At 70.8% G+C, this 57,212-nt stretch carries 49 protein-coding genes (2 of these 49 running past the window's edge); 16 read left to right on the top strand and 33 right to left on the bottom strand.

From position 1 onward, the window contains the following. The 7 genes from ACWCPY_RS17155 to ACWCPY_RS17125 all read right to left on the bottom strand — a co-directional run. Positions 1-308, bottom strand: partial view of an LLM class flavin-dependent oxidoreductase gene (locus ACWCPY_RS17155; protein WP_451265703.1) — the 5' end (the start) only. 766 nt of this gene lie to the left of the window's left edge; only the first 308 of its 1,074 coding nucleotides appear in the window; its start codon is at positions 306-308; its stop codon lies beyond the left edge, outside the window. 4 nt (positions 309-312) lie between these two features. Beyond that, the gene (locus ACWCPY_RS17150; protein WP_451265701.1) at positions 313-1,200 is read right to left on the bottom strand and encodes an ABC transporter substrate-binding protein; all 888 of its coding nucleotides are present in this window, start codon (positions 1,198-1,200) and stop codon (positions 313-315) included. Beyond that, on the bottom strand, positions 1,201-1,956 hold the full coding sequence (locus tag ACWCPY_RS17145) for an ABC transporter ATP-binding protein (RefSeq protein ID WP_451265699.1): 756 nt from the start codon (positions 1,954-1,956) through the stop codon (positions 1,201-1,203). Continuing rightward, the gene (locus ACWCPY_RS17140; RefSeq protein ID WP_451265697.1) at positions 1,953-2,783 is read right to left on the bottom strand and encodes an ABC transporter permease; all 831 of its coding nucleotides are present in this window, start codon (positions 2,781-2,783) and stop codon (positions 1,953-1,955) included. The genes ACWCPY_RS17145 and ACWCPY_RS17140 overlap by 4 nt, the downstream gene beginning before the upstream one ends. Next, a complete protein-coding gene (locus ACWCPY_RS17135; protein ID WP_451265695.1) occupies positions 2,780-3,796 on the bottom strand; it encodes an NrtA/SsuA/CpmA family ABC transporter substrate-binding protein in 1,017 nt (338 codons plus the stop codon). The genes ACWCPY_RS17140 and ACWCPY_RS17135 overlap by 4 nt, the downstream gene beginning before the upstream one ends. Positions 3,797-3,810: 14 nt before the next feature. Continuing rightward, complete coding sequence (locus tag ACWCPY_RS17130; RefSeq protein ID WP_451265693.1) at positions 3,811-4,836, bottom strand: ABC transporter substrate-binding protein; 1,026 nt, start codon at positions 4,834-4,836, stop codon at positions 3,811-3,813. 145 nt (positions 4,837-4,981) lie between these two features. Then, positions 4,982-5,092: a putative leader peptide gene (locus tag ACWCPY_RS17125; RefSeq protein WP_451265691.1), complete on the bottom strand. Its 111-nt coding sequence runs from the start codon at positions 5,090-5,092 to the stop codon at positions 4,982-4,984. 197 nt (positions 5,093-5,289) lie between these two features. Here ACWCPY_RS17125 and ACWCPY_RS17120 point away from each other — a divergent pair, with 197 nt between their 5' ends. Continuing rightward, positions 5,290-6,072: an IclR family transcriptional regulator gene (locus tag ACWCPY_RS17120; protein WP_451265689.1), complete on the top strand. Its 783-nt coding sequence runs from the start codon at positions 5,290-5,292 to the stop codon at positions 6,070-6,072. 96 nt (positions 6,073-6,168) lie between these two features. Next, positions 6,169-8,394, top strand: coding sequence for a DEAD/DEAH box helicase (locus tag ACWCPY_RS17115; protein WP_451265687.1), 2,226 nt, complete (start codon positions 6,169-6,171; stop codon positions 8,392-8,394). A gap of 52 nt (positions 8,395-8,446) precedes the next feature. Here the strand turns inward: ACWCPY_RS17115 and ACWCPY_RS17110 are convergent, their stop codons facing one another. After that, positions 8,447-9,553 carry a multicopper oxidase domain-containing protein gene (locus tag ACWCPY_RS17110; protein WP_451265685.1) on the bottom strand — a complete coding sequence of 369 codons (1,107 nt, stop codon included), beginning with the start codon at positions 9,551-9,553 and terminating at the stop codon, positions 8,447-8,449. 194 nt (positions 9,554-9,747) lie between these two features. On the opposite strand from ACWCPY_RS17110, the gene ACWCPY_RS17105 reads away from it, so the two are divergent. Continuing rightward, complete coding sequence (locus ACWCPY_RS17105) at positions 9,748-12,240, top strand: ThuA domain-containing protein (RefSeq protein ID WP_451265683.1); 2,493 nt, start codon at positions 9,748-9,750, stop codon at positions 12,238-12,240. Beyond that, the gene (locus ACWCPY_RS17100) at positions 12,237-14,471 is read left to right on the top strand and encodes an OmpL47-type beta-barrel domain-containing protein (protein ID WP_451265681.1); all 2,235 of its coding nucleotides are present in this window, start codon (positions 12,237-12,239) and stop codon (positions 14,469-14,471) included. Before ACWCPY_RS17105 ends, ACWCPY_RS17100 begins: the two co-directional genes overlap by 4 nt. Positions 14,472-14,483: 12 nt before the next feature. Here the strand turns inward: ACWCPY_RS17100 and ACWCPY_RS17095 are convergent, their stop codons facing one another. Together ACWCPY_RS17095 and ligD are read right to left on the bottom strand one after the other, a co-directional pair. Beyond that, complete coding sequence (locus ACWCPY_RS17095) at positions 14,484-15,563, bottom strand: ABC transporter permease (protein WP_451265679.1); 1,080 nt, start codon at positions 15,561-15,563, stop codon at positions 14,484-14,486. Further along, positions 15,560-16,570, bottom strand: a complete 1,011-nt coding sequence (gene ligD, locus ACWCPY_RS17090; protein WP_451265824.1) for a non-homologous end-joining DNA ligase — start codon at positions 16,568-16,570, stop codon at positions 15,560-15,562. The genes ACWCPY_RS17095 and ligD overlap by 4 nt, the downstream gene beginning before the upstream one ends. A gap of 97 nt (positions 16,571-16,667) precedes the next feature. Here ligD and ACWCPY_RS17085 point away from each other — a divergent pair, with 97 nt between their 5' ends. Further along, complete coding sequence (locus ACWCPY_RS17085; protein WP_451265677.1) at positions 16,668-17,735, top strand: ATP-dependent DNA ligase; 1,068 nt, start codon at positions 16,668-16,670, stop codon at positions 17,733-17,735. On the opposite strand, the gene ACWCPY_RS17080 is transcribed toward ACWCPY_RS17085, so the two are convergent. The 17 genes from ACWCPY_RS17080 to ACWCPY_RS17000 all read right to left on the bottom strand — a co-directional run bounded on the left by ACWCPY_RS17080 (position 17,718) and on the right by ACWCPY_RS17000 (position 34,838). Next, positions 17,718-18,932, bottom strand: coding sequence for a lytic murein transglycosylase (locus ACWCPY_RS17080; protein ID WP_451265675.1), 1,215 nt, complete (start codon positions 18,930-18,932; stop codon positions 17,718-17,720). The two genes, ACWCPY_RS17085 and ACWCPY_RS17080, sit on opposite strands and share 18 nt — an antisense overlap. A 21-nt stretch (positions 18,933-18,953) precedes the next feature. Then, positions 18,954-19,706: a hypothetical protein gene (locus tag ACWCPY_RS17075; protein ID WP_451265673.1), complete on the bottom strand. Its 753-nt coding sequence runs from the start codon at positions 19,704-19,706 to the stop codon at positions 18,954-18,956. A 41-nt stretch (positions 19,707-19,747) separates the two neighbouring features. Then, a complete protein-coding gene (locus ACWCPY_RS17070; protein WP_451265823.1) occupies positions 19,748-20,245 on the bottom strand; it encodes a nuclear transport factor 2 family protein in 498 nt (165 codons plus the stop codon). A gap of 88 nt (positions 20,246-20,333) precedes the next feature. Continuing rightward, positions 20,334-20,963: a hypothetical protein gene (locus ACWCPY_RS17065; protein ID WP_451265671.1), complete on the bottom strand. Its 630-nt coding sequence runs from the start codon at positions 20,961-20,963 to the stop codon at positions 20,334-20,336. Beyond that, complete coding sequence (locus ACWCPY_RS17060; protein ID WP_451265669.1) at positions 20,960-21,481, bottom strand: hypothetical protein; 522 nt, start codon at positions 21,479-21,481, stop codon at positions 20,960-20,962. The genes ACWCPY_RS17065 and ACWCPY_RS17060 overlap by 4 nt, the downstream gene beginning before the upstream one ends. Continuing rightward, positions 21,478-22,737 carry an MCE family protein gene (locus ACWCPY_RS17055; RefSeq protein WP_451265667.1) on the bottom strand — a complete coding sequence of 420 codons (1,260 nt, stop codon included), beginning with the start codon at positions 22,735-22,737 and terminating at the stop codon, positions 21,478-21,480. The genes ACWCPY_RS17060 and ACWCPY_RS17055 overlap by 4 nt, the downstream gene beginning before the upstream one ends. After that, positions 22,734-23,885, bottom strand: coding sequence for an MCE family protein (locus ACWCPY_RS17050; protein WP_451265665.1), 1,152 nt, complete (start codon positions 23,883-23,885; stop codon positions 22,734-22,736). Before ACWCPY_RS17050 ends, ACWCPY_RS17055 begins: the two co-directional genes overlap by 4 nt. Then, positions 23,882-24,994: an MCE family protein gene (locus ACWCPY_RS17045; RefSeq protein ID WP_451265663.1), complete on the bottom strand. Its 1,113-nt coding sequence runs from the start codon at positions 24,992-24,994 to the stop codon at positions 23,882-23,884. Before ACWCPY_RS17045 ends, ACWCPY_RS17050 begins: the two co-directional genes overlap by 4 nt. Before the next feature lies 1 nt (position 24,995). Further along, positions 24,996-26,015, bottom strand: a complete 1,020-nt coding sequence (locus tag ACWCPY_RS17040) for an MCE family protein (protein WP_451265661.1) — start codon at positions 26,013-26,015, stop codon at positions 24,996-24,998. Next, positions 26,012-27,043, bottom strand: coding sequence for an MCE family protein (locus ACWCPY_RS17035; protein ID WP_451265659.1), 1,032 nt, complete (start codon positions 27,041-27,043; stop codon positions 26,012-26,014). Before ACWCPY_RS17035 ends, ACWCPY_RS17040 begins: the two co-directional genes overlap by 4 nt. Next, on the bottom strand, positions 27,040-28,341 hold the full coding sequence (locus ACWCPY_RS17030; RefSeq protein WP_451265657.1) for an MCE family protein: 1,302 nt from the start codon (positions 28,339-28,341) through the stop codon (positions 27,040-27,042). Before ACWCPY_RS17030 ends, ACWCPY_RS17035 begins: the two co-directional genes overlap by 4 nt. Next, entirely contained in the window at positions 28,341-29,144 is an 804-nt protein-coding gene (locus ACWCPY_RS17025) for an MlaE family ABC transporter permease (RefSeq protein ID WP_072485014.1), read from the bottom strand. The genes ACWCPY_RS17030 and ACWCPY_RS17025 overlap by 1 nt, the downstream gene beginning before the upstream one ends. Positions 29,145-29,147: 3 nt before the next feature. Then, entirely contained in the window at positions 29,148-30,011 is an 864-nt protein-coding gene (locus tag ACWCPY_RS17020; RefSeq protein ID WP_451265655.1) for an MlaE family ABC transporter permease, read from the bottom strand. Next, entirely contained in the window at positions 30,008-31,003 is a 996-nt protein-coding gene (locus tag ACWCPY_RS17015) for an ABC transporter ATP-binding protein (protein WP_451265653.1), read from the bottom strand. Before ACWCPY_RS17015 ends, ACWCPY_RS17020 begins: the two co-directional genes overlap by 4 nt. Before the next feature lie 572 nt (positions 31,004-31,575). After that, positions 31,576-32,535, bottom strand: a complete 960-nt coding sequence (locus ACWCPY_RS17010; protein ID WP_451265651.1) for a hypothetical protein — start codon at positions 32,533-32,535, stop codon at positions 31,576-31,578. Positions 32,536-32,588: 53 nt separating this feature from the next. Continuing rightward, the gene (locus ACWCPY_RS17005; protein ID WP_451265649.1) at positions 32,589-34,055 is read right to left on the bottom strand and encodes a DUF6801 domain-containing protein; all 1,467 of its coding nucleotides are present in this window, start codon (positions 34,053-34,055) and stop codon (positions 32,589-32,591) included. A 132-nt stretch (positions 34,056-34,187) separates the two neighbouring features. Further along, entirely contained in the window at positions 34,188-34,838 is a 651-nt protein-coding gene (locus ACWCPY_RS17000) for a hypothetical protein (protein WP_451265647.1), read from the bottom strand. A gap of 960 nt (positions 34,839-35,798) precedes the next feature. On the opposite strand from ACWCPY_RS17000, the gene ACWCPY_RS16995 reads away from it, so the two are divergent. Next, positions 35,799-37,013, top strand: a complete 1,215-nt coding sequence (locus ACWCPY_RS16995) for a PucR family transcriptional regulator (protein ID WP_451265645.1) — start codon at positions 35,799-35,801, stop codon at positions 37,011-37,013. Between the two features lie 213 nt (positions 37,014-37,226). Continuing rightward, on the top strand, positions 37,227-37,490 hold the full coding sequence (locus ACWCPY_RS16990) for a hypothetical protein (RefSeq protein WP_329817380.1): 264 nt from the start codon (positions 37,227-37,229) through the stop codon (positions 37,488-37,490). Between the two features lie 22 nt (positions 37,491-37,512). Here the strand turns inward: ACWCPY_RS16990 and ACWCPY_RS16985 are convergent, their stop codons facing one another. Continuing rightward, positions 37,513-38,766, bottom strand: a complete 1,254-nt coding sequence (locus tag ACWCPY_RS16985) for a cytochrome P450 (protein ID WP_451265642.1) — start codon at positions 38,764-38,766, stop codon at positions 37,513-37,515. An 80-nt stretch (positions 38,767-38,846) separates the two neighbouring features. On the opposite strand from ACWCPY_RS16985, the gene ACWCPY_RS16980 reads away from it, so the two are divergent. Both ACWCPY_RS16980 and ACWCPY_RS16975 read left to right on the top strand, forming a co-directional pair. Beyond that, complete coding sequence (locus tag ACWCPY_RS16980) at positions 38,847-39,674, top strand: hypothetical protein (protein ID WP_451265640.1); 828 nt, start codon at positions 38,847-38,849, stop codon at positions 39,672-39,674. Between the two features lie 58 nt (positions 39,675-39,732). Continuing rightward, complete coding sequence (locus ACWCPY_RS16975; protein WP_451265638.1) at positions 39,733-41,808, top strand: MDR family MFS transporter; 2,076 nt, start codon at positions 39,733-39,735, stop codon at positions 41,806-41,808. A gap of 25 nt (positions 41,809-41,833) precedes the next feature. Here ACWCPY_RS16975 and ACWCPY_RS16970 read toward each other — a convergent pair whose 3' ends face one another. From ACWCPY_RS16970 to ACWCPY_RS16955, 4 genes are all read right to left on the bottom strand, one after another. Then, the gene (locus ACWCPY_RS16970) at positions 41,834-42,280 is read right to left on the bottom strand and encodes a YchJ family protein (protein WP_451265636.1); all 447 of its coding nucleotides are present in this window, start codon (positions 42,278-42,280) and stop codon (positions 41,834-41,836) included. 80 nt (positions 42,281-42,360) lie between these two features. Further along, entirely contained in the window at positions 42,361-43,170 is an 810-nt protein-coding gene (locus tag ACWCPY_RS16965) for an SAM-dependent methyltransferase (RefSeq protein ID WP_451265634.1), read from the bottom strand. A gap of 111 nt (positions 43,171-43,281) precedes the next feature. Beyond that, on the bottom strand, positions 43,282-43,518 hold the full coding sequence (locus tag ACWCPY_RS16960) for a DUF397 domain-containing protein (protein WP_072485026.1): 237 nt from the start codon (positions 43,516-43,518) through the stop codon (positions 43,282-43,284). Then, on the bottom strand, positions 43,518-44,378 hold the full coding sequence (locus tag ACWCPY_RS16955) for a helix-turn-helix domain-containing protein (RefSeq protein WP_451265632.1): 861 nt from the start codon (positions 44,376-44,378) through the stop codon (positions 43,518-43,520). Before ACWCPY_RS16955 ends, ACWCPY_RS16960 begins: the two co-directional genes overlap by 1 nt. Before the next feature lie 207 nt (positions 44,379-44,585). On the opposite strand from ACWCPY_RS16955, the gene ACWCPY_RS16950 reads away from it, so the two are divergent. The 7 genes from ACWCPY_RS16950 (at position 44,586) to ACWCPY_RS16920 (ending at position 55,914) form a co-directional block, all read left to right on the top strand. Continuing rightward, entirely contained in the window at positions 44,586-45,044 is a 459-nt protein-coding gene (locus ACWCPY_RS16950) for an ATP-binding protein (protein ID WP_451265630.1), read from the top strand. Next, positions 45,038-45,481: a hypothetical protein gene (locus ACWCPY_RS16945; RefSeq protein WP_451265628.1), complete on the top strand. Its 444-nt coding sequence runs from the start codon at positions 45,038-45,040 to the stop codon at positions 45,479-45,481. The genes ACWCPY_RS16950 and ACWCPY_RS16945 overlap by 7 nt, the downstream gene beginning before the upstream one ends. A 120-nt stretch (positions 45,482-45,601) precedes the next feature. Further along, a complete protein-coding gene (locus ACWCPY_RS16940) occupies positions 45,602-49,246 on the top strand; it encodes a WGR and DUF4132 domain-containing protein (protein WP_451265626.1) in 3,645 nt (1,214 codons plus the stop codon). Then, positions 49,243-50,379, top strand: coding sequence for an ATP-binding protein (locus ACWCPY_RS16935; RefSeq protein ID WP_451265624.1), 1,137 nt, complete (start codon positions 49,243-49,245; stop codon positions 50,377-50,379). The genes ACWCPY_RS16940 and ACWCPY_RS16935 overlap by 4 nt, the downstream gene beginning before the upstream one ends. Continuing rightward, positions 50,379-52,727, top strand: a complete 2,349-nt coding sequence (locus tag ACWCPY_RS16930; protein ID WP_451265622.1) for a DUF5682 family protein — start codon at positions 50,379-50,381, stop codon at positions 52,725-52,727. The genes ACWCPY_RS16935 and ACWCPY_RS16930 overlap by 1 nt, the downstream gene beginning before the upstream one ends. Beyond that, positions 52,724-53,917: a VWA domain-containing protein gene (locus tag ACWCPY_RS16925; RefSeq protein WP_451265620.1), complete on the top strand. Its 1,194-nt coding sequence runs from the start codon at positions 52,724-52,726 to the stop codon at positions 53,915-53,917. Before ACWCPY_RS16930 ends, ACWCPY_RS16925 begins: the two co-directional genes overlap by 4 nt. Next, the gene (locus ACWCPY_RS16920; protein ID WP_451265618.1) at positions 53,914-55,914 is read left to right on the top strand and encodes a hypothetical protein; all 2,001 of its coding nucleotides are present in this window, start codon (positions 53,914-53,916) and stop codon (positions 55,912-55,914) included. The genes ACWCPY_RS16925 and ACWCPY_RS16920 overlap by 4 nt, the downstream gene beginning before the upstream one ends. A 15-nt stretch (positions 55,915-55,929) precedes the next feature. On the opposite strand, the gene ACWCPY_RS16915 is transcribed toward ACWCPY_RS16920, so the two are convergent. Then, positions 55,930-57,212, bottom strand: partial view of a 6-phospho-beta-glucosidase gene (locus ACWCPY_RS16915; RefSeq protein WP_451265616.1) — the 3' portion only. It continues 64 nt past the right edge of the window; the window shows 1,283 of its 1,347 coding nt (coding positions 65-1,347); the start codon falls outside the window, past its right edge; it ends in the stop codon at positions 55,930-55,932.

The following is a 57,212-nucleotide window of genomic DNA, read 5'->3' as shown; positions in this document are numbered from 1 at the left end:
AAGCGGAGCCGGCCGCCGAAGAGGCGGTCGAAACTGAGGGCCATCTTGGCGAGCAGGGTGGGCGAGATCAGACCGGGATGGACGGCCAGCAGTGGCTTGAACCGGGTGCTGGTGGAGGCCGCCAGCGCGCTGCCGAGCGGCCATACGTCGTACAGGTCGGTGGCGAGCAACGCACCGCTGTAGCCGAGGCGTTCGACCGTGCCGGCGAGCTGGGCGAGGTAGCCGAGGTCGACCGGCCGCCGCCCTTCGGGTTCCCAGGGGTAGGCGCCTTCGCGCGGGATGATGTACCAGAGGACTTCGGTCGCCATGTCGTCACGCCGCCTTGTCGGCGCCGGTGCCGGCCAGGGCGTCGGCGACGGTGACCGGGCGGTCGATGAAGCCGGTGCGGTGGAAGATGTCGGCCGCTTCCTGCTGCTCGGCGATGAAGGCGTCGGTGACGGGCTCGATCCTCCAGGGCAGGGCGCGCAGCGCGGTCTCCCAGTCGTCGGCGGATCCGCCGAGGTCGGCGGCGGCGATCTCGGCCGCCCGGCGGGGGTTGGCGGCCGCCCAGTCGTCGGCGCGCCTCAGGGCGCGGGTGAGCGCCTCGATCACCTCGGGGCGGCTCTCGGCGAGGTCACGGCGGGCGAAGAAGACGGAGCGGTCTGTGATGACGTCGCCGGTGCGGATCAGGGTGCGCAGCCCGCCGGTGCGGCGGGCTGCGGCGAGCTGGGCTCCCTGGGCCACCCAGGCGGCGATGGCGCCGGTGCGCAGCAGCTCCTCGCTGTCGTCGGTGCTGCGGACGGCGGTGATGTCGTCGGCGTAGGAGAGCCCGGCGTCGTCGAGGGCCTTGGCGATGAGGTGGGTCTGCCAGGAGCCGATGGCGAGGTGGACGGTGGTGCCCTTGAGGTCGGCGACCGTGTGCACGGGGCTGTCCTCGGGGACGAGGAGCGCGCCGTGTTCGGGGCGCGGGGCCGAGACGGCGGTGTAGACGATGTCATGGCCGGCTGCCTGGGCGGTGACCGGCGGGGTCGAGCCGGTGCCGCCGAAGTCGATGACGCCCCGGCTGAGGAGTTCGCCGGTGCGGACGCCGTTGGTGTACGGGTGGAAGACGACGTTCTCGCCGAGCGGGGCCAGCTCCTCCTGGGCGAGGCCGAGACGGGAGAGGTGGTACAGGTGGTAGAGCGACGGGTTGCTGCTGTGCACACCGATGGTGATGGTCATTCAGATCACTCCGACTTCGGTACGTTCGGGGGACTTTGCGGGGTGCGGGGTCGTCTCGACCCCGAGGTCGTCGAGGAGCCTGCGGCGCAGGGCTCCGAAGGCGGGATCACCGGGGTCGCGCGGCCGGTCGACAGTGACCGGTTCGTCGGTGATCAGCCGGCCGTCGCGCAGGACGGCGACCCGGTCGGCGAGCCGTACGGCCTCGTCCACGTCGTGGGTGACGAGGAGGACGGCGGGCCGGTGCTTGCGGCACAGCTCTCCCACCAGGTCCTGCATCCTGAGCCGGGTCAGGGCGTCGAGCGCGGCGAACGGCTCGTCGAGCAGCAGCAGTTCGGGTTCGCGGACCAGGGCGCGGGCCAGGGCGACGCGCTGGGCCTCGCCGCCGGAGAGGGTGGCGGGCCAGGCGTCGGCGTGCCGTTCCAGGCCGACTTCGGCCAGGGCCCGCAGTCCGTCTCCGTAGCGGCCGCGCGGCAGGGCGACCGTCACATTGGCGAGGACCTTCTTCGAGGGTACGAGGCGGGGTTCCTGGAAGACGACGGTGCGGGCCTCGGGGACGAGGACCTCTCCGGCGTCGGCCGCGTCGAGTGCGCCCAGGATGCGCAGCAGGGTCGTCTTGCCGCTTCCGCTCGCGCCGAGCAGGGCGACGAACTCGCCCCGCGCGATGTCGAGTCGGAGTCCGTCGAGGACGGCGCGGTCGCCGAACACGCGCCGCAGCTCCCGTACCCGTACGGCTGGTCGAGGATGGCGGTCGGTCATCGGGTGGCTCCCTGTGGGGTGCGCCAGGGCATCAGCAGGCGTTCCAGCAGCCGTACGACGACGTCGGCGGTGAGGCCCAGAAGTCCGTAGACGAGGATGCAGACGGCGAGGATGTCGGTGCGGGCGTAGCTCTGTGCCTGGGACATCAGATAGCCGATGCCGGCGGTGGCGTTGATCTCCTCGGCGGCGATCAGCGCGATGACGCTGAGGGTCATGGAGAGCCGCAGCCCGGCGAGCAGCGACGGCAGGGCTCCGGGCAGGACGACCTCGCGCACGAGGGCGAGCCGTCCCATGCCGAAGCTGCGCATGGCCTCGATGAGTTTGGGGTCGGTGTTGCGCACCCCGCTCGATGTGGACACGTACATCGGGAAGGTGGTGGCGACGGCGATGAGGAGGATCTTCGCGGTCTCGTTGATCCCGAACCAGACCATGAACAGGGGGACCAGGGAGAGGAACGGGATGGTGCGCAGGGTCTGGATGGAGGAGTCGAGGAGTTCGTCGCCGAGCCGGGTGAATCCGGTGGTGATGCCGAGGACCAGCCCGGCGGCGAGCCCGATGAGGAGACCGAGTGCGGAGCGGGTCAGGGAGGTGGTCAGGGCGTCGGGAAGTTGTCCGTTGCCCCACAACTCCCCCACTGCGCGCAGTACTTCGGCGGGCGAGGCGAGGACGTCGGGGGTGAGGAGTCCGGTGGCGGACGCCGCCCACCACAGGACGAGGAGCGCGAGCGGGCCGAGTGTCCGGACGGTCGCGGAGTAGGTCCGGCTGCGGGCCCTGCGCCGCTGGGGGCGGGGCCGGACGAGGCCCGGATGGAGGCCGGTGTCGCTCATTTCAGCTTCTCGATGTCGAGGAGGTGGGCGGCGACGTCGACCTTGTCCGTGGTGACCTTCTGCTCGGCGTAGAAGGCGGCGACGGCCTCGAAGCGCTCGATGTCCCCGGCTCCGATGGGGTCGACCGTGCCGCCCTTGCGGGTGAACTCGGTCTGGACCTCCTTCGCCCTGCCGGTGACGGCGGTCGGCCCGACGTCCGTGAAGACGTTGAGGTACGCGGCCGGGTCCTGCTTCTCCTTGGCGCTGGCGTCGTGGAGGTACTGGTAGAGCGCCTTGACGATCTCGGGGTGCTGCTCGGCGAAGCCGGTGCGCACGGCGTTGAGGCTGTAGTTGTCGGAGCCGATCGCGGCGCCGTCGGCGACGAAGTGCGCCTTGCCGCTGCCGATCTCGGCCACGGCGTAGGTCGCCCAGACGGCCCAGGCGTCGACCTTGCCCGCGTTGAAGACGGCGGCCGTCTGGTCGGGCCGCAGATAGACCCGCTTGACCTCGTCGGCGGGGATGCCGGCCTTGGCGAGGGCCTTCAGCAGCAGGTACTCGCCGGTGCCGCCCTGGTTGACGGCGACCTTCTTCCCGACCAGGTCCTTGACCGATGCGATGCCGGCGCCGTTCTTGACGAGGATGCCCTCGCCGGCCGCGTCCGGGTCGACCGCGGTGAAGAACTTGAAGCCGGGGCGCTGGGCGAGCGAGGTGATGCCGGAGGTGATGGAGCCGGTGGCGATGTCGAGCTGGTCGGCGTTCATCGCCTGGGCGGCGGGGGCGAAGGGCCCCGCGCTGCCGGTCCAGCGCACCTTGGCGCCGGCCTTGGCGAGCGCCTTGTCGAGGCTGCCGTCCTTCTTGCCGAGGGCGAGCACCCCGGAGTTGCCGGGGTCGGGGATGCGGATCTCGACCGTGCCGCCGGCTCCGGATCCGCCGCCGGCGGCCTCGGACGAGCCGCAGGCGGTGAGGGCGATCAGGGCGGTGGCCGTGAGGAGCGCGGGGGCGGCGGCGGTGCGCAGTGGTCGGGGCAGGTTCATGGTGTCGGGGGTCCTCACAACTCAGGGGCGAAAGCGCGGTGGGCGGAACGGGAGGCGGCCAGTGCGGTGGCGCGGCGCAGCGGTTCGGGGTCGGCCCAGGAGGTGATGTCGACGGGTTCGGGCAGGAAACCGTGGGCACGCAGCCCGGCCTCCTGCTCGGCGAGCAGGGCCAGACGGTCCGGGGAGAGGTCGGGGTGGAGGGTGAGATGGGTGCCCGGCCGATAGGCCCCGGCGACTCCGTCGGCGCCCGCGCCGGTCTCGGCACCGAGGATCCGGGCGACCTCGGCGGGCTGTCCGGTGGCCCAGTCGGCGGCCCCGAGCAGGACGGCAAGGAAGCGGTCGACGAGGCCGGGGTGGTCGTCGAGGAGCTGCTGGTGGACGGTGATGGGGCGCGGGGTGCCGTTGTTGATCCGGAACCGGCGGTCGGCCAGTTCGTCGAGTTCGACAGCGACCTCCGCCCCCACCCGCCGGGCGGCCTCGACGGCCAGCGCGCCCTTCACGTACACGGCGTCGACGTCACCGCGCCGCAGTGCCGCCAGTTCGGCGGCCCACTGGCCCGGGTGTCCGGCGGCGGGTACGTCGACGAACGTGACGTCGTCCGGTACGAGTCCGGCGGCGGCGAGCGCGCCCTCGAAGCCGCGCAGGGCCATGGCCCGCCAGAAGTCGATGGCGATGTCGTGGACCGGAACGGCGAGCCGCAGCCCGCGCAGGGCCTCGACGCCCCGGATTCCGGAACCGGGTCCGACGAGTACGGCCTGGCGTTCCTCGATCCAGGTGAGACCGATCAGCCGGGTCCGTTCCCCGCGTGAACGGGCCCACAGGGCGGGTACGTTGCCGCCTTCGCGGAACAGGCCCGGCAGGGCGTGGGTGAAGTGGGCGGACCGGTCGGCACCGGGCGCGGCGTCCTGGAGGGACCGCACCGTGATGCCGTCGGGGGCGAACTCTTCGGTGAGCCAGCCGCGATCGGCGGCGATGCCGGTCGCGGTGGGGACGGGACAGCGGGTGAACCAGAGCGTCCGGGGCAGGACGGCATGCGTCATGGAGGACTTCCCGAAGGGTCGACGAAGCGGAGGGTGTCGTGGCGTGGCGCGTACGCCGGAATGCGGACACCGGGTACGGCCGAGGCCCCGGCCGCGCCGGAGCGCGGCGGGGGGAGGAGGGAAAGGGAAACGCGAAGGGGAGGGGTCAGCGACAGGCGGCGCTGGAGACCCGTGCCAGGTCTATGTGACGGCGCAGCGTCAGGGCGAGCAGGACCGGGGCGGTGCGGGCGGTTGTCGCGGTTCGGCGGTCGGCCATGGCACTGCTCCCTTCTGCTCGTCGTTGCTGACGTGCTGCAGACTGCCACGCACCGAGGCCGTCCCACAACTCGCTTCCCATGATGTGGGATTCAGTGTGAACACAGTGTTTCACCACGCGGCTCTCCGGGTCCTCAACTCCCGTAATGTGGCAACCGTATGCCCCCGCACACCCTCACGAGCGGAGAGTGGACCGATATGACCGAGGCCACGGCAGTGCGTTCTCCCGGCGGAGCGCAGGCGGTGCAGCGCGCCCTGGACGTCCTGCACTGTTTCCACGACAACGGCCCCGACGTCAGCGCCTCCGACCTCGCCCGCCGTCTCGGGCTCTCCGTCTCCACGGCACACCGTCTGGCCCGCACCCTGCTCGGCGCGGGCTTCCTGGAGCAGGACGCCCGTACGTCCCGCTACCGGCTGGGCCCGGCCGTGACCGAGCTGGGCAGGCTCTCGTACCACCAGCGCGGTCTGCATCTGGCCGCCCCCGAACTCGCCGATCTCGCCGAGCGCACCGGCGCCACCGCCGACCTGGCACTGCGCAGCGGCCCCCATGCGGTGATCGTCGCGGGCGGCTCGGTCACCCCGAAGGTGGGACTGCGCAGACCTCTGCACTCCACCGCGCTCGGCAAGGTCCTGCTGGCCTGGGCCCGGCCGGGCGAGGGCGGGCCCTCGTCGCTGCCCCCGCTGCCCGCCTTCACCGACCGTACGATCGTCGAACCGGCGGCCCTGGAGGACGAGTTGGCGAAGGTACGGTCCGACGCCTACGCGCTCAACGACGGGGAGTCGGCCCACGGGGTGCGGACCCTGGCGGTGCCGGTCCTGGACGGCGCCGGTCATGCCCGCTTCGCCCTGGCGGTCCGGGCCACCCCGTCCGTGATCACCGACGCGCGCACCGACTGGTTCCTGGCGCAGGCCCGCTCCTGCGCGCGGGCCCTGGAGATCCTGCTGCTCTCCCCGGCCGAACGCCGGCCGCCCACGCCCTGAGCAGCCTGGACTGTCGGTGCCGCGTGGCACGATAGGAATCGTCCGGGCAGGTGCCGGGCGGGACGGCAGCCGGGCTGCGCGGACAGAGGGACGTACATGACACAGGCCGGAGCGACGGAGGACGGGGCGCCCACGGGAAGGGCCGCCCGGGAGCTGCTGACGCGGGCCGGTCTGCTGCTGGAGACCGCGCGCACGGTGCTGGCCGATCACACCCGCGCCGTCGACGCCGTGCACACCACGCTGACGCCGCTGCTCGACTCCCTCGTCCGCCGGGAGCTCGCGGCCATCCCGGCTTCCAGGCTCAAGGACGTCACCGAGGGCAGACTGCGGCTCGGCGCAGTCGAGCAGGCCGGTTTCACCACCGTCGGCCAGGTCCACGAGGCCAGTCGCTACGAGCTGCGGCAGATCCCCGGGGTCGGCGCGCAGACCGCCGATCAGGTGCTGGCCGCGGCCGGCCAGATCGCCCACGCGGTGCGGGACACGGTCGCGGTCCGGATAGATGTGGACGACCCGGACGACGCCACGACCGCGCTGGTCGTCGCCCTGCACCGGCTGGTCGCCGCCGGTCCCGACGTCCGGCGTGCGGTCGACGCGGCGGGTCGGCTCGTCGGGCGCCTCGAACCGCTGCTGGCGGCCGCGGGTCCCGCGCGCGGCCGGCTGCGCATGTTGTTCACCGGGCGGGAGGCCCGCTCCCGGGCGCTGGAGGCCGTCGCCGAGGTGCGGACGGCGGTGGCCGAGGCGGAGGAGCGCGAGCTGCCGCTGCTGTTCGGGCAGGTCTCGGTGGATCTGCTGCGGGCCCCGGAGTCGGACCTCGCCGCGTGGGTGGATTTCGAGCTGCGGTCCGCCGAGTACTACAGCCTGCTGGCCGAGATGTCCGGCACCGGCCCGGACCGGGACGCGGCCGAGGGGTTCCTGCCGTCCCGGATGGCGGACCGGGTGCGCGGTCTGCGGCTGGACGACGCCCATCTGCGCGTCTCGCTGCGCGGCTACCAGTCGTTCGGCGCGCGGTTCGCGCTCGCGCAGAAGCGGGTGATCCTCGGTGACGAGATGGGGCTCGGCAAGACCGTCCAGGCCATCGCCGCGCTGGCACATCTCTCGGCGCGGGGCGAGACGCACTTCCTGGTGGTCTGCCCGGCGAGCGTGCTGATCAACTGGGCGCGCGAGATCCGCGCCCGCTCCACGCTGCGCACCCTTCCGGTGCACGGCCCCGAGCGGCAGTCGGCCTTCGGCGAATGGCATCGAGGCGGCGGGGTCGCCCTCACCACGTTCGACGCCCTGCACACGCTGCCGGCCGCCGCGGACTGCGGCCTTCGGCCCGGCATGCTGGTGGTCGACGAGGCCCACTACGTCAAGAACCCCGCCACCCGCCGGTCCCGGGCGGTGTCCGGCTGGACGCAGCACACCGAACGGGTGCTGTTCCTGACCGGCACGCCCATGGAGAACCGCGTCGAGGAGTTCCGCAGCCTGGTCCGTCACCTCCAGCCGGAGCTGGCCCCTTCGATACACACCACCCATGGAGCCGCCGGCTCGCTCGCCTTCCGCAGAGCGGTCGCCCCCGCCTATCTGCGGCGCAACCAGGTGGACGTGCTGACCGAACTCCCGGCGCTGGTACAGGTCGACGAATGGGACGAGTTCAGTCCGGGCGATCTCGACGCCTACCGCGAGGCGGTGGGCGCCGGGCACTTCATGCGGATGCGCCGGGCCGCGTACGCCCGGCCCGGCACGTCCGCGAAGCTGAACCGGCTGCGCGAGCTGGTGGCCGAGGCCGCGGACAACGGCCTGAAGGTCGTGGTGTTCTCCTACTTCCGCGAAGTGCTCCACACGGTCGGACAAGCCTTGGAACCGCCCGTGTTCGGCCCGCTCTCGGGGGACATCCCGGCCGCCCGGCGCCAGCGGCTGATCGACGACTTCGGTGCCGTGGACGGCCATGCCGTACTGCTCAGCCAGATCCAGGCGGGCGGCGTCGGACTGAACATGCAGACCGCGTCGGTCGTCATCATCTGCGAACCGCAGATCAAGCCGACGATGGAGCACCAGGCGGTGGCCCGCGTCCATCGGATGGGCCAGATACGGACCGTCCAGGTGCACCGGCTCCTCGCGGCCGACAGCGTCGACGAACGGATGCTCGACATCCTGGCCCGCAAGGAGCGGCTGTTCGACCTGTACGCACGGCGCAGCGATGTCGCCGAGACGACGCCGGACGCCGTGGATGTGTCGGACGGGGCTCTGGCCCGACGCATCGTCGAGGAGGAACAGCTGCGCCTCGCGACCGGAACGGCTGGGACGGACGAGGCCTCCCGCGAGGTGGTGCCGGAGAGCTGACGCCGTCAGGGCCGACGGCCCGACGGCATCGGGGGCTCGCGGAACAGCGGCGTCAGGATCCGTGTGCCGCCGGGTCGTGCGCGGCCGTGCCCTTCGGCGCGCTTCCGGAGGCCGCCTTGTCCGGCGTTGCCTTGTCCGGCGTTGCCTTTTCCGTTGTCTTTTCCGGCGTTGTCTTTTCCGGCGCCGGCTTGTCGTGGGCCGCCATGTCGTGCGGCTCGTATCCCGGCACCGTGCCGTCCGGCTTGGCGACCAGCAGGAGTCCGGCCATCCCCATGTCGGAGTGGCTCTGCACATGGCAGTGGTACATCCAGGCGCCCGCGCCCACGTGTTCGCCCGCGATGACCTGGAAGCCGAAGGAGTCCGCCGGGCCGACGATCTTCGTGTCGATGACCCGGCTCGGGTCGTCGGGGCCGGTGAGCAGGCCGGTCCGGTTGTCCGCCCAGCGATGACCGTGGATGTGGAACGTGTGGAAGTAATCGCCGTGCGTGATCATGACCACTTCGAGCCGGTCCCCCACCGTGGCCTCGAAGTTCGGGCTCTCGTGGGCCGGCTTGTTGTTGATCGTCATGTCGTTGAAGACGATCGCGATCGTCTTGTCCGGCAGGATGTCGCCCTGGCGCCGGACGATCAGCGGACCGTAGAGGCCCTTGCGGATGCCGCCGGTGCCGTGATCCGTGCCGACGACATGGTCGTGGTAGTGCCAGTAGCCCGCGCTCCCCGGCTGCCAGGTGCCGTCCTTGCGCCGGCCGGGTGCATGGGTACGCCAGGTGTACGTACGGGTCCCGCCCGGTTCGACAATGCTCTTGTTCAGCCGGGTACCGTCGCTCGCGATGTCGTAGTCGACTCCGTGCGCATGGAGGCTGACCGGCACATCGGCCGTGTTCTCGAACTCGATGTGCAGGGTGTCGCCCTCGTTGATCTCGATGAGCGGCCCCGGCACCGTCGCCTTGCCCTTCTCCAGCCCGTACCCCATCCGACCGTCCGCCAGCTTCTCGGCGTACAGCTTGAGATGGCGGACCACACCGCCCGCCGGGGCGGTGGCCCGTGCGGGCTCCGCCGAGCTGGCCTCGATCGAACCCAGGGACAACGATGTCAGGCCTGCCGCGGCCGCCACACCGCCACCGACCAGCATCCGCCGGTTGAAGCTCCTTCTGTCCATACCGAACTCCTCACTGCACCAAGGAATTTGGAGCGCCGACTCGCCCCGGACGGCCCACACCGTAGCCGGAGGTTCGCAGTTTATCCACAGCCAGGACAAAGTTCGTGCAATTGACGCCATAGCTATTGGCGGACCACGAAAAGAGGTCTAACTTCATGCGCTGTTGCAGTGACCAAAGAGGGGTGGGTGACCACATGCAGCGCACACCACATCACAGGTCCAGATCGCGACGCGGACTCGCGGCGGGCCTCACGGCCGGCGCACTGACCGCTTCCCTGCTCGGCGCAGGCACAGCCGCGGCCAGGCCTTATCCGGAGCCGCCCGGCTCCCTGACGACAACGTTGTCCCTGCCGTCGCCGCCGGGCGGCGCCGATGTCAAGGTGCTGGTGTTCCACGCCTCGGCGACCGAGGAGTCCCCGACGGTCGACGCCGGAATCGCGGCGATCGAGAAGATCGGGCTCACCGGTCCGGAGGCCGGCCGGTTCACGACCGTGGCCACCGACGACGCCGCGGTCTTCACCAACGGCAAGAAGCTCGGCAAGTACAACGCCGTGGTCTTCCTGACCGGCGGCGGCGACGTCCTCGACCCGGAGCAGGAGGCCGGTCTGGAGGCGTACATGGAGGCCGGAGGCGGCTTCCTCGGCATCCATGACGCCGCGCGCACCGAACCGTACTCGGACTGGTTCACCGGCCTGGTCGGCGCCCGCCCGGCGAAGGACAGCCCGGCATCCGTGCAGCGCGCGACGGTCGAGGTCGGCGACCGGCAGCATCCGGCGACCAAGAACCTCCCGCTGGAGTGGAAGCGCCCCGACAAGTGGCTGAACTGGACGAAGAATCCGTCCGGTGACGTGCACACCGTGGCGCGCGTCCGCGAGATCACCTACAAGCCGGGTGCGAGTGCCAACGGCTGGGACCACCCGGTCTCCTGGTGCCGCGACTACGACGGCGGCCGGTCCTTCTACACGGCGATGGGCGGCACGGTCGACAGCTTCGCGGAGACCGACTTCCGCGACCATCTGCGCGGCGCACTGGACTGGACGACCCGGATCTCGCAGGCCGACTGCAAGGCCACGATCGACGCCAACTACAAGGCCGAACGGGTCACCCAGCCCAACCAGCCGGGGCGGAACGACCAGATCGGCGAGCCGCACGGCCTGGTCACCGCCCCCGACGGACGCGTGCTGTACATCGGGCGCGGCGGCGCCGACAGCAGCAGGCCGGTCGTCACCGACTGGAACGACCCGGACATCGGCAAGGGCCTGGGGCAGATCCATGTCTACGACCCGAAGACCAAGAAGGTCACCCTCGCCGGTGAGCTGACGATCTTCGGCAACAAGGGCGGCGGCGACGAGCTGGTCAAGGTCGAGGAGGGGCTGCTCGGCATCGAACTGGACCCGGACTTCGAGAAGAACGGCTGGGTGTATCTGCACTACACCCCGCACTCGAAGCTGGACCGCGACAAGCAGATGGCGGTGCGCCAGGTCTCGCGCTTCACCATGGACCTGTCCACGAACAAGCTGGATCTATCCTCGGAGAAGGTGCTGCTGCACTGGCCCGTCCAGGTCCACAGCTGCTGCCACGCGGGCGGTGGGATGGCCTGGGACTCCAAGGGCAATCTGTACATCGCGACCGGTGACAACAACTCCTCCGGCTTCAGCGACGGTTACTCCGGGAACAACCCGCAGCCGAACTACAAGGGCGTCTCGTTCGCCGACGCCCGCCGCACCGCGGGCAACACGAACAACCTCAACGGGAAGATCCTGCGGATCCACCCGGAGGACGACGGCACCTACACACTGCCCGAGGGCAACCTCTTCACCGGCAAGGAGCCCGACGAGGGCGGCGGCAGGACGCGCGGCGAGATCTATGTGATGGGTGTGCGCAACCCTGCCCGGATCTCCGTCGACAAGTCGACCGACACGCTCTACGCGGGCTGGGTCGGCCCCGACGCGGGCTCGCCCTCCACCACCTGGGGCCCCGCCAAGTACGACACGTTCGCCGCGATCACGAAGGCGGGCAACCACGGCTGGCCGTACTGCATGGGCAACAAGCAGCCCTACCGGGACCGCAATCTGCCCGATCCCGCCAAGCCGCTCGGCTGGTACGACTGCGACCACCCCAAGAACGAGTCGCCGAACAACGACGGCCTGGTGAACCTGCCGCCGGTCACCTCCAACACCATCTGGTACTCGCCCCAGGGCGGTGGCGTGGACTACCCGCGCGACGCGAACGGCATCCCCAGCTACAAGGTCGAGGACCAGAAGCAGCTGCTGCCGTGGCTCAAGGGCGGCGGCCAGGCCACGATGAACGGCCCGGTCTACCGGTACGACGCGGCGAGCACCAGCGCCGACAAGTGGCCCTCGTACTGGGACGGCAAGTGGTTCGTGGGTGACTTCTACGACGACACCCAGCCCCGGCACGCCGTGCTCACCGACCCGAAGACGGTCGGCAAGGGCGGGCTGCCCACGCACGCCGAGTCCCTGCGGAAGATCATCCCGGTCGGGGCGGACGGCATCCGCAACCTGATGGACTGGAAGTTCGCCCCGGACGGTTCGCTGTACGTCCTGGACTACGGGCGCGGCTTCTTCACCTCCGACTCCAAGTCCGCGCTGTGGCGTGTGACGTACAAGGGCGGCGGTCCGACCCCGGCCGCCGGTGATCTGGCCAGGAAGGCGGCAGTGCGGTGAGACATCGTCCCCTCCTCTCACGGAAGCGGTACCGTCCGGCCCGGTTGTGGCTCGCGCTGCTGGGTTCGTTCCTGATGGTGCTGGGGCTGACCTCGACGGCTGCGTACGGCCGTACGGCGGCTCCCGCCGGTGCGGCGGCCGAGCAGGTCCTCACCTGGACCGCGGGCGACCCCATCGACCACTATCTGTCCGCCCCGAAGACCGCGGTGGCCGGCAAGGCGACCATCGTCTTCGAGAACAGTGCGGCGACCGGCAACACCACGGGGATGCCGCACACCCTCACCTTCAGCGTCTCGGACCCGGAGTTCAACAACGACGTCACGCTGAACATCCTGGCCAACCCGGCCGACGACCAGGGCGGCAGGCACACCGCCGAGGTCACACTCACCCCCGGCCGGTACTTCTACCACTGCACCATGCCGGGGCACGAGGCGATGCAGGGCATCCTCACCGTGACCGAGGACGGCGGCGGCGAGGACACCACGGCACCCGGGACCTCGGCGAAGGTGGACGGTGACAAGAACGCCGACGGCGCGTACGTCGGTCAGGCGACGGTCACCGTCTCGGCGACCGACGACGGCTCCGGCGTCGACACCGTGGAGTACGCGGTGGGGGCGGACGGCGCCTGGCAGCCGTACACCGTACCGGTCGTGGTGAACGAGGTCGGCACGCACACGATCCGCTACCGGGCCACCGACAGGGCGGGCAACACGGCGGCCGAGAAATCGGTCGACTTCGCAGTCGCCGCACCGCCCACCGACGACACGACACCGCCGGAGACCTCGGCGACCGTGTCCGGCGAGAAGGACGACCAGGGGCGGTACCTGGGGATGGCGACGGTCACCGTGACCGCCTCCGACACCGGCTCCGGCGTCAACACCATCGAGTACGCGCTCGGGGCGGACGGCGCCTGGCAGCCGTACACCGCACCGGTGATGGTGCACGAGACCGGCACCCATCTGGTCCGCTACCGGGCCACGGACAGGGCGGGCAACGCGGCGGCCGGGAAGTCGGTCGAGTTCACCGTCGTCGCACCGCCGACGCAGGACAAGACCCCGCCGGAGACCTCCGCGAAGGTGACGGGCGACAAGAACTCCGACAACGCCTACATCACCAGTGCCAAGGTGACCATCACCGCGACCGACGCCGAGTCGGGCGTGGACAGGGTCGAGTACTCGCTCGACGGCGGCCCGTACCTCGCGTACACCACCACCGTCATCGTCGACCGCGTCGGCTATCACACCGTGGCCCACCGGGCGACGGACAAGGCCGGCAACACCTCCGTCGCCAAGCAGGTGTCGTTCACCGTCGCGGAGAGCGGAGGCGTACCGGCGCCGAACTGTCCGGAGTTCGACGAGCGGCTCACCGTCATCGTCGGCACGGTCGACACCGGGGTGCCCAACCGCATCACCGGCAACCGCTGCACGATCAACGAGCTGATCGAGGACGAGAAGGACTGGTCGTCGCACGCGCTGTTCCTCAAGCACGTCGACGGTGTCCTCGACAGGCTGCTCGCCGCCGGTGTGATCGACGCCCGTGAGCACAAGAGGATCTACCGGGCGGCCAAGCAGTCGGGGATCGGCATGCCGGGCCAGGACGAGGGCTACACGAAGCTCTTCGACGGCACGGCGGGGTCGTTCGCCAAGTGGCAGCAGGTCGGCGGCGGCAGGTTCGGGCTCAATGCCGACGGCACGATCACCAGCTCCACCGCAGTGGACGGCATGGGCATGCTCTGGTTCCCGGGACGGCAGTACGGCGACTTCTCGCTCAAGCTCCAGTGGCGCGACGACGCCCCCGGCACCGGCAACGCCAACAGCGGAGTGTTCGTCCGCTTCCCGAACGTCCACGACAACCCGGAGGAGTCCCGTCCGGAGTGGGTCGCCATCAAGTACGGCCACGAGGTGCAGATCCTCGACCGGCCGGACGGCGACATGTACAAGACGGGTTCGGTCTACGGGTTCGACCGGATCGGTCTGGCCGGCGCCGGGGTCACCCCCAAGGGCACCTGGAACGACTACGAGATCCGGGTGGTGGACCAGCATTATTCGATCTACCGCAACGGTGTCCTGCTGAACGAGTTCGACAACAACGGCGGTCAGGCCTTCGAGCCGCCGCGCGGCGACGACCCGGGCACCGACGGCCGGCGGTACGCCTCCGGCTACATCGGACTCCAGGTCCACAGCGCCACGGACGTGGTCTCGTACCGCGACATCCGTATCAAGGAGCTGTAGCCCGGACCCGGATCAGGTGGCCGTGGCCGCATGCTGAGGCATGTGGTCACGGCCTCCCGGGTGCCGGTGTCGCCACACCCAGAACACCGTGCACGAGACCAGCGCCCAGCCGGCGAGGACCAGGTAAGGGAAGACCCGCTGGTGTCCCTGGTAGTAGACGGCGGCGTGCTGGGCGTTGACCGAGGCGCCCGGGGGGAGCCAGCGGCCGATGAAGCCGAGCACCGACGGCAGCAGCGGCCAGGACACCGCACCACCGGAGGACGGGTTTCCGAGCATCACCATCAGTCCCCAGGTGGGGATCATCGCCCAGCGCCCCATCAGGGCGTTGAACATGGTGAAGACCATGCCCGTGGTGAACATGGTGAAGGCGAGGATCAACCACGACTGGACGAACGGCAGGTCGACGGAGCCGAGCAGCCAGTCCACCACGGCGGCGATGGAGAACCCGCCGAGCAGGGCGTAGGCGACGGTGAACCCGACCCGCTCCAGGGGCTCCAGCGCCTTGGCGTGAACACTCAGCTGGATCGCGCCGATGAACCCGACGATCACCGCGGCGAGCGAGATGTAGAAGAGAGCGAGGCCGCGCGGGTCGCCCCGCTGCAGGGGCTTCACGTCCGTGACCTTCACCGGCACATGGGCCGCTTCCCCCACCTTCAGCGTGGACTCGGCGAGCAACTGGGCGACCGAGGCTCCGGAAGCGCTCGCGACGTCCAGACCGACCCCGCCGTCCTCGGACCTCAGGACGGCGAAGACCTTCTGCTCCTCCAGCGCGAGGCGGGCTTCGGCTTCGGTGGCGTACTCGTGCAGCACCAGCGAGGTGTCGAGTGCGCCCTCCAGCCGGTCGAGGAAGACCTTGTCGCGCGGGGTGTCGAGCTCGCCGACCACAGCGGCCGGGATATTGCGCGGGGTCGGGTTGGCCATCGCGTACGTGTAGGAGCCCGCGAAGAGACCGGCCGCGGCCGCGATGATGAACAGAAGCACGACGGCGGGCAGATACGGGGACGCCTTGAACTCCGACCATCGGTCACCGCGGGCCGGGGGCCGGGCATGTTCCCCGTGCGGTGCGGCGGGCTCCAGGTCGGGCGCGCTCACCCCTCGGCGTCCTCGTCGTGCCGGGCCCGGCTCGGCTGGACGCGTTTCGGTTCGCCGGGCATCTTCGGGTACTCCGGCGGGTACGGCATGTCGCCGAGGCCGCGTTCCCGCTCGTCCCGGTCCGCCAGCTCCAGGAGCGAGTCGAGCCGGAAGGCGTGGTCGTCCATGTCCGCGTGCACATCGCCGACGTCGGCGTAGCGCTTCGGCATGGTCCTGATGTCGAAGTCGCCCGGTTCGGCGTCGTCGATCTCCTCCCAGCGCAGCGGGGCGGAGACCGGGGCGTGCGGGCGGGGGCGTACGGAGTAGGCGGAGGCGATGGTGCGGTCACGGGCGGTCTGGTTGAAGTCGACGAAGATCCGCTCGCCGCGCTCCTCCTTCCACCAGGCCGTGGTCACCCGGTCCGGCATGCGGCGCTCCAGTTCGCGTCCGGCGGCGATGGCGGCGCGTCTGACCTCGGTGAACGTCCACTCCGGGGCGATCGGGACGAAGACATGGATGCCCCGGCCGCCGGAGGTCTTGGGCCAGCCGCGCAGCCCGTGGCCGTCGAGCACGGACCGCAGTTCGTGGGCGGCGCGCACCGCGTCGGCGTAGTCGGTGCCGGGCTGTGGGTCGAGGTCGATGCGCAGTTCGTCGGGGTGGTCGGTGTCGGTGCTGCGGACCGGCCAGGGGTGGAAGGTGAGGGTGCCGAGGTTGGCTGCCCAGATGACGGCGGCGAGCTCGGTGGGGCAGATCTCGTCGGCGGGCCGGCCGCTCGGGAAGGCGATCCGTGCTGTGGGGATCCAGTCGGGGAGGTTCTTCGGGGCGCGCTTCTGGTAGAAGAACTCGCCCTCGACACCGTCCACGAAGCGCTGGAGGGTGGTGGGCCGGTCGCGCAGGGCGCGGGTGATGCCGGGGCCGACGGCCAGGAAGTACTCGGCCACGTCCCTCTTGGTGTAGCCCTTCTCCGGGAAGTAGACCTTGTCCGGACTGGAGAGCCGTACGGCCCGTCCGCCGGCTTCGAGCTCCACTGCTTTCACCGCTGCACCCATGACGGTCACGGTAGGCCGGGCTCACATATGCCGCATATCGGGAGACTTGCGCCCGGTCGTGGGTCAGAATCGGGCCATGGATCTGCCGGTGATGCCTCCTGTGAAGCCGATGCTCGCCAAGTCCGTGTCCAGGATCCCGCCCGGTATGCAGTACGAGGCCAAGTGGGACGGCTTCCGCGCGATCGTGCACCGGGACGGCGAGGAGGTGGTGATCGGCAGCCGCACCGGCAAGCCGCTCACCCGCTACTTCCCCGAGCTGGTCACCGCGGTCCGGGAGAATCTGCCGCCGCGCTGTGTGATCGACGGCGAGATCGTGATCGCGTACGACGGGCGGCTGGACTTCGACCGGCTCAGCGAGCGCATCCATCCCGCGGATTCCCGGGTGCGGCTGCTCGCCGAACGGACCCCGGCCAGTCTGATCGCCTTCGATATCCTGGCGGTGGGCGACGACTCGCTGCTCTCCGCCAGGCAGTCCGACCGCCGCGCCGTGCTGGAGGCGGCGCTCTCCGGAGCGTCGGCCCCCGTCCATCTCGCCCCGGCGACCACGGACCCGGCCCTGGCCCAGGAGTGGTTCGAGCGCTACGAGGGCGCGGGGCTCGACGGTGTGGTGGCCAAGCCGCTCGACCTGCCGTACCGCCCCGACACCCGGGTGATGTACAAGATCAAGCACGAACGGACCGCCGACTGCGTGGTGGCGGGGTACCGCTTCCACAGGAGCGGCCCGATCGTCGGCTCGCTGCTGCTCGGCCTGTACGACTCCGGGGGCGTGCTCCAGCACGTCGGGGTCTGTGCGGCCTTCTCGATGCGGCGCCGCGCGGAGCTGGTCGCGGAGCTGGAGCCGCTGCGCGTCGGTTTCGCCGGTCACCCGTGGGCGGCCTGGGCCGATGCCGAGGCGCATGAGCACGCCCGGCTGCCCGGGACGCAGAGCCGCTGGTCGGGGAGGAAGGACCAGTCGTGGGTGGCGCTGCGCCCGGAGCGGGTCTGCGAGGTGGCGTACGACCACATGGAGGGCGACCGGTTCCGGCACACCGCCCGGTTCCGCCGGTGGCGGCCGGACCGCACCCCGGCCGGCTGCACCTACGCGCAGCTGGAGGAAGTGGTGCGGTACGACCTGGCCCAGGTGCTGTCAGCCGGCGGACGGTGAGCCCGACGGCGTGGCGCAGGGGTCCTCGCTCGTCGTCGGGTCGGGTTCCGGGGACTCGGTGGTTCCGGCGGTCCCGGTCGGGTCCGGTGACGGCGAGTCCGTCGGGCAGCCGGGGCCCGGCTCCGAGGTGCCGGGGTCGGGGCTCGTGCCGGGTTCCGGGGAGGCCGGTCCGGTGTCGGTCGGATCGGGTGAGGCGGTGCCCGGGCCGGTGGGATCCGGGGAGGCGGTGGGGTCCGGGGAGCCGGTCGGCGATCCTGAGGGCTTCGGGGTGGCGGACGGCGAGGGCTGGTGCGAGCCGCCGGGCTGCGGGCCCACGATGATGCCGCCGTCCGGGGCGCCGGGACCGCCGACCGGATGCTTCGGCTCGTTGGGGCCGCCCGCGCCGGGGCTCTTCGGGACGGTGCCCTTGCCGTCGGCCACCGGGTGGATGCCCTTGCGGTAGAACTCCAGCCACGACAGCACGGTGCGCAGATAGGTGTCCGAGTGGTTGTAGCTGAGGATCGCCCGGTCCAGATCGGCCTTCACCGACAGATCGCGCGGCCCGGCACAGAGGTAGTGCCCGGCGGCGAGTGCGGCGTCGTAGATGTTGTTCGGGTCGCGACGCCCGTCACCGTTCCCGTCCTGCCCCCAGTGGGCCCAGGTCGAGGGGATGAACTGCATCGGGCCGACCGCCCGGTCGTAGGTCCGGTCGCCGTCGTACACGCCGCCGTCGGTGTCCGGGATGTTGGCGAAGCCCGCACCGTTGAGGAGCGGTCCGAGGATCGGGGTGAGCGTCGTGCCGTGGGCGTCCACCCGTCCCCCGCCCGCCTGGCCGGACTCGACCTTGCCGATCGCCGCGAGCAGTTGCCACGGCAGGCGGCATCCGGGGTCGGTCTTCCCCAGTGCGCTCTCCGCCTTGCGGTAGGCGGCGAGCACCGTGGCCGGGATGCCCGCCTCGGCCCACGACCGGGCGGCGGCCGGGGTCTGTTTCGTACCGGCCTTCGGCGGCTTCGGGGACTGCAGCGGCGGGAGTTCGGTGTGGTACGAGTCGTCGTTGGGTACGTGCGACCACTTCACCTCGTCGGTCTCCTGACGCTTGTCCGGCGTCGTTCCGTGAGCGACGAGTCCCGGTGCCTGGGACGCGGTGAGCGCGGCCATCGCGGCGACCGCGGCCGCCGTTCCGCCGAGTCCGCGGCGCATGGTGCCGTTGAACCTCATGCGTGCTCCCTCTCCCCCGGGTCACCGGGTGAACGTATCGATGGCGGAGATCCGCCAGGTGTCGCCGCGGCGAACGGCGTCCACGGCGAACATGGCCGCCGCGTAGGTCGTCTCGTCCGACTTCCCGGTACGGGTGTTGCTCTGGTCGGCGAAGATCAGCAGCCGGGCCCGGTCCCCGTCCAGGAGCTCCACGCCGCTGTCGGTGACGGTCGTGGTCAGCACCAGCTTCTGCTTCTGTCCCTGGGCCCGGACCTGGGCGAGCATGTCCTTGTGCTGCTGCACCGCCTTGCCGACCAGGTGGGTCCTGGCCGCGTCCTCGGAATTGCCGGGCGAGGCGTAGTTGTACGAGAACACCGCGCCCACGGCGTCGGCGATCTGGCCCTTCACCTCGCTGGTCCGCGCGATGTCGGTGAGCGCGGTGTTCTGCCGGGACGGGTCGTCGCGCAGACTGCCGGCCGAGGTGAACGCCCAGGCGGCGAAGGCCCCGAGGAGCACGGTGAGGGCGCAGAGGACGGCGGGCAGCCGGACGCGGAGGCGGGACGGCCGCTCGCCGCGCGGCGCCTTCCTCTCCTGCTCCCCCGCCGGACCCGCGTCGTCCGTGACCTCGTCGTCGTCGGTGGTGGTGGTGTCCTTCGCTGCGGTGGTACGCGCCGGCTCGTCCTGGGACGTGTCCGTGGTCGCGGGCCGCCGTGCGGGGGCGGTGGTGGTGGGGCGTTCCGCGGCGACGGTGGCCAGCCGGCGCCGGCGGTTGACGAGGTGACGGGTCGTCGACATGTCCGGGGGTCCTCTCGGTGACGGGGTGGGAGTCGGTGGCGTCAGCCGGCCGTGTTTCCGACGGGTGCCTGGCCGAGGGCGCTGAGCTTCCACCCCTCGGAGGTACGGGTGAGCTTGCCGAGCATCCGGCTCTCCTTCACCGCGGGCTTGCCCTTCGGCGCGGTCACGGTGACCCGCAGCGCCACCATGACTCCGGCCTTGCCGGCCCGGTCGTCGAGTTCGGTCACCGCCCCGGACAGGATCTGGGCCGTGCTGACCGTCTTCGCCTGCTCGATCTGCTTCACGAACGCCGAGCGGCCGTCGACCAGTTGCTGGTGCAGGTCGCCGGTGGTGGAGTCCTCCCAGGTGTCGAGGCCCTTCTCCAGCTTCCGGTGGTCGAGCGTGTTCATGTTCTGCACGGCCTGCTCGCCCGCGGCCAGCGCCTCGTCGCGGGACTGCGCGTACTGCGCCGACTCGTCGTGCGCGGCGTCGTACCACGACACTCCGCCCCAGGCCGCCGCGCCGGCCGCCGCGACCGCCAGTACGACCGCCGCCGCCACCAGCGGGTTCCCCGCCATCCGTACCCGTGCCATTGCTGTCTCTCCCCTGCCGGCCGATCCGTACCGAGTCGCGCGTGTGTGGGTGCTGCTATCTGGAGGCGATCTCGACCACGGTCCAGCGTCCGTCCCGCAGCTGGGCGGTGACGGAGAGCTGGGCCGCCGCCGTGGTGGCCGGTCTGCCTTCCCGCTCGTAGACCTGGTCGAGGAAGACCAGCAGATGGGCGCTGTCGTCCGTCAGCCGGGTCACTCCGGCACGCACGACATGGGTGGTGAGCGTCAGCCTCTGGTCCGCGGCCTGCTTCTCGACCTGGCCGAACAGGGCCGCGTACTGCTGGAGCGCCTTGCCGGCCAGGAGTTGTTTCGCCGACTCCTTGGTGACGGCGGTGGCCTGCGGGCTGTAGGAGAAGACCTTGCCGAGTGCGTTGCTGACATCGCCCGCGACCCGGGTGGTCGCCTCGCTGTCGGTCAGCGCGCGGTTCGAGGTGGCGGGGGTGTCGCGCAGCGCCCGGCCCTCGGCGAAGAGCACGCCGCCGGTCACGAGCAGTGCGACGGCCAGGACGGCTGCCACGATGCGCGGCCACCGCCGGGCGGGCCCGGACGCGTCCGGCCGGTCCTCCTCGGCGGCCGCGCCGGCTTCCTCGGCCTCCTCGGCGTCCCGTGTCTCCGTGTCCGTTCCGGTGTCCGTACTCACGACCGCTGTCCCTCCCCGCTCCTTCATTCGCCGCTCCCGACCGGAATCGCCGTGAGCGCCTTGACCTTCCAGCCGTCCGGGGTACGGGCCAGCGTGGCCTCGAAGCGCTTGCGTTCGGTGCCGGCCTTTCCGGAACGCGGGGTGACCTCGACATCGACGGTCGCGATCATCCCGGCTGTTCCGGTCCGCTCGTCGAGCGCGGTGAGCGCCGCGTCGGTGACCTTGCCGCGCGCGGTGGCACCGGACTTGGTCAGTTCCCTCGCGTCCTTGCTCCGGGTTCGTCCCAGCTGGTCGTGGAGCGGCCCGGTGGAGGAGTCGAGCCAGGCGCCGAGACCGCTGTCCACGCTCCTGGCGTCCTTGGCGTCGAGGGTGTTCAGCAGGGCGAGGCGGTGCTTGCCGTCGGCCAGCGCGGCGTCCCGGCTCTTGGCGTACGCGAGGCTCTCGTCGCCGCGCGCCCGGGCGTACGACCAGCCGCCGAGGGCGCAGACCAGCACGGCGGCGAGCAGCACCGCCCAACCGGTCACGGTCTTCGTACGGGTCGTCATCGGCCGCCCTCCTGTCCGAGTCCCAGCAGGCCGGCCATGCCGTCGCCGTCCGACGGGCTACGGCCGGTGACACCGAGCGCGCCCGGGAGCCGGTCCGCGTCGTCGCTCAGCAGCATCGAGCCGGGCTTGGCGGGCTCGGGCACGGCGCCGCCCTTCGGCGCGTTGGCGCTGCCGCGCACGTTGATGCCGGTGCCGGGCGAAGAGGTGCAGCGCGCCTTGGTGTTGACGGGCGGTCCGGCCGAGGTGTCCAGGCCGCTGCGGTAGACCGTGCCGCCGTATCCGGCGGTGCAGGGCAGCGGTTCGAAGAAGGTCACCGACATCCCGAACCGGGCACCGTTCTCGTCGATCGCGCTGGCCCCGGCGGCCGCCACCGCGGGCAGCTTGACCAGGAGTTCCTCCATGCCGCGCTGCCTGGTGACGGCGACCTCGGAGGTGGTGAGGAGGTTGGCGACGACGACGCCGAAGCTCGGGTCCAGGTCCCTCAGCAGTCCGCTGATCTGTCCGGTCGCGTCGGGGGCGACCGCGATCAGCTTGCGCAGATCGGTGTCGGAGCTCTTGAGCTGTGCGGCCAGTTCGCCGGCGCCGGAGGCGAATCCCTTGAGTGCTTCGCCCTGTTCGGCCTGGGTGCGCAGCACGGTTCGGCCGTCGATCATCAGCCGGGTGTTGACCGGCAGCGCGTCGTCCGCCGCCCGGACGAAATCGCTCCCGGTGTCCAGCAGCACCTGGAGGTCGTCGCCGCGTCCCTCGAACGCGGTGCCGAACTCGTCGACGACCGTGCGCAGGGATTCCAGATCGACCGAGCCTGCGAGGTCGTTGACGCTGGTGAGGACATCGGTGACGGGGGCGGGAACGGTGGTGTCGGCCTGATCGATGACGGAGCCGTTCGCCAGGTACGGGCCCCCGGTGCGGGTGGGCCGCAGGTCCACGTACTGCTCGCCGACCGAGGAGAGGCTGGCGACGACGGCCTTGAGGCCGTCCGGGATCTTCGGGGCGTCCTTCTCGATGCGCAGTTCGGCCTCGACTCCGTCGTCGGTGAGCTCGATCGGCCCGACCCTGCCCACCGAGACTCCCCGGTAGGTGACGTTGGAATGGGTGTACAGCCCGCCGGTGCGCGGGAGCTGGACCTTGACGGTGTAGTAGCTGCGCAGGCCGATGTAGTGGCCGAGGTCGGCGTACCGGACGCCGAGGAAGCCGAGTACGAGGACCGCGATGACCAGGAAGGCGATGTTCTTGAGCCGGATGGCGAGGGTGATCATCGGCTGCTCCCGTCCGTGCCCGCCGTCGGGACCGCGGGAAGGGGCAGCGGCAGTTCCCGTCCGGCCGTGCTGGTTCCGGTCCCGGTCCGCGGGGGAACCGCCGGGACGAGCGACGGGATGATCTGTGTGCCGGGCATGGCCGTCACATCCAGGTAGACGTTGAGGTAGTCGCCCTTCACCCCGCGCAGCACCTCGTCGGTGAACGGGTAGGTGAGCAGCACCTGGAGGGAGTCGGGCAGGTCGCTGCCGGAGTCGGCGAGTGCCTTGAGGCTGGGGGCGAGGGCCTTGAGGTCGGCGATCATGTCGGCCTTGCTCTTGTTGACCGTGTCGACGGCGACGGTGGAGAGGGTGTCGAGCGAACGCAGCATGGTGAGGAGCGAGCCGCGCTGATTCTCCAGGACCTTCAGGCCGGGGCTGAGCCCGGTGAGGACCGTACCGACGTCCTGTTTGCGGGTGGCGAGGGTGGCGGAGAGCCGGTTCACCCCGTCGAGGGCGTCGGTGATGTCCTTCTTGTGGCCGTCCAGGTTCGTGACGAGGGTGTTGACGCGGCCGAGCATGGAGCGCATCTGGGGTTCGCGTCCGGCGAGCGCCTTGTTGAGCTCGGTGGTGATGGTCTTGAGCTGGTTGACGCCGCCGCCGTTGAGAAGCATCGACAGGGCGCCGAAGACCTCTTCGACCTCGGGGTTCCGGTTGGTGCGGGAGAGCGGGATCCGGTCCCCGTCGGCGAGCCTGCCCCGGGCGGTGCCGCGCGCGGGCGCGGCGAGCTGGATGTACTTCTCGCCGAGGAGGCTGGACTGTTCCAGGTGGGCGTAGGCATTGGCGGGCAGTTCGACCTTCCCGTTGACGCGCATGGTGACCTTCGCGTTCCAGCTGCCCGAGCCGAGGGAGACCTTGGTGACACGGCCGACGGCGACGTCGTTGACCTTCACCGACGCCTGCGGGGCGAGGCTGAGCACGTCCGCGAACTCCGCGGTGACCTCGTACGGGTGGTCGCCGAGGTCGGCGCCGCCCGGCAGCGGGACCTGGTCGATCCCGGTGAACGACGGCAGGCCGGAGACGGTGACGACGAGGGCCAGGCCGACGCCCACGGCCAGCACCGCGGCGACGCCCGTCGTGCGGGCTCCGGGTCTGCGCAGCACTCGGCTCATCGGTTCGCCCCCTTCTTTTCCGTGGCGGTCTTCGCCGGGGTGCCGTAGACGGTGCCGACGGCCGGGAGCGGCAGGGTCGGCAGCGCCTTGCGGCGTGCGCCGTCCACCGGGGTGAGGCCGGCGAGTCCGGTGGACTCGGTGAGCGGTCCGCCCATGGAGAGCTCGTTGAGGTTGGTACGGCCGTTGAGCGTGCGGTTCACCGGGTCGTAGGCGTTGACGACGTTGCCCGCGGCGAGCGGCAGCGTGTCCAGTGACTCGGCGAGCGAGGCCCGCTGGTCGACCAGGGTCTGGGTGAGCGGTACCAGGGCGTCCACGTTCGCCTTGAGGGCGCCGCGGTTCTTCTGGATGAAGCCCTTGACCTGGCCCAGGGCGGTGCCCAGTTCCTTCAGCGCGGCACCGAGGTTCTCCTTGTCGTCGGCGAGGAACCCGGTGACCGAGTTGAGCTGCTGTTCGGCGGCGCGGACATTGCCGTCGTTGTCCTTCAGCATGGTGGTGAAGGTCTGCAGGTAGGACAGCGTGTCGAAGAGGTTCCCGCTGCTCCTGTCGAGGGTCTTGGTGGCCTTGCCGAACTGCTCGATGGAGTCGCCGATGGCCTTGCCGTTGCCGTCGAGGTTCCTGGCCCCGGTGTCGAGGAGTCCGGAGAGGGCTCCGTCGGCGTTGGCTCCGTCCGGGCCGAGGGCCTTGGAGAGCTCCGTGATGGAGTCGTACAGCTGGTCCACCTCGACGGGTGTGGCGTTGTTCGCGGCCGGCAGTACGGCGTCGTCCGCGATCTGCGGTCCGCCGTCGTAGGCGGGGGCGAGCTGGATGTAGCGGTCGGCGACCAGGCTGGGGGCGACGACCACGGCGTGCGCCCCCTCGGGGACCTTGACGCCCTTGTCGACCCGCAGCGTGACCGCGACCTCCTTGCCCCGGGGGGTGACCGATTCGACCCGGCCGACCCTGACGCCCAGGATCCGCAGGTCCGACCCGGCGTACACACCGGTGGCCTGGTCGAAGTAGGCGGTGATGGTCGTCGTTCCCTCGTCGTCCATGGCCAGCACACCGGTGGTCGCCGCGACGGCCACCACGGCGAGTCCGGCGCCGATGCCGACGATGCGCTTCATTCTCATGTCAGCGGCCGCCTTGCTGCTTGGGTGGCTTGCACTCGGGCCCGGCGGGTGTGCCCGCGGGCACGTACTCCTTGGGGACGACCCCGCAGACGTAGTTGTCGAACCAGCGGCCGCTGCCGAGGGTGTTGCCGACGAGCCGGCTGTAGGAGCCGGCGAGCGAGAGCACCTTGTCGAGGCTCTTGCGGTTCTTCACCAGTACGGCGGTGACCCGGCCGAGCGAGTCCAGGGTGGGCCCCAGCTGCTTGTTGTTGTCCTGCACGAGGCCGGTGAGCTGAGTGCCCAGGTTCTTGGTGCCGGTGAGCAGCAGGTGGATGGAGTCGCGGCGCGCCTGGATCTCACCGAGGAGCAGATTGCCGTCCTCCAGCAGGGTCTCGAAGCTGCTCTTCTTGTTGGCGAGGGTCTTGGTGAGCTGCTTGCTTCCCTTGAGGAGGGTGGCGAGCTCGGCGTCCCGTTCGGAGACGGTCCTCGAGAGGGCGGAGAGCCCGTCGGCCGCGCTCTTCACGTCCGGCGGGGAGTCCTTGAAGGTGGCGGAGATCGTCTCGAAGCTCTTGGCGAGCTGGGCGGTGTCGATCTCGCCGATGGTCTCGCCGAGTCCGTTGAACGCCTGGGTGACGTCGTACGGGGATGTGGTGCGGCTCGCCCCGATGCGTTCGTGCGGGTCCTGCGGGGCGTTGCCCAGCGGGTCGACGGCGAGGTACTTCTCGCCGAGCAGGGTCTTGATGGCGATGCCGACGGTGGAGGAGTTGCCGATCCAGACGTCCTTGACCTTGAAGCTGACCTTCACCTTGGGACCGTCGAGCGAGACGCCGGTGACCTCGCCGACCTTGACTCCGGCGACCCGCACCTCGTCGCCCTCGCTCAGTCCGGCGGACTCGGTGAAGTCGGCGCTGTAGGTGGTACCGCCGCCGATGAAGGGCAGCGCGTCGACGCGGTAGGCGCCCAGGCCGATGAGGGCGAGGACGACCAGCCCCACGACGGCCACGGCGACGGGGTTGCGTTCCCGTACGGGTTTGATCCTCATGACTGGCACCTCGGCTTCCTGACCACGATGCCGGTGGGCGGGGCGCTGCCGTCCTCGGTCGTCACTCCGCTGACCCTGGCCTCGCAGAGGTAGAGGTTGAGCCAGGAGCCGTACGAGGTGAGCCGGCTGATCGCCGCCATCTTGGCCGGGGTCTTCTGCAGGAAGTTCTCGATCTGCGGGGTTCCCTTGCCCAACTGGTCCGAGAGCCGGCCGAGTTGCTTGATGTCGCTCTTGAGGGGTGCCCGGCCGTCGTCGAGGAGGCCCGCGGTGACGGTGGTGAGCGCCCCCATGGCGGTGACCGCCTGGCCGAGCGGTTTGCGGTCGCCGGCGAATCCGGTGACGAGTTTCTGCAGGGTGTCGACGAGGTCGTCGAAACCGGCCTCGCGGTCGTTGACGGTCTTCAGGACCGTGTTGAGGTTCTTGATCACCTCGCCGATCACCTTGTCCTTGGCGGCGACCGTGCCGGTGAGCGAGCCGACGTGCGACAGGATGCTGTCGACGGTGCCGCCCTCGCCCTGGAGCACCTGGACGATGGAGCCGGCCAGCTGGTTGACGTCGGGCGGGGAGAGCCCTTCGAAGAGCGGCTGGAAGCCGTTGAAGAGCTGGGTGAGGTCGAGCGCCGGGGTGGTGCGGGAGAGCGGGATGGTGGCTCCGGCGGCGAAACTCCTGCCGACCGGCCCGGCCCCCTGGTCGAGGTCGATGTACCGCTGGCCGACCATGTTGAGGTACTTGATCGAGGCGGTCACCGAGGCGGGGAGCCTGCGTCCCTTGCGGACGGCGAAGGCGACCTCGGCGAGCCTCTTGTCGGCGACCTCGATGGATTCGACCTGTCCGACCTTGACCCCGGCGATCCGGACGCTGTCGCCGACGACCAGTCCGGTGGCGTCGGTGAACCTGGCCCGGTACGTGGTGGTGTCGCCGACGCCCGTGTTGGCGATGGACAGTGCCAGCACCGTGGTGGCCAGGACGGTCACCAGGATGAAGACGATCGATTTCGTGAGCGGAGCGGCGAGAGAGCGGCGCTTCACTTGAGCTTCACCTCCGCACCGCGGAAGGCCGGACCGATGAGCACGCTGCTCCAGTCGGGCAGGGTCTGCGGCTGGACTTTCAGTGAGGGAGCGACCAGTTCGTTGACGAGCCGGCTCTCCTGCGGGGAGTTGGGCATGCCGAGGGCGGAGTCCTTCGCCGTGGAGGCGGTGCCGGCGGGTGCGGTGCCGGGCGCGTCGACGGCCGCCGCCGTGCGGGTGTCGGCGGTCGGGACCGCCTTGCCCACGTACGGCACGGAGTAGCAGTGCGGTCCGCCGGTCGAGTCGTAGACCGGGGTGTCCTTGCCGGGCACGTACTTGCCCTTCGACTTCACGGACTTGACGGTGACGTGGAGTCCGGGCCGGTCGGTGCCCTTGCCGAGCGCCTTGTCCATGGCCGGGACGAATCCGGCCATGGTCCGCAGGGTGCAGGGGAATTCGTCCGAGTACTTCGCGAGCAGCTCCAGTGTCGGCCTGCTCGTGGCGGAGAGCCGGATCAGGTTGTCCTTGTTCTCCTGGAGGAACGAGGTGAGGTCACGCGCGGAGGCGGTCGTGGACCCGTAGAGCCCGGCGAGCTGTGCCTGCTGTTCGGCGATGGTGCCGCTGGTGGTGGTGAAGTCGGTGAGCGCGTCCAGGATGTCGGGGGCGGCGTCCCCGTACACCTTGCTCACCTTGACGAGTTCCTTGATATCGGCGTTGAGCGTGGGGAGTTGGGGGTTGAACTTGGCCAGGTGGGCGTCGAGCGTGACGAGGGTGTCGCCGAGCTTCTCGCCCCGTCCCTGGAGGGCCTGGGAGACCGCGCCCAGGGTGGCGGCGAGCTTCTCCGGTTTGACGGCGGTCAGCAGAGGCAGGACGTTGTCGAGGACCTCCTCCAGCTCGATGGCGTTGCTGGAGCGGTCCTGCGGGATGACGGAACCGGCCCGCAGCGGCTGTGTGGACGGCATCTCGGGCGGTACGAGTGCGACGAACCGCTCCCCGAAGAGCGTGGTGGGCAGCATCTGCGCGGTCACGTCGGCCGGGATCCGGTCGAGCTTGCCGGGATCGATGGCGAGGGTGAGCCGGGCCCCGTTGCCGTCGGCCGTGATGGAGCGGACCTGCCCGACGACGACGCCGCGCAGTTTCACATCGGCGTTGTCGTGCATCTCGTTGCCGACGCTGGAGGTGCGTACGGTCACGGTCGCGTCGTCGGTGAAGTCCTTCCGGTACACCGAGACCGACACCCATACGAGCACGGCGGGCACGAGGAGGAAGGCGACTCCGGCGAGTCTGCGGCGGACGGTCTGCGTCCGGTGGGAATTCATCAGCCGGCCACCTTCACCGTCGTGGTAGCGCCCCAGATGGCGAGGGAGAGGAAGAAGTCGGTCACGCTGATGAGCACGATGGCGTTACGCACCGACCGCCCGACCGCGACCCCCACACCGGCGGGCCCGCCGGTGGCGTGGAAGCCGTAGTAGCAGTGGGCGAGGATCACCATCACGCTGAAGATCAGCACCTTGAGCACCGACAGCAGCACGTCGTCCGGGGAGAGGAAGAGATTGAAGTAGTGGTCGTAGGTGCCCGCCGACTGCCCGTTGAACAGGACCGTGATGTAGCGGGACGCGAGGTACGAGGAGAGCAGCCCGATCGCGTACAGCGGGATGATCGCGACGACCCCGGCGATGATCCGGGTGGAGACGAGGTACGGCATGGACCGCACGCCCATCGCCTCCAGGGCGTCGACCTCCTCGTTGATCCGCATCGCCCCGAGCTGGGCGGTGAAGCCGGCGCCGACGGTCGCGGAGAGCGCGAGCCCGGCGACGAGCGGGGCGATCTCGCGGGTGTTGAAGTAGGCGGAGATGAAGCCGGTGAAGGCGGAGGTGCCGATCTGGTTGAGGGCGGCGTAGCCCTGGAGACCGACGACGGTGCCGGTGAAGAGGGTCATCGCGACCATCACGCCGATGGTGCCGCCGATGACACCGAGTCCGCCGCTGCCGAAGGCAACTTCGGCCAGCAGTCGCTGGACCTCGCGCAGATAGCGGCGCAGGGTCCGGGGAACCCAGATCAACGCACGTACGTAGAAGGTGAGTTGTTCACCGGATCGGTCGAGCCAGCTGAGCATCGACATCGGTCAGCTCCCCTTCGCGGGGACGATCTGGAGGTAGATCGCCGTGAGGACCGTGTTCACGAAGAACAGCAGCATGAAGGTGATGACGACGGACTGGTTCACCGCGTCGCCGACACCCTTGGGGCCGCCGCGCGGGTTGAGTCCCCGGTAGGCGGCGACGATGCCCGCGATGAAGCCGAAGATCAGCGCCTTGACCTCACTGATGTACAGGTCGGGGAGCTGGGCGAGGGCGGAGAAGCTGGCCAGGTAGGCACCGGGGGTGCCGTGCTGGAGGATCACGTTGAAGAAGTAGCCGCCGAGCGTGCCGACGACGGAGACCAGGCCGTTCAGCAGCACGGCGACCAGCATGGTGGCGAGTACCCGCGGGACGACGAGGCGCTGGATGGGCGAGACTCCCATGACCTCCATCGCGTCGAGTTCCTCGCGGATCTTCCGGGAGCCGAGGTCCGCGCAGATGGCCGAGCCCGCCGCGCCGGAGATCAGCAGGGCCACGATGATCGGGCTGGCCTGCTGGATGACGGCGAGGACGCTGGCTCCGCCGGTGAACGACTGGGCTCCGAGCTGCTGGGTGAGCGAGCCGACCTGGAGAGCGATGACAGCGCCGAACGGGATCGAGACGAGGGCGGCGGGCAGGATGGTGACACTGGCGACGAACCAGAACTGCTCGATGAACTCCCTTACCTGGAAGGGGCGTCGGAAGACCTCCCGGCTCACGGTCGCGGCGAGGGAGAACAGCTTCCCGGTCTCGCGCAGCGGGGCGAGCAGCCGGCTGGGCGGCTGGTGCTCCGGTGTCTTCGGCGTCGTCGTGTCGCCCGCCGCGCCGGCCGGGGACGGTTCGGGGGGCAGCACCGGCATGGGGGCCGTCACAGGTATTCACCGCCCGGGGCCGGGGTGTAGCTCTTCATGATGGCCGTGCGGGCGGCCTCGGGCAGCTGGCCCATCATCGACAGGACCCGTTCCCGGCGGCGCAGTGCGGCCTGCCGTACGGGCATGCCGGGCGAGGGCTCCAGCTGCGGTACGACGGTGCGCGGCGCGTTGGCGGAGCTGATGCCGACTCCGTAGCCGTTCATCTCCTCGGCGGCGAGGGTGGCGGCGTCCTTCTCCTCGGCCATCCCGATGGGCCCCTCGCGTCGTCCGGCGAGGAACTGGGAGACGACCGGCATGTCGCTGGTGAGCAGCACCTCGCGCGGCCCGAAGGTGACGAGGTTGCGGCAGAAGAGCATCCCCATGTTGTCCGGGACGGTGGCCGCGATGTCGAGGTTGTGGGTGACGATGAGCATCGTCGCGTCGATCTGTGCGTTGAGATCGATGAGCAGCTGGGAGATGTAGGCGGTGCGCACCGGGTCGAGTCCGGAGTCCGGTTCGTCGCAGAGGATGATCTGCGGGTCCAGGACGAGGGCGCGGGCCAGACCGGCCCGCTTGCGCATGCCGCCGGAGATCTCGCCCGGCAGTTTGTCCTCGGCGCCGAGGAGGCCGACGATGTCGATCCGCTCCATGACGATCCGGCGGATCTCCGACTCCTTCTTGCGGGTGTGTTCACGCAGGGGGAAGGCGATGTTGTCGAAGAGCGACATGGATCCGAAGAGGGCGCCGTCCTGGAACATGAGCCCGAAGAGCTTGCGGGTCTCCATGATCTCGCGTTCCGGGCTGTTCACCATGTCGACGCCGTTGATGAGGACGCGCCCGTGCTCGGGCTTCAGCAGACCGATGATGGATTTCAGGAAGACGGTCTTTCCGGTGCCGGAAGGCCCGAGCATCACGCTCACTTCGCCGGCGGGCAGAGTGAGGGTGACGTCCTGCCAGATGTTCTGCTTGCCGAAGGACTTCGTGAGGCCTTCGACGACTACTTCGATTCCCATCGGCCCTCCTTCGAAGTTGTGGTGAACGAAGTCATCTGTCAGCGCTCCGGCTCTGAGAAATCCAATGGCGGCTCGTCACACATGCACCAGGAGGCGCACGCTATGTCCGTCGAAACCGCCAGGACAAGCCGTTGAACAGCGGAAATCGACGAATCTGGGGCTCGGTGCGGATCACTTGTCACCGAGTGACAAAGCCACAGGGCGGCTTTGTCGGAATCTGCGCAAGGTCTCTGGCACGCGGACCTGGTCCCCACGGCCGGCGAGGCCGGATCCGTCGGGGCTCCAGAGGTACCGAACGAGCAGCCGCGGATACGTTTCGCCGCTGCTCAACCGGGACGCTACGACCCGGTAACCTGGCTTCGCAATACTGGTTCGTCAACTTTTTGCACGGCTCTCGGCGGCTCTTTTTCTTTTTGTGAGCGAGTGAGTACTGCCTATCGCGTGCTTGTCGATAAGTGAGCCGTCCGGCACACCGGTGCGAATGCGCCCGCCCCGCCCGGCGGAATGCGCCGGGCGGGGCGGGCGGCATCGCTGTTGTCCGTACTCCGGGGTGGGAGGTACGGAAGGAATTGCTACCGGGCCACTCCCGCGTGCCAGCTCTCCGACAGCAGCCGGCCGGCGCCGGGCGCCGCGGCGCTGGGGGAGGCCAGGCCCCCCGTGTACGTGGCGGCGTTGTTGAGCACCAGGTTGTTCTTTCCGGCGGCCGACGGGAGCGCTGTCTTCAGGTTGACCGCCCAGTTCAGCTCGCCGAGGGTCAGGGGTCCGCAGCCGCTCACCCCGGGGACGGCGAAGCCCGCGTCGCCCTGGTCGTTCCCGGTCAGCTCGATGCGGTTGAGCGCACCACCGGTGTTCGGTGTGCCGTTGGCGTCGAAGCGCTTGCTCGCCACGGCCGGCTGGGTGAGGTTCTGCGGGCGCAGCACGATCGGGTCGGAGGTGGTTCCGATGTAGCACTTCGACCCCAGGAAGGGGTTCTCCAGATGGATGCGGACCGGGATGTCGACGATGATCTTCCCGCTCTGCATCCCGGCGGCCACATCGAAGTTCCTGGGTGTGCCCGCCGACTGCACGGTGGCGACGACCCGGTTGAGGCTGTTGTCCGTCAACTGCTCGCAGATGGCGGAGACCACCGGAACCCCGCTCGGGCACATGATGCCGAGCAGACCGCCGGGAATCTCCGTCGGGGCTCCGACGATCGCCCCGCCCGCGGGCGGCACGACCCTGGACTCGCCCGTCGCCGTGTTCCGCACGACACCGAACTGGAGGTCGTTGGCACCGGTCGTCGCCAGGGTGTTGCCGAGCTTGATGGACCCGCTCCCGGAGTGCGAGGCCACGCAGATCGGGATGTCCGTCTGGCCGTCCGCGGCCAGCATGGCCGGGTCGTCGACCGGACACCGGCTGAAGGGTGCCCAGTTGCCGTTCATCGCCTGGTCGGAGGCGGCGCTCGCCGGCGAGGTGCTCAGCGGAATGCCGACGGCCACCGCCATCAGCGCGCCGAGGAGAGCGGGTCTGACACTTTTCGGGGCAGCTCGCATGGTTCGTCCAGCCTTTCTGGGGGTCCGGGAAGTCAGCGCGTGCGGAACAGCTCTCAGCGTTCGGGCTTGGGCTTCGGCGGCTCGGGACAGTTCGCCGGAACACCTTCGACGCACAGCGGGGACTGCATCATTTTCGTGTAGTTGCCTTTTCCGGAGACCGAGGCGGTGAAGAGGTCGTCGAGATCCTCCGTGACACCGCATCCGGTGAACGGCGGCACGTCCGCGTAGCCGGTGAGGGGCCCTCCGGTCTTCACGGTGTAGCCCTCGGGTCCGCCCACGCCGGACGCACCCTTGCCGACCAGTTCCAGCGTCATCGAGTTCGCGCTGCGGCAGTCGGGGCCGACATCCAGCGGCTCCCCGTTGACCTTCACGTCGTAGAGACGCACGTGCGCGGAGGCGATGGCGGTCGTCGTCTCCTTGTACTTCTTGGTCTCGGGGTCGGGGGCCGAGTCCCCCAGCGTTCCGATCTCGATCCTGCCGTCGAGGATCAGTTCCATCTTCGCCGTCGTCGGCATGAAGCCGAAGGTGAGGAAGGTGCCCTCGGCCGGCGGCATCTGGGGCCGCCCCCGGTAGTCGAGCGTGCCGTCGGTGGTCAACCAGCTCTTCACGCCCGTCGGGCATTTGAGGAAGGAGACGGACGTGTTCAGGTTGAGGCGCAGATGTCCGGGGTCGTCGAACCTGATCGCCTCGGCCAGCTTGTTGACGTTGGAGTATCCCGCCATGTAGCCGTGCGCCGCCTTGGGCACCTGCGCGATCGGACCGGTCATGAGCGTGCAGTCGGCGGGTGGTTGCACTCCTCCCGCGGACAGGGCCTCCGCCCGCTCGGACTTCGTGCCGCCGGACCGGTCGGGGGTGGTGCCCCCGGACGGCTCGGGAGCGGTCCCGTCCGGGGGCGGGGTTCCGCTCTCCGCGGGAACGGTGACCGTGGCCAGCTCCGCGTTCTGGTCCGGATCGACCTTGCAGGAGATGGCCAGCGGGGACGGCGCGTCACCGGCGCCCTCCGCGGCGCTCGGGGCCAGGCCCACGTCCAGCTGCCCCAGGGCGAAGACCACGTCGCCGCTCGATCTCGGCGTGATCGTCGGAACCTCGCCCGTCGCCCTGAGCGCGAGGTCGCCCGTGGCGGGGAGGGAGGTCTCCGGGATCTCCAGACCCTGCCAGGGCACATCCGTCGACTCGCCCCGCTGCGAGACCTCGGTCAGCATCCGCGCGGATCCCGAGACGGCCGCCGGTTCGGTGCCCGGCGAGGCGGTGAGGGCGGAACGCGGAAGCTCGAAGGAGAGGGCCACGTCTTGGGGCTGGATCGCGGTCCCGACACTCGTGGTCACCGGCAGCTCCGTCGCGATGTGCACCGCGACCGGCTGCTCCCCGGAGGGAAGGTCACAGGTGTAGGCGATGTCCGCCTCGGCGGTCCGGGTGTCCGCCGCGGTTCCCGTTCCCGGCATGAAGCCCGCCACGAGCGCCACCGCACCGACTGCGGCGATGCGTGCGGTGCGCCGCGGGTCCGTGGTCCTTGTTCTCATCTCGACATACCTGCCGTCGTCTCGGTGCTCGGCACTCGTGCGTGGGATGCGAGGGCGCCGGCCGACGGCAGACCGCGAAGAGGAGGAGAACCCCCGCTCCGCGGCCCTTCCTTGCCACCGGCGCCGGTTCGGTTACGGCGAGGTGATGGTGAGCGGTGCGGCGACCTTGTACGTCGCCTTGAACGTCGCCGAGTCACCCGCGTTGAGCAGCCCCGCGCAGTTGACGGCGCTGTCCACCTTCAGGCCGGAGCCGGTGTTGATGTTGAGCTCGCCCGTGGAGTTGGTGTAGGTCACGTTGCTCACGGTTCCGGAGATCACGGCCTTGCAGGTGCCCAGGATGGTGTCACCGGTCAGGTTGACCTTGACCCCGGACAGGCTCCCCGAGGTGACGCCCCCGCTGTAGCTGCTCGCGTCGATGCTGATGACAGCACCCGGTGCGAGTACGGCCGTGAAGTTCGAGCCGAGCGGTCCCGGGCACGGGCTGGCCGTGGATCCCCAGGCGGCGGCAGTGATCTTCGCGAGGCCGACGCCGGTGGGGTACGTACCGCTCGGAGCGGTGCCGCTGGCGGTGCCCACCGAGCAGTCCACCTGCTGGCTGGTGTTGGTGTCGACCAGGGTCGCCACCGTGCCGGCCTTGAGCGAGGCCGTGAAGGTGCCGTTCGCGTTGGGGTTGGACACGGTCCACTGCGCGAGGGCGGTGGCCGAGGCCGATGTGGCGGCGAAGCCGAACGCGGCTGCGGCGACGGTCGTGGCGAACAATGCTCGTCTGAGGGTGCTTCTCACGGAACATACCTCCGGGAAGTGGAGTTGGACGTACCCGATTAACCCGCACCAGGCCCTGGGAATGGGCCCGGCACGAGGGCGGCTCACATCGTGGAACGCAGAAGTCGATGGACTCGACTGCGTGATCGAACTCCGTGCGGATCGAACGTTACGAGCCAGTAGCCCAACGCTGCAATACCCGGCGCAGAAAATCCCCGGCCCTCGCAGCGAAAGCAATCCGCCTTAGCGATAACTCAGCAGATCGCCGCGATTTTCTATACGAAAGTGAGTAGTTACGGCCGTGTCATGCGCCCTGGACCCCGCAGGACACTCACCCCGGGCGCAGTCACCGGCGACGGGGCGGCCCGCCGACCGGCGATGTACCCACCGGTAAGATCGTCCGGCCCCGGCCGAATGACACCCTGACGCGGCGCGCGCATCTCGCAACCGAACCTCACAGGGGGCCGAGGAACCCGCCCCCGGGCCATCGAACACGCCATCGCGGACGAGCCGCCGATGAATTATCCATTCCGGCCGACCGGTTCCGATATCGGTCCACCGATCCCGAAGGATTTCCCTTTTCCGAAGAATATGCTCGCCTTCGGATATCACATCACCCGGGCGCGCGAATGACCGCGGTCCGGCACGGTCGCACCGCTCCGGGAGAATACTCACCACCCGCACGAATCGACACCAATCGCCCGGAAGAAAATTCGTTACCCACGGTTACTTTCTTGTCGCCGAAGGAGTAGATGTCCGAAAAACATTGTCCTGAAGTGAGCACTGGCGTCCCACCTGCACCGAAGCACCACAACGGGGCCGAGATATGTGCCCCTTGCACTTCGATCTTGTCCAAGTAGTGGGCACAACCGCTGACTTGGTCTATCTTCATCGCGAACTTGGTACGCACCTGTCGGTTCGTGGGAGCGCTTTCCCCACCGCCTGACCCCCCACCGGGCGCCGGAGAGCAAGGGGACAGTCATGCCAGAACTCATTCAGCCGTCGGACACGGGGGATCCGCTGGGGCCGCTCCCCCAGGAATTCGCCGCCATCATGAGGCCCGAACTGCCGAGCCTCATCAAGGAGATCGGTGTGGAGGTCACCCGGGCCTATCCGGAATATGCCCGGCTGCTCAGCGGTCCCAACGGGCAGGCCATCCGCGTCGGTGTCGAGCAGAGCCTCTCCTCGTTCGTCGACCTGGTCGCCGAACCGTCCACCTCGACCTCGCTCCGCGACGACATGTGCCGGCGGTTCGGGCGCTTCGAGGCGTACGAGGGGCGCACCATGGAGACACTCCAGGGCGCCTACCGGCTCGGGGCCCGGGTCGCGCTGCGACGGGCCAAGAAGGTCGGCCGGAGCTACAACTTCTCACCGACCCTCATGCTCAGCTTCGCCGACGCGCTCTTCGCCTACATCGACGAGCTCGAATCCCTGTCCCGGGAAGGGTTCCTGGAGGTGCAGTCGCAGACCGGCGAACAGACCGAGGCCATGCGCCGCCGTCTGCTGCACCTGATCCTCGCCGGGCGCCCCGCGCCCCGTTCCGCCATCGCCGAGCTCTGCGAACAGACCGGATGGGCCCTCCCCGAGGAGGTCACCCTGGTCGCCGTCCGCTCCCCCGCCACCCTGGACCGGGCCGTGGCGGACCGCGACGTCCTCGCCGATCTCAGCGACCCCCAACCCCACTTGCTCATCCCCGGAGCGTTCGACGACGCCCGGAGACACATGCTGGACGAGGCGCTCCTCGGCACCCACGCCGCCATCGGCCTGACCGTGCCCACCGCCCTGGCCTCGGACTCGATCCGCTGGGCCCGGCGCGTGCTGGAACTCGTCGACACGCACATCATCGACGACGCGCCCGTCGTCCTCTGCGAGGACCATCTCATCACCCTGTGGCTGCTCTCCGACCCGGTGCTGGTCGACCAGTTGGCCCAGCGCGAACTGGCCCCGATCTCCGGAATCAGCGCCACCCGCCGGGAGCGGCTGGTGGAGACCCTGCGGATCTGGCTGGACACCCGTGGCACCGCTGCCCACATGGGCGAGCTGCTGGACGTCCACCCGCAGACGGTTCGCTACCGGATGCGCAATCTGGAGTCCATCTTCGGCGAGCAACTGACCGATCCCGAGAGCCGGTTCTCCACCGAGGCCGTGCTGCGGGCGCTCCAGTTGCGGGCCCGCGGCGAGGAAGCACCGCTCTGAGTCCGCCTTCAGCCGGATCACGGTCTTCACCATGAGTCAACTTACTTGCAAGTAAGGCGAAATAGACGGTCACTCTCAAACGGTTGCCACACGGAGACGCTCTCAACGAGAAACCCGGAACTGCGTCCCGTACATATGGAGATGTCGGCCGCCGCACCCGGCGGCCGAGCCGACCACCGCCTCCTGGCCGACCATCGCGAGAGGGAAACCCCCATGACCGCCTCACACCTCCTCGTCCCCGTGCCGATCCCGGACCGGGTCGCCGCGCTGATCGGATCCTGCATCCCGCAGCACATCCTGCAGGCGGAATTCGACGCCGAGTGCGCCGCGCGCGAGGTGCGACGCTTCCGCGGTCCGCGGCTCTGCGACGAGGACCGGGCCGACCGTGAGCAGGCGCTCTCCGAACTGGCCCGTGCCAACAAGATCCTCGCCGCCCACCACCCACGGCTGGCGGTCCGCCCCGGCAGTTCCTGGTGACGCCCCCGCAGGTGCCCCGGTCTCAGGCTGCGACCGGGGTGAACCGCACCGGCAGCGAGCGCGGGCCCCGGGTGAAGACGCCGTGCTCGACGGGGGTGAAGCCGTCCGCGAGCCGCAGATCGGGCATCGCGTCGAGCAGTTGGTTCACGCCCGTCTCCACCTCCGCCCTGGCCAGCAGCGCGCCGACACAGAAGTGCCGGCCGAGCGCGAACGCCAGGTGGTCGGCGGCCGCCGAGAAGGCGGTGGTACTGGTCAGGTCGGAGCGGAAGATGTCGAACCGGTCGGGTGCCTCGTAGCGCGATTCGTCGCGGTTGGCGGAGCCGATCAGGCAGGTGACGGTGGCCCCGGCCGGGACCGTACCGCCGCTCAGCTCCACCTCGCACGCCGTCTGGCGCATGATCATGTGGACCGGCGGGGTGTGGCGCAGGGTCTCGGCGAAGGCCCGGTCGATGAGGGTGCGGTCCTCCCGTACCGCCGCGAGCTGTTCGGGGTGGGTGAGCAGATTGGCGAAGACGGAGGCGATGGCCTTGTCGGTGGTCTCACCGCCCGCGGCGAGCAGCAGACTGCAGAAGGCCTTGATGTCCTCGTCGCTCATCCGAACCCCGTCGATCTCGGCGGCGCAGAGCGTGGAGAGCAGGTCGTCGCCCGGCGCGGTCCGGCGCCGCCGGATCACCGGGATCATGTACTCGGCGAACTCCCGGCGGGTCCGCTCCCCGGCCGCCGCCACCTCCGGGTCGCCCGTCAGATTGCCGAGGAAGGCGATGACGGTGGTGTACCAGCCGTGGAAGCGCTCGTGGTCCGCCCGGTCCAGGCCGAGCATGTCGGCGATGACGAGGACCGGGAAGCGGGTCGCGAAGGCGTCGACGAGATCCGCCTCGCCGGTGTGCCGGAAGGCGTCGATCAGCTCGCGTGCGTTGCGCTCGATGACGGGCAGGAACTTCTCCCGGAGGTCCGTGCCCCGGAAGGCGGGAGCGACCAGGGCCCGGCGGACGGCGTGCTCGCCTCCGCCGAGCTGGAGGATCGTCCTGCCGTGGACGGGTTCGATCTGCCAGTCGTAGTTGTCGGTGGTGAATTCCCCCGCCCGGTCCTTGAAGACCCGCTCCACATCCTCGTACCGGGAGACGAGGTAACTGTTCGTGGCCTCGTGCCGGATCAGCGGCGCACTCTCGCGCATGATCCGGTACGCCCCGTAGGGATCGGCCGCGAAGGCGGGCGAGAGAATGTCGGGCAGCGACGGCGATTGCGATGCGAACGGCTCGTGCGGGGCAGGTGTCATGACGCTCCAGGGTCGTGAACGGGCAACGCCGTCAAGGTTATTGATCCGCTGCCCACCGACGCATCCCCTGGGAGAACGCCATGCCCACCGGCCCTCGACCCTCCGTCCTGTTCGTCACCGACCTCGCCTACGAGGCACGCGGCCGGCGCTACTGCGACGAGGACATCCATCTGACGGCTCGGCTGCGGGAGGATTTCGATGTCGCGCTCTGTCACCCCCGGGACGCCGCCGCGCTGCTGGAGGGCTTCGACACGGTCGTCATACGCAACAGCGGTCCGGTGCTCCACTACCAGGAGGCGTACGACGCGTTCCGGGCCCGGGCGCGGGAGCTGGGCACCCGGGTCTACAACCCGTTGCACGGCCGGGGGGACATGGCGGGCAAGCAGTACCTGGTCGATCTCTGCCGGGCCGGACATCCGGTGATCCCCACGGTGGACCGGGCGGCCGATCTGGGGACGCTGCCCGAGGCGCCCGAGTACGTGGTCAAGCCGAAGCTGGGGGCGGACTCGGCCGGACTGCTGTTCGTACGGGAGGCGGAGCTCCCGGAGGGCGAGGACGGCACCATGCTCGTCCAGCCCCGGATCGACTTCCGCTACGAGGTGTCCTTCTACTTCGTCGACCACGACTTCCAGTACGCGCTGTACGCGCCGGACCCGGAGCGGCGGTGGGTGCTGGAGCCGTACGCGCCGGACGCGGCGGATCTGGCGTTCGCCCGCGGTTTCGTGGAGTGGAACAGTCTCGACCACGGCATCCAGCGGGTCGACGCCTGCCGGACCGTGCGGGGCGAGCTGCTGCTCGTCGAGTTGGAGGACCTCAATCCGTATCTCTCGCTGGACCGGGTGGCGGAGCCCGTACGGGAGGCGTTCGTGGCCCGGATGAAGGCTTCCGTGCGGGATCTGCTGGCCTGACGACACGTCCGGCCGTCCCCCACATGCGCGAAGCGCGGGCCGGTGTGATGGTGCAAGCGTGACCACTGCCAGCGAGACCGCCCCCGCCGCGCAGAGTGCCGCCGCGCCGCCCCTGCTCGATCCGCGCCGCCGGAACATCGTCTTCGCGACGATCGTGCTGGGAATTCTGCTGGCCGCCCTGGACCAGACGATCGTCGGCACCGCGCTGCCGACGATCGTCTCGGATCTCGGCGGCGCCGCCCACATGTCCTGGGTGGTCACCGCGTATCTGCTCGCGGAGACGGTGGCGACGGTCCTGGTGGGCAAGTTCGGCGACCTGTTCGGCCGGAAGATCATCTTCCAGCTGTCGGCGATCATCTTCATCACCGGCTCGTTCCTCTGCGGTCTCGCGACCAACATGACCCTGCTGATCGTCTGGCGCGGATTGCAGGGCATCGGGGCCGGCGGTCTGATGGTCACTTCGATGGCGCTGATCGCCGATGTGATCCCGTTGCGCGAGCGCGGCAAGTACCAGGGCGCGATCGGCGCGGTCTTCGGGGTGTCGACGGTGATCGGGCCGCTGCTGGGCGGGCTCTTCACCGACCATCTGAGCTGGCGCTGGGCGTTCTACGTCAATGTGCCGATCGCCGTCGCGGTGGTGATCGCCGCGGCCCGGACGATCCCCTCGGTCAAGGCCGCGGGCCGGCCCGTCATCGACTACCTGGGCATCGCGATGGTCACGGTCGGCGCGAGCGCGCTGATCCTGGCGACGAGCTGGGGCGGCAACGAGTACGCGTGGGGCTCGCCCGTCATCCTCGGTCTCTTCGCGGGCGGCCTCGTCGCCCTGGCGCTCTTCTGCCTCGTGGAGTTCCGGGCCGCGGAGCCGATGCTGCCCATGCGGCTCTTCCGGAATCCGGTCTTCACCGTCTGCTCGGTCCTGAGCTTCATCGTGGGCTTCGCGATGCTCGGCGCGATGATCTTCCTGCCGACGTATCTGCAGTACGTGGACGGGGACTCCGCGACCCTGTCGGGCGTACGGACGCTGCCGATGGTTCTCGGGCTGCTCGTCGCCTCGATCTTCAGCGGCAACGTGGTCTCCAGGACAGGCCGGTACCGGCTGTTCCCCATCATCGGCTCGCTGGTCATGGCGGTGGGGCTGTATCTGCTCTCCCGGATGGGCCCGGGCAGCGGGGTGTGGCTGGAGTCGCTGTACATGCTGGTGCTCGGAACCGGCATCGGTCTGGCCATGCAGGTGCTGACGATCGCCGTGCAGAACACGGTCGACTACGCGGACCTGGGCACGGCGACGTCTGGCGTGACGTTCTTCCGCACGCTCGGCAGCTCCTTCGGCACGGCGGTCTTCGGCACGATCTACGCCAATGCGCTGAAGCCCAATCTGACCGACGGGATCGCGGCGGCGGCGCGGGCCGGCGGCGACCCCGCGACGCTGGCGAAGGCCGCGCAGAGCCCGGCGGGGCTGCACGCCCTTCCCCCCGCGCAGTCGGCGCCGCTGGCCCAGGCGTACGCGGACACGCTGCACACCGTGTTCCTGTGGACGGTGCCGGTCGCGGTCCTGGGGTTCTTCGTGGCGCTCTTCCTGAAGGAGGTGAAGCTGCGGGACACGGCCCGGGCCGGCTCCACGGACATGGGCGAGGGCTTCGCGCAGCCCACGACGGGTGACCCGGCCAGGCTCCTGGAATTCGCCGTGGCCAAGATCCTGCGCCAGGCGGGCCCGGACACGGCCCGGCGGATCGTCGCGGGCTCGGACACCCGGCTGGACATGGGGGGCGCCTGGGCGGTGATGCAGGTCGAGCTGTTCACGCGGATGGTGGGCCACGCGGGTCTGCGGCTGATCGCGGCCCGGCACCGGCTGCCGCCCGAGGTGCTGGTGCCGGTCTTCGACCGGATGATCGAGGAGGGCTATCTCACCGGCGACGGTCATCTGTTCACGCATACCGCCGCCGGGAGCCGGGAGGCCGCCGCGATCACCGACGCGTGGGCGCGGTGGCTGGGCGAGCGCCTGGACGAGCACGGGGCGCGCCCGGACGACCGGCAGCTGCGGGCGGCGGTGGACGTGATCGCCAAACGGCTGCTGGCGGAGGACCTGGCACAGCAGCTGTCACCGGAGAGGGCCCTGGCGGGGACGGCGGGCTGAGGGGGCCGGCCGCCGTACCCGCGTGTCAGTCGGCGAAGACCGCGGTCGCGTACACCCAGGCGCCCTCGTGGCGGACGAAGCGGCTCTTCTCGTGGAGCGAGCCGGGCCGCCCGTTGTCCGTGTAGTGCGCACGGAAGGTGACCGTGCCCGTGGTGTGGAACGCGCTGCCCTCGGTCGTCTCCAGCACCTCCAGACGCACCCAGCGCATCGCGGGGTCGAAGTCGACGGCGGGCGGCCGGGTGTCGGGGTGCCAGGTGCGCAGCAGGTACGCCTCGTCCCGGACGACGAAGGCGGCGTAGCGGGAACGCATCAGCGCCTCGCAGCTCGGCGCGGCGGCGGTCCTGGCGTGCAGGCGGCCGCAGCACTGTGCGTAGGCGGCGGGCAGGCCGCAGGGGCACGGTGACTCCGCGGTGACGGCGGGGGTCCGTGCTCCGGCGGCGGGGCGCCCCGGTCGTGTGGTGCGTCGTGACATGCGTCCATTGTGGCCCGCGGTGCGGCCGGCCCGGGGAGCCGGGGGTGCTGTCCGGCCGGTCGGCCGCCTGCGGGGCGTGGTCAGGCCTTGCGGGCGACGCCCGCGTAGCCCGGGATCGGGTCGTCGCCGGTGACCTCGACGACCTCGCCGAGCTCCGGGTGCCAGTCCGCGGAGAGCGAGACCCCGGGCCCGACGAGTTCCAGCCCGTCGAAGAAGGTGGTGACCTCGGCGTGGGAGCGCAGGCGCAGCGTCATCCCCCGGGCCCGGTACATGGCGGACGCCTGCGCCGCACGCTCGGGGTCGAAGTCCCCGGTGGTGTGCGAGAGCACCAGGTAGCTGCCGGGGGCGAGGCGCTCGACGAGGCGGTCGACGAGTTCGGCCGCGCCGTCCTCGTCGTCCAGGAAGTGCAGCAGGGCGAGGAGCGACAGGGCGATCGGCTTGTCGAAGTCGAGCAGTCTGCCGGCCTCTTCGAGGATGGCTTCCGGCTTGCGGGCGTCGGCCTGGATGTACTCGGTGGCGCCCTGCGGGGTGGAGCGCAGCAGGGCCGCCGCGTGTGCGAGGACGATGGGGTCGTTGTCGCAGTAGACGATGCGCGCGTCCGGGGCGGTCCGCTGGGCGATCTGGTGGAGATTCGGCTCGGTCGGTATGCCGGTGCCGATGTCGAGGAACTGGCGGATGCCGTTCTCGGCCAGCCATCGGGTGGCCCGGTGCATGAAGGCCCGGTTGACCCGGGCCATGTCGCGCCCCCGCGCGTCGAGGGCGAGCAGCTGGCGGGCCATCTCTTCGTCGACCGGGTAGTTGTCCTTGCCACCGAGGAACCAGTCGTACATCCGGGCGGGATGGGGCTTGGTGGTGTCGATCTCGATGGCTTGGGGGTCGTGCCCGGTCATAGCGCGCTCCATGGGTCCATAGGTCGGCGAACAACAAGAGTGTGAGGCCCGGCCGGCTCCGGCACTGCGGGTTCGGGCAAGAAACCCGGTCCGGGCGGCCCGGCCGCGAACTCAGGTGAGCAGGAAGTCCGCCTGGCCGGACTTGGCTCCCTGGATGAACGCCGCGATCTCACGGGGGGTGTAGATCAGGGCCGGGCCGTCGGGATCGGCGGACTGACGTACGGCGATTCTGCCGTCGGACAGCTTCATCGCCTCGACGCAGTTGCCCCCGTTCCCACCGCTCCACGGCTTGTGCCAGCCCTCGGAGCCGAGTTCGGCGGCCGGCATGCCGTTGTATATGGGATCCATCACAGCTCCTTGCGGAAGTCCCGGAGGATTTCCTTCGTGCGTTGTGCAGTTGCGGCCTGAGCCGCCATGCGGTCCATGACTTCGAGGTAGGAGGCCACCTCGGGGCGCGCGTCGAAGTAGACGGCTCCGGTCAGGTACTCGCTGTAGACCATGTCGGGGAGTTCGGGGACGCCGAAGCGGAAGAGGACGAAGGGGCCGTAGGTGCCCGGGTGGTGTCCGGTAGAGAACTCCGCGATCTGGAGCGTCACATGCGGCATCTCGGTCGCTTCGAGCAGCCGGTCGATCTGCTCCCGCATCGCTTCGACGCTGCCGACGGGGCGGCGCAGCACCGTCTCGTCCATCACCACCCACAGCCTCGGGGCGTCCGGTCTGGTGAGCAGGGACTGGCGCTGCATCCGCAGCGCCACATGGCGTTCTATGTCCTCGGGTCTGGTCTGGCCCACGGCTCCGGTGCGCATCACCGAACGCGCGTAGTCCTCGGTCTGCAGCAGTCCGGGGACGAAGTGCGGCTCGTACATGCGCAGGAGGCTCGCGGCGCCCTCCAGGCTGACGTACATGCTGAACCAGTCGGGCAGCACGTCGTGGAACCGCTGCCACCAGCCGGGTTTGTTCGCCTCCTCGGCGAGCTCCACGAAGGCCTCGGCCTCGTCGTCCGGGACCCCGTACGCCTTCAGCAGCATCTGCACATAGGGGATCTTGAGAGCGACCTCGGCGGTCTCCATCCTGCGTATCGTCGCAGGTGCGACCCGTAGCACCTTGGCAGCCTGGTCACGGCTCAGGCCGACGCGCTCCCGCAGATCCTGCAGACGCTTGCCGAGAACGACCTGACCCACGGTCGGGGCGGACCGCGGTTCGCTCACTTCAGACCTCCCCATGCGCTGTTTGCGAGCAGTGTGCCATGCGCGGGCCACCCAGAACACAGCCACTCTGAAAATTTCAGAGTGCCCCTTGCCAAGTGTTCGCGACAGGGGGAGAGTTGGTGAGTGAACCAGTTCACGAAGTCTCGCCCGCCCTCATTCGCGTGGGAACGCGGAGCGTGACGCAGCCCCCACTGTGAGGAATCGGTTGTGGCACCTGGCAGTGCGCTCATCCCCCGGCTCATGGATCTCAGTCCCGGGACGGAGGCGCTCCGGTACTGCTTCGCCCTGCCCGCGCACCCCGAGTCGGTGGCCGGTGCACGCAGGCTGACCCGCGCCCGGCTCGACAAGTGGCGGCTGGACGCGGACGCCCATGAATCCGCGCTCCTGATCGTTTCCGAGCTGGTCACCAACGCGGTGGTGCACACCCTGAGCTCCCGCGTCGTGTGCGAGCTGCGCCGCCTCGACAGACGGCTGCGCATAGCCGTACAGGACCAAGGACACCAGCCCGGTGGGCCGCAGCTGCGCCGGACCTCCGACGACGAGCACGGACGCGGCCTGCTGCTCGTCGACGCGATGTGCAGCTCCTGGGGTTCCCGCGACGCGGGCAACGGCTCGGGACGCATCGTCTGGGCGGAACTGCCGCACGGCTCGGAGCCATCATGCTGAAGAACGCGATGTCCCATCTGCTCGGCACGCGGCGCACCCGTGAGCCCCGGCCGCCGCTCGGCGCGGCCGGCACGGTGCGGCTGCCGCTGCCGCCCGCGCTGTCGGCGAGCCTGGGCTGCGACGCGGTGGGGGTACCGGCCCGGTACGGCTTCCGGCTGATGTCGCACCTGCCGCGCACCGGCTGCGTGTTCGCGGACGCCGAGCGCTGGTGGTGGATCGTGCCCAGCGGCTCCGATCTCGATCTGGACTGGCCCCCGCAGGCCGCCTACGCGAAGGGGGCGTACGTCCCCGCGGTCCGGCCCCGGCTGATCCACCAGCCGGACAACCGCACGCCGTACACCCCGCCCATCCCGCTCTTCCTGATGGTGTGCCAGGTGACCGGGGTGGCGCCGTCGTGGGCGCCGTCCGGCGGCGAGCGCGCCGTCTCTGCCCCCTGACCTGCTGATTCATCCCACCGGGCCCCGGTCACGCTGCGTTGTCAGTGGCCCGTTCTACTGTGGCACCACTGATCGAAAAGCCCGCGGCGGAGCGGGCTGCGGGCGGGAAGGGGCGGAGCCGTGCGCCGCTGGGAATACGTCGAGGGCACTGCGTCGAAGTTCTGGGAGACCGAGGCCGAGGGCGCCGTGGTGACGGTGCGTTACGGCCGGTGCGGAAGCGACGGTCGTACGCAGACCAAGGAGTACGCGTCGGCAGAGGCCGCGGCCGCACAGGTCGTCAGGACGATCGCGGAGAAGGAGAAGAAGGGGTACCGCGAGGTCGCGGCGTCGGCTTCGGCCCCCGCTGTCGCTGTCGCCGCCCCCGCTGCCACCGCCACCGCCCCCGCTCCGGACGACGCCACGACAGCCGCGGCCGCTCCGGGTGCGGTTCCGCCGGAGGACGCACCGGTTCTCCCGGACGAGGACACCTTCGCCCTGCCCGCCAACTGGAAGCGGGCGCTCCACCCCCGGCGCGGCGGAGTGCGCCGAGGGCCGGGCAGGATCCGGCGGGAGACGTTCGACACGATCGAGGCCAGGCTCGCGGAAGACGCCTCCTGGATCAAGGAGTTCGCGGACTCGTCGCGTTCGGACGCCGCCTCGGCCGAGTCGCTGCGCGCACACCTCGGCGGAAGTCCCTCACCGGCCGGTGCCGCCGCGCTGGCCTCGATCGTGGACGTGTCGGGGTGGGCGGACTTCTGGTCCGAGCGCTACGGCCTGCCGTTCGCCGCGGTGACCGCGACCGAGGTGTTCTCGGTCGACGCCGACTGGCAGCAGAGCGGTCTCCAGCGGGGCGCACCCCGGCTGCTGGCGCTCGCGGGCCCCCGCCACTCGTACTGGTCCTGGCATCACCGGGCGCCGATCGACCGGGTCCGTTCGCTGCTCGCCTCGGCCGACGAGGAGACCTACCGGGCGGCGGTCGAGGCACTGGCCCGGTGCCGCACCGATGTCATGCGCAAGATCATCGTTTCCTACCTGGTGCCGAGCGAGACCCACTGGGTGGACGAGCTCTGCGCGGATCCCGCGGTGGGCGCGGAGCAGGACCGCACCCTGCGCGCCATGGTGTTCAGCTCGCTCTACTCGGCCCACCAGCTGACACTGCTCCCCTACCGCCCCGACTTCACTCTCGGCATCGCGATCATCGCCACGGTGGCCGAGGGCATCGGACCGGCCGTCTCCCAGCCGCTGGCCGCCACCCTCGACGGCAACCACTACTACTCGGACGACGTGAAACTCGCCGCCGAGGCCCTGGCGGAGCTGCCCACCGACGAGGCCTTCCTCGGCCTGCTGGCACATGCGGACTCCAAGCACGTCCGCCCCTCGCTCCTGGAAGCCATGCGCCGCTATCCGGTGCGTGCGGTGCGTCTGCTGGCCGCGGAGGCGGGTGGCGGTTCGGCTGCGGCCTCCCGGTCCTTGCAGCTGCTCCGGAGTCATGTCGGCGCCTGCCGTGAGCTGCTGACGCCGGTGCTCGGCGATCTCGGAGCCGAGGTCGTGGCGATCGTCGAACCGCTGCTCAATCCGGCGGACCTGATCACCGACGCGCCGGCAGAGGCCCTGCCGGCGGTGCTGACGGCCCCGCCGTGGTCCCGGCCCCGCACCACCGTCAAGAGCAAGGCGGTGACAGGGCTCACGGCGGTGTCCGAGCCCGCCCTGGAGTGGCTGCCCGAGGAACGGGCCGCCTGGGCGGCCACCTCCTCCTGGTACACCACCAAGCAGAACAGCGGCGATCTCGACGAGTACCTCGACGTTCTGCGCCACAACCCGTCCGGGGAAGGTCTGCGACCGGCGTGGGTGTTCGTCCACGGCGACGAGGAAGTGGTCGCCCCGCTGCTCGCGGCCTGGGATCCGACCGACCTGTGGGACGCCGAGGACACGCTCAAGCCGATCGCCGCGCGTTTCGGCCTGGCCGCGCTGCCGTTGCTCCTGCGCGCCGTACCCCGGCAGCCGAGTACGCTCGCCCCGCTGCTGCTCCCGTACGTCGATGTCGAAGTCGCCCGGGCCATGGCCGACTGGGCGGTCCGGCTCAAGTCCACCGCGACGACCGCCCGTGCCTGGTTCACCCGGCACGGCGTGGCGGCCGCCCCGCTCCTGGTGCCGGACGCCGTGGGCAAGACGGGCACCGCGCGGCGCTCCGCCGAACAGGCGCTGACGCTGATCGCCACGGTGCACGGCGACGCCGTGGTGCGCGAGGCCGCCCGGGGGTACGGCCCGGAGGCGGCGTCCGCGGTGGACGGGCTGCTGGCCGCGGACCCGCTGGAGCGGGCGCTGCCGGCCAGGATGCCGGTGCTGCCGGGCTGGGCGGAGCCCTCGGTGCTGCCGCAGATCCTGGTCCGGTCCGGCGGCGCGCTGCCGGTGGCGTCGGCGCGCCATGCCCTGATGATGCTGGCGCTGTCGAAGCCCGGTGAGGTGTATCCGGGAATCGCCGCGCTGACCGGAACGGCCACAGCCGATTCGCTCGCCGAATTCGCCTGGTCCCTCTTCGAGCAGTGGCGGCTGGCGAACATGCCGGCCAAGGAGTCGTGGGCCCTGCACGCGCTGGGTCTGCTGGGTGACGACGGGACGGTCCGCCGGCTCACACCGATCATCCGTGCCTGGCCCGGTGAGGGGGCACACCACCGGGCGGTGGAAGGGCTCGACGTGCTGGCGTCCATCGGCAGCGATGTGGCGCTGCTGCATCTGCACGGCATCTCGCAGCGGGTGAAGTTCAAGGCGCTCAAGGTGCGGGCCCAGGAGAAGATCGCCGAGGTCGCCGCAGGGCTGGGGCTGACCGGGGAACAGCTCTCCGACCGTCTGGTTCCGGACTTCGGCCTGGACTCGGACGGCTCGACGGTCGTCGACTACGGCACCCGTTCGTTCACGGTCGGTTTCGACGAGCAGCTGCGCCCGTACGTGCTGGACGGTGACGGCAAGCGCCGCAAGGACCTCCCGAAGCCGGGCGCCCGGGACGACGCGGAGCTCGCCCCCGCGGAGCGCAAGCGGTTCATGGCGCTCAAGAAGGACGTCCGGACGGTCGCCTCGGACCAGGTGAGGCGGTTGGAGGCCGCGATGGTGACCGCACGGTCCTGGACGGCCCAGGAGTTCCAGGAGCTGTTCGTCGGTCATCCGCTGCTGTGGCACCTGGTGCGCCGGCTGGTGTGGCTGAGCGGGACGGACGGTGCGGCGCGCACGGCGTTCCGGGTCGCGGAGGACCGTACGTTCGCCGACGTCGAGGACGATGTCTTCGTCCTGCCCGACGACGCGACCGTGTGGCTCGCGCACCCGCTGCACCTGGGCGACGAACTGACCTCCTGGGCCGAGGTGTTCGCCGACTACGAGATCCTCCAGCCGTTCCCGCAGCTCGGGCGCACCGTGCTCACGCTGCCCGAGGAGGAGGCCGGGGAGTACCGGCTCACCCGGTTCGAGGGCCTGAAGGTGCCGATCGGGAAGGTGCTCGGGCTGGAGCGGCGTGGCTGGCGACGCGGTGTCCCGCAGGACGCCGGGGTGGAGCGCTGGATCTCCAAGCGGCTGAGCGACGACTGCTACCTCGTGATCGCACTGGACCCCGGCATCGCGGTCGGTGTGGTCGACATGTTCCCCGAGCAGGTTCTGGAGACGGTCTGGCTCGACGATCGGCCCGACGACCACTGGACGCGGCGCACCCACTCGCTCCGGTTCACCGGGCTGGACGCGGTGACCCTGTCCGAACTCCTCGTCGACCTGGCCGAGCTCACCGAGGGCGTCGCATCGTGACCGGGCGGGACGAGATCCGGGGCGAAGCACCGAACGGCGATGCGGTACCGGTGCAGCGGCCCCCGGCCGAGGTGCGGTACGCCGAGGAGCTGGCGGCCCTGCGGGCGGACGACCGCGATCCGCGTCCGCCCGGCTGGGAGCTGAGCCTGCGTGCCGCGCGCCGGTTCGTCATCGGTGACGTGGAGACGGGCATCAGCCGGAAGTTCGTCGGCAACCCCTCCCTGGTGGACCGGGCTCTGGTGACTCTGGCGACGAGCCGCGGCCTGATGCTGGTCGGGGAGCCGGGCACCGCCAAGTCGCTGTTGTCCGAACTGATCGCGGCAGCGGTCAGCGGGGACTCGACGCTGACGGTGCAGGGCGGTGCGGCCACCACCGAGGACCAGATCAAGTACGGCTGGAACTACGCACTGCTGGTCGCCGAGGGGCCCTCCACCCGGTCGCTCGTCCCCGCCCCGATGCTGCGGGGCATGGCGGAGGGCAGGCTCGTCCGGTTCGAGGAGATCACCCGCTGTCCGCTGGAGGTGCAGGACTCACTGCTGTCGCTGCTCTCCGAGCGGGTGGTGGCCATCCCCGAGCTGACCGGGCCCGACGGCATGGTCTTCGCCCGGCAGGGGTTCAATGTCATCGCCACGGCCAACACCCGGGACCGGGGTGTCAACGAGATGAGCGCTGCCCTCAAGCGGCGGTTCAACTTCGAGACGGTCTTCCCGATCCCCGACCTGGACACCGAACTGGCTCTGGTCGAGGCCGAGGTGACGACCCTGCTGCGACGCTCCGGGGTGGAGCCGCCACCGGACCGGGATGTGCTGGAGGTCCTGGTCGGTACGTTCCGGGAACTGCGTGCGGGGGCCGGTGAGCGGGGCGGGTCCGGCACCGGTCCTGACCGGCCCTCGGCGGTGATGAGTACGGCCGAGGCCGTGTCCGTCGCCCATGCCGTGGGGGTGCGCGGCTGGTTCCTGCGCGGCGAGCCCGGCAGTGCCGCCGATGTGGTGGCCTGTCTGGCCGGTACGGCGGCGAAGGACAGTCCGGAGGACCTGGCCCGGTTGCGCCGATATCTGGAGCAGCAGGTGCCGCACCGTCGCGGTCCGCAGTGGAAGGCGCTGCACGACGCACGCCATCTGCTGGCCGGCTGATGTCCGCGGTGTTCCTGGGGGTGCGTCACCACTCCCCCGCCTGCGCACGGCTGGTCGAGCGGACCATCGGTGAGCTCCGGCCCGCCCAGGTGCTGATCGAGGGCCCCGCCGAGATGAACGGGCGGCTGGACGAGCTGCTGCTCGGGCACGAGCTGCCGGTCGCGGTGTTCAGTCACTACCGCGACGGGGAACGGGCCGCGACGTCCTGGGCCCCGCTGTGCGACTACTCGCCGGAGTGGGTCGCGCTGCGGGCGGGGCGGGCGGCCGGGGCGGAGGTCCGCTTCATCGATCTGCCGGCCTGGCATCCGGCCTTCGCCGAGCGCACCAATCGCTATGCCGACGCGGAGGCGCGCTATGCGGAGGCCACGGAGCGGCTGTGCCGGCACTTCGCGGTGGACTCCTCCGACGCCCTGTGGGACCGCCTGTTCGAGGTCGAGCCGGACGAGGGTCTCGCCGAGCGGCTCGACGCGTACTTCGCACTGGTCCGGGGTGACGCGGAGGCCGACGCGGGGGACCGGGCCCGGGAGACGTACATGGCCGCGTGGGTGCGCGCGGCGGTGGATGCCGCCGGGGACCGGCCGGTTCTGGTGGTCACCGGTGGGTTCCACCAGCCCGCGCTCCGTGCACTCACCGGGTCCGGTGAGCCGGACGGCGCGGCCGGCGACGGCTGGGAGCGGGGCGAGGACGGCTGGCCCCGGGTGCCCGCCGCACCGGACGGCGCCATGGCCGGGAGTTTCCTCGTGCCGTACTCCTTCCGGCAGTTGGATGCCTTCTCCGGGTACCAGTCGGGGATGCCGTCGCCCGGCTACTACCAGCGGGTGTGGGAGGCGGGTACCGAGGCCGCGGCGGACGGCTTGCTGCGGGTGGTCGTCGAGCGGCTGCGGGCGCGGAAGTTCCCGGTGTCCACCGCCGATCTGATCGCCGCCCGGAGCCTGGCCCAGGGGCTCACGGCGCTGCGCGGCCATCCGCGCCCCGCCAGGATCGATGTGCTGGACGGCCTGGCGGGCGCCCTGATCACGGACGACCTCGACCGCCCGCTGCCGTGGACGGGCCGGGACACCGTGACGGCGGGCACCCATCCCGTGGTGGCCGAGATGGTCGCGGCGTGCGGCGGCGACCGCACCGGGCGGCTCCATCCCGGCACTCCGGCGCCGCCCCTGGTCCACGACGTCGCGGCGCAGCTGGCCGGGCTGGCGCTGGACGGCGGCCCGGAGGCCACGTACCGCCTCGACCTCACGGACGCCACCGGTCTGGAACGCAGCCGGACGCTCCACCGGCTGCGGGTGCTGGGGATCCCCGGCCATGTCAGGACCTCCGGTCCCGCGCACGGTGCCGACCCGGTGTTCACCGAACGCTGGGAGGCGCGGTCCGTCGCGGGGCGCGAGGCCGCGCTGGTGGAGGCGGGAGCGTACGGGGCGACGCTGGCCGAAGCGGCGGCTGTCGCGCTCACCGGGCGGACGCGGGCCGGCTCGGCGGAGGCCGATCACCTGGCGGGGGCGCTGTTCGACGCCGTGCTGTGCGGAGCCGACGGCCTGTCGGACCAGCTGCTCGGCGAAATCGCCGGCCGGGTACGCGAGTTGCCCATGCCCGGCCCGCTCGGGGCGGTACTCGCCACGGCGCTCGGGCTGTGGCGGCACGACCGGGTGTTCGGCATGGCGCGCGGTCCGTTGCTCGGTACCGTGATCGACGGGGCGACGGAGCGGCTGCTGTGGCTGCTGGAGGGTGCGCGCGGTTCGTCGGGGGTGGACTTCTCCCGGCTGCGGGCCGTGGTCGCGGTGCGCGACGCGGTGCTGCACGCACCGGAGCTGCTCTCCTCGACCCGGGAGACCACGGCCGGCATCGCCCGGCGGATCGCGGGCGACCCCGAGGCACCGATCGATCTGCGCGGGGCCGCGTTCGGACTGCACCGCTCGCTCGGGCGGGTCCCGGGCGCGGCCGGAGACCCGGCCGAGGCGGTGCGTACGGTGGCGAGGGCCGGTACGGACGCCCTCGGCGACTGGCTGGCCGGGCTGTTCGCACTGGCCCGCGACGAGGTGACGGGCGCGGTGGGCAGCGAGGACGGCGAGGATGCCGAATCGCTGATCGATGTGCTGGACGCCCTGGTCTGCGCACTGCCCGACGACGCGTTCCTGTCCGGGCTGCCCGCGCTGCGGCAGGCCTTCGCGTTCTTCCCGCCGCGTGAGCGGGACCGGATCGCCGGCCGTCTGCTGGAACGGCGTGGGGTGCGCGGCTCGTCGCGTTCCCTGCTGCGTACCACCGCGGACCCCCTGCTGATCGCCCGGGCCCGCGCCCTGGAGGAATCCGTCTCCCGCCTGCTGACCCGTTACGAACTGGAAGCCACCCCATGACCACGCCCGAACAAGCCCCCGGCCGGGCACCCGTGCCCGGAGAGGGGACCGGCACGGCTCCCGACGCGGGCCTGGAGCGGTGGCGGCTGGTCCTCGGCTCCGCCGCCGAACGGCACACCGGGCCGCTGGGGCCGGCCGACGCCGGTCGCGACGCCGCCCTCGACTGGCTCTACGGCCGCGACCCCGACCTCGCCCGGAGGGGGGTGCGCCGTTCCGGCACCACCTCCCGGGAGGGCGGCGACGGCCCGTCCGCGGTGACCGCGATCGACTGGCTCGACGACATCCACCGGCTCTTCCCGAAGGAGACCATCGAGCGCCTGGAGCGCGACGCCGTCGAGAAGTACGGGATCCAGGAGATCGTCACCGACCCCGCGGTACTGGAGCGGGTCGAGCCGAGCCAGACCCTGCTCCGTGCCGTGCTGCGCACCAAACATCTGATGAACCCGCAGGTGCTGCGGCTGGCCCGGCGCATCGTCGAGTCGGTGGTGAAGCAGCTCCTGGCCCGGCTCCAGCCGGAGATCCGCCGGGCGTTCCACGGCACCCGCTCCCGCAGGCCGAGCCGGGTCCCGCTGGCGAGGGACTTCGACTTCCGGCAGACCGTGAGGGCCAACCTCGCGCACTACCGGCCCGCCGAACGGCGCCTGCTCATCGAGCGCGCCCACTTCCACTCCCGTACCCGGCGCCATGTGACGCAGTGGCAGCTGATCCTGCTGGTCGACCAGTCGGGTTCGATGGCCGGATCGGTCATCCACTCCGCGGTGACCGCCGCCTGCCTGTGGGGTCTGCCCGGCCTCAAGACGCACCTGGTCGCCTTCGACACCCAGGTGGTGGACCTGACCGCCGATGTGACCGATCCGGTGGAGCTGCTGATGCGGGTCCAGCTGGGCGGCGGCACCGATATCGCACGGGCGGTGGAGTACGGCGCGGGCCTGGTGGAGAACCCCCGGCGCACGATCGTCGCGCTGATCACCGACTTCTACGAGGGCGGCGACCCCTACCGGCTGGTGCGGGCGGTGCGGGGGCTGGTGGAACAGGGCTCGACCGTGCTGGGGCTGGCCGCTCTCGACGAGGACGCCGAGCCGGACTACGACCGGCTGACGGCCGGGCAGCTCGCCTCGGCCGGGGCGCACGTCGGGGCGATGACACCGGGCCGGCTGGCCGGGTTCGTGGCCGAGAGGCTGGGCCGATGACCGACGCGGGAACCGGCGCCGCAGTGCGCGCCGATCTGCTCGCCCTCACTCCGGAGACCCTCGCCGCACTGGCCAACCGCGGTCTCGTCAAGCGCGCCACGAAGGAGCTGGACGCGGGGACGGTGCCCGCTCTCACGACCGATCCGGACACCACGGTGCGCGCCCACTTCGCCGACGGCACCACCGCGGCACTGCCTCCCGGCACCGGTCTGGACGACGGCGACTGCAGCTGCGCCGCACCCGGCGTGTGCCGCCACCTCATCGCCCTGGTGCTGGCCCATCAGCGCGGCGCCGCGGCCGGTCCGGACGGCACCCCCGCCACGTTCACCGACTGGTCCCCCGGCGGCACCGGCGACGCGGCTCTGACCGAGGCCGTCGGCGCCCGCCCACTCGCCGCGGCCCGGCGCACCTTCGAGCGGGGATACGCCGCCGTGGTGCACCGTCCGTCCCCCGATCACCCCGAGCCCCGGGTCGATCTCCCCACCTGCGCGGTGCGTTTCCCGGTCCCCGGCGAGATCGCCCACGCCTTGACGGACGCTGCGGCCGCGTTGCGCGGCGAGGTGGTGGCGCTCGCGGTATGGGCGTTCCGGGCCGCCGACACCATGGGCACCGCGGAGCGTTCCGTACCGGTCCAGGTCGGTGGCCGTCCCACCGCACCGGCCACGGCCCTGCCCGCGCTCGACGCGGCCGTGGGGCTGGCGGACGAACTGCTCACGGAGGGCGTGGCCCATGTCGGGCCGGTGCACGGCGGAGCCCTGGCACGTGCCGGTGCCGCGCTCACCGCCGCGTCCATGCACTGGCCGGCGGGCGCACTCGCCGAGCTGACGGACCAGCTCACCGCGTACGCCGACCGCACCGCGCACTACCGCCCGGAGTCGGTCGCCGCCCTGCTCACCGAGGTGCACGCCCGGCGGCGGGCCGCCGCGCACCCCGGTGTGCTCGGTACCCGCGAGGCCGGGGACACCCCGCTGCGCCGGGTCCGGCTCGTCTCGCTCGGCTGCCGCGTCCACGGCACCGCGCAGTCCCTGGTCTCCGAGGTGTACTTCGCCCACCCCGGCGCGGGCACGGTCCTCGTACTGCGCAAGGCCTGGACGGCCCCCGAGGGCAAGGAGCTCTCCGCCCACCAGCTGGCCACCCGTCGTCTCCTCGCCACACCGCTGGGCTCGCTGGCCACCGGAAGCCTGGTCAGCGAGAGCGTCCGGCGCACCCCGAGCCGAGCGCTGACGGTCGCCCGGGGCAGACTCGGCACGACCACCATCACCCCGGTCGGCGCCGCCTGGACGGAGCTTCCCGACCCCTTGCTCGTACAGGATCTGACCGCCCTGACGGCGGGCTGGGACGGCAGGCCGCCCCGGCTGATCCGGCCGCGGGTCGAGGCGGAGGCGGTCCATGTGCTCGCGCTGTCGCAGGTGGAGAGCGTCGGTTACGACCCGGCCGAGCAGCGCCTCGAAGCCATGGTGCGCGACGCGGCGGGGAACCGGGCGCTGGTGACGTCGGAGTACCGGCCGGAGTGCCCCGGCGCGCTGGACACCCTGGCCGACGCGCTGGAGGGCGGCGCCACCCACATCAGCGGTTCGCTGCACCGGTCCGGCGGCGGAGTCCGGATCGATCCGCTCGCGGTGCTCACCCCGGCGGGGACGGTCGTGCCCGATCTCGCCGCGGGTGACGGCTCCACGGCACTGGCGGCGATGGGGCGACGCCCGTCCGAGCCGCTGACGGCGGCGCTGGACGAGGCGATGTCCGCCATGGCGGCGGTGCCGCACAGCGGGCTGCGCCATCTGAACGTCCCCGCCCGCGCCCGGATCGACGAAGCGGCGACCGCGTTGTCCCGCACCGGCCTGACCCGCGCCGCGACCCTGCTGCGCGCCTTCACCGAAACCCTGGACGACGGGGCCCTGCCGGACGAGGAGGCTCTCGCCGCCCGCTCCGGGGCGTGGCTGTCGGCCCAGCTCCACCTCCTGGTCAGCAGCGAGCTCCGCTCGTCCGGAGCGGGCTGAGGGGCCTGAGGGGCGTCAGGGCCGGTTGAGGTAGGCGAGGCCGGGATGGACCTTGATGTATCCGTCGACGAGGCGGCCGGCCACGGTCACCGAGTCGACCAGCGGGTGCAGCGCGAAGGCCTTCACGGCAGCGGCCCGGGACCCGCTCTCCGCCGCGTCCAGCACCGCGCGCTCGACGGCCTTGACCGCGGTGACCAGCCCGACGGCGTGGTACGGGAGCGGGTCGGCGGCGACGGGACGGGCGCCGTTGGCGTCGACCATGCACGGCACCTCGATCACGGCGTCCGCGTCGAGCACCGAGAGCGTGGTGCGGTTGCGGACGTCGAGGATGAGCGAGGTCCGTTCGTTGCGGGCGACGGCCCGCATGAGGGCGAGCGCCACCTGCTCGTAGCCGCCGGACTCCAGATCGCTCTCGTCCCGCTCGCCGACCCCGGCGACCTCCCTGTTCTCCGACATGTAGGTGGCCTCGCGCTCGGCGCGGGTGCGGTCCCAGGCGGACAGGGCGGGGGTGGCGGGGTCCTTCATCCGGGCGTAGAAACCCTCCTGCTGCTCGCGGAGGAAGGCGCCGCGGGTCTGCTCGGCGTCCTGGTAGGCGCGTACCGCTTCCCGGTTGAAGTAGTAGTAGTGCAGGTATTCGTTGGGGACGGCGCCCAGCGACCGCAGCCAGTCGGTGCCGAAGAGCCTGCCCTCCTCGAAGGAGCCGAGGAGTTCCGGGTCCGCGAGCAGCCCGGGAAGTTCGTCCCGGCCGTCGACGTACAGTCCACGTACCCAGCCCAGGTGGTTGAGCCCGATGTAGTCGATCCGGGCCCGGTCGGGGTCGGCACCGAGCACCCGGGCGATGCGGCGGCCGAGGCCCACCGGCGAGTCGCAGATGCCGATGACCCGGTCGCCCAGGTGACGGGACATGGCCTCGGTGACCAGACCGGCCGGGTTGGTGAAGTTGATGACCCAGGCCTCGGGGGCGAGTCTGGCGATGCGCTGTGCGAGGTCGACGGCGACCGGCACGGTGCGCAGGCCGTACGCGATGCCGCCGGCGCCGACCGTCTCCTGGCCGAGTACGCCTTCGTCGAGGGCGACCCGTTCGTCGGCCGCCCGGCCTTCGAGTCCGCCGACCCGGATCGCCGAGAACACGAAGTCGGAGCCGCGCAGTGCTTCGTCGAGGTCGGTGGTGGCGGTGACGGCCGGCGCGTCGGGTACGCCGACGGCCTGTTCACCGAGCACCCGGGCCACGGCGGTCAGCCGGTCGGCGTCGGTGTCGTAGAGGGTGACCGCCGTTACGCGGCCTTCGGCATGGTCGG

The sequence above is a fragment of the Streptomyces sp. NPDC002403 genome (assembly GCF_053593015.1).
Note: the sequence above shows the minus strand (reverse complement) of the source record. Positions and strands in the feature narration are given on the sequence as shown.

Bases quoted from the DNA above. Each gene is read 5' to 3' on its own strand.
- ACWCPY_RS17135 (WP_451265695.1), bottom strand. From the start codon at position 3,796: ATGAACCTGCCCCGACCACTGCGCACCGCCGCCGCCCCCGCGCTCCTC.
- ACWCPY_RS16930 (WP_451265622.1), top strand. From the start codon at position 50,379: ATGTCCGCGGTGTTCCTGGGGGTGCGTCACCACTCCCCCGCCTGCGCA.
- ACWCPY_RS16985 (WP_451265642.1), bottom strand. From the start codon at position 38,766: ATGACACCTGCCCCGCACGAGCCGTTCGCATCGCAATCGCCGTCGCTG.
- ACWCPY_RS17045 (WP_451265663.1), bottom strand. From the start codon at position 24,994: ATGAGAATGAAGCGCATCGTCGGCATCGGCGCCGGACTCGCCGTGGTG.
- ACWCPY_RS16965 (WP_451265634.1), bottom strand. From the start codon at position 43,170: ATGACCGGGCACGACCCCCAAGCCATCGAGATCGACACCACCAAGCCC.
- ACWCPY_RS17040 (WP_451265661.1), bottom strand. From the start codon at position 26,015: ATGAGGATCAAACCCGTACGGGAACGCAACCCCGTCGCCGTGGCCGTC.
- ACWCPY_RS16945 (WP_451265628.1), top strand. From the start codon at position 45,038: ATGCTGAAGAACGCGATGTCCCATCTGCTCGGCACGCGGCGCACCCGT.
- ACWCPY_RS17110 (WP_451265685.1), bottom strand. From the start codon at position 9,553: ATGGACAGAAGGAGCTTCAACCGGCGGATGCTGGTCGGTGGCGGTGTG.
- ACWCPY_RS17080 (WP_451265675.1), bottom strand. From the start codon at position 18,932: ATGAGGTTCAACGGCACCATGCGCCGCGGACTCGGCGGAACGGCGGCC.
- ACWCPY_RS16925 (WP_451265620.1), top strand. From the start codon at position 52,724: ATGACCACGCCCGAACAAGCCCCCGGCCGGGCACCCGTGCCCGGAGAG.
- ACWCPY_RS17125 (WP_451265691.1), bottom strand. From the start codon at position 5,092: ATGGCCGACCGCCGAACCGCGACAACCGCCCGCACCGCCCCGGTCCTG.
- ACWCPY_RS16990 (WP_329817380.1), top strand. From the start codon at position 37,227: ATGACCGCCTCACACCTCCTCGTCCCCGTGCCGATCCCGGACCGGGTC.
- ACWCPY_RS17025 (WP_072485014.1), bottom strand. From the start codon at position 29,144: ATGTCGATGCTCAGCTGGCTCGACCGATCCGGTGAACAACTCACCTTC.
- ACWCPY_RS16970 (WP_451265636.1), bottom strand. From the start codon at position 42,280: ATGTCACGACGCACCACACGACCGGGGCGCCCCGCCGCCGGAGCACGG.
- ACWCPY_RS16980 (WP_451265640.1), top strand. From the start codon at position 38,847: ATGCCCACCGGCCCTCGACCCTCCGTCCTGTTCGTCACCGACCTCGCC.
- ACWCPY_RS17005 (WP_451265649.1), bottom strand. From the start codon at position 34,055: ATGAGAACAAGGACCACGGACCCGCGGCGCACCGCACGCATCGCCGCA.
- ACWCPY_RS17105 (WP_451265683.1), top strand. From the start codon at position 9,748: ATGCAGCGCACACCACATCACAGGTCCAGATCGCGACGCGGACTCGCG.
- ACWCPY_RS17050 (WP_451265665.1), bottom strand. From the start codon at position 23,885: ATGAGCCGAGTGCTGCGCAGACCCGGAGCCCGCACGACGGGCGTCGCC.
- ACWCPY_RS16960 (WP_072485026.1), bottom strand. From the start codon at position 43,518: ATGGATCCCATATACAACGGCATGCCGGCCGCCGAACTCGGCTCCGAG.
- ACWCPY_RS17030 (WP_451265657.1), bottom strand. From the start codon at position 28,341: ATGAATTCCCACCGGACGCAGACCGTCCGCCGCAGACTCGCCGGAGTC.
- ACWCPY_RS17145 (WP_451265699.1), bottom strand. From the start codon at position 1,956: ATGACCGACCGCCATCCTCGACCAGCCGTACGGGTACGGGAGCTGCGG.
- ACWCPY_RS17055 (WP_451265667.1), bottom strand. From the start codon at position 22,737: ATGATCACCCTCGCCATCCGGCTCAAGAACATCGCCTTCCTGGTCATC.
- ACWCPY_RS16995 (WP_451265645.1), top strand. From the start codon at position 35,799: ATGCCAGAACTCATTCAGCCGTCGGACACGGGGGATCCGCTGGGGCCG.
- ACWCPY_RS17120 (WP_451265689.1), top strand. From the start codon at position 5,290: ATGACCGAGGCCACGGCAGTGCGTTCTCCCGGCGGAGCGCAGGCGGTG.
- ACWCPY_RS17130 (WP_451265693.1), bottom strand. From the start codon at position 4,836: ATGACGCATGCCGTCCTGCCCCGGACGCTCTGGTTCACCCGCTGTCCC.
- ACWCPY_RS17115 (WP_451265687.1), top strand. From the start codon at position 6,169: ATGACACAGGCCGGAGCGACGGAGGACGGGGCGCCCACGGGAAGGGCC.
- ACWCPY_RS17065 (WP_451265671.1), bottom strand. From the start codon at position 20,963: ATGAAGGAGCGGGGAGGGACAGCGGTCGTGAGTACGGACACCGGAACG.
- ACWCPY_RS17075 (WP_451265673.1), bottom strand. From the start codon at position 19,706: ATGTCGACGACCCGTCACCTCGTCAACCGCCGGCGCCGGCTGGCCACC.
- ACWCPY_RS17010 (WP_451265651.1), bottom strand. From the start codon at position 32,535: ATGCGAGCTGCCCCGAAAAGTGTCAGACCCGCTCTCCTCGGCGCGCTG.
- ACWCPY_RS16920 (WP_451265618.1), top strand. From the start codon at position 53,914: ATGACCGACGCGGGAACCGGCGCCGCAGTGCGCGCCGATCTGCTCGCC.
- ACWCPY_RS17085 (WP_451265677.1), top strand. From the start codon at position 16,668: ATGGATCTGCCGGTGATGCCTCCTGTGAAGCCGATGCTCGCCAAGTCC.
- ACWCPY_RS17060 (WP_451265669.1), bottom strand. From the start codon at position 21,481: ATGACGACCCGTACGAAGACCGTGACCGGTTGGGCGGTGCTGCTCGCC.
- ACWCPY_RS17140 (WP_451265697.1), bottom strand. From the start codon at position 2,783: ATGAGCGACACCGGCCTCCATCCGGGCCTCGTCCGGCCCCGCCCCCAG.
- ACWCPY_RS17150 (WP_451265701.1), bottom strand. From the start codon at position 1,200: ATGACCATCACCATCGGTGTGCACAGCAGCAACCCGTCGCTCTACCAC.
- ACWCPY_RS17015 (WP_451265653.1), bottom strand. From the start codon at position 31,003: ATGGGAATCGAAGTAGTCGTCGAAGGCCTCACGAAGTCCTTCGGCAAG.